General features: G+C 63.9%; 44 protein-coding genes and 1 tRNA gene (2 of these 45 cut by a window edge). 18 read left to right on the top strand and 27 right to left on the bottom strand.

The features are described 5' to 3' along the window. A protein-coding gene (locus GA615_RS19610; RefSeq protein WP_152053017.1) for a DUF1501 domain-containing protein crosses the window boundary here: on the top strand, window positions 1–500 show its end. It extends 925 nt beyond the left edge of the window; the window shows 500 of its 1,425 coding nt (coding positions 926–1,425); its start codon lies off the left edge, out of view; the stop codon is at window positions 498–500. Window positions 501–757: 257 nt separating this feature from the next. Continuing rightward, on the top strand, window positions 758–1,642 hold the full coding sequence (locus tag GA615_RS19605; RefSeq protein ID WP_152053016.1) for a DUF1223 domain-containing protein: 885 nt from the start codon (window positions 758–760) through the stop codon (window positions 1,640–1,642). Here the strand turns inward: GA615_RS19605 and GA615_RS19600 are convergent, their stop codons facing one another. From GA615_RS19600 to GA615_RS19590, 3 genes are all read right to left on the bottom strand, one after another. Then, a complete protein-coding gene (locus GA615_RS19600; protein ID WP_152053015.1) occupies window positions 1,643–2,344 on the bottom strand; it encodes a peroxiredoxin family protein in 702 nt (233 codons plus the stop codon). Window positions 2,345–2,433: 89 nt separating this feature from the next. Further along, complete coding sequence (locus GA615_RS19595) at window positions 2,434–3,417, bottom strand: DUF1559 domain-containing protein (RefSeq protein WP_152053014.1); 984 nt, start codon at window positions 3,415–3,417, stop codon at window positions 2,434–2,436. Between the two features lie 50 nt (window positions 3,418–3,467). Further along, on the bottom strand, window positions 3,468–4,511 hold the full coding sequence (locus tag GA615_RS19590) for a DUF1559 family PulG-like putative transporter (RefSeq protein WP_449343057.1): 1,044 nt from the start codon (window positions 4,509–4,511) through the stop codon (window positions 3,468–3,470). Between the two features lie 851 nt (window positions 4,512–5,362). On the opposite strand from GA615_RS19590, the gene GA615_RS19585 reads away from it, so the two are divergent. Continuing rightward, window positions 5,363–5,635 carry a hypothetical protein gene (locus GA615_RS19585; RefSeq protein WP_152053013.1) on the top strand — a complete coding sequence of 91 codons (273 nt, stop codon included), beginning with the start codon at window positions 5,363–5,365 and terminating at the stop codon, window positions 5,633–5,635. 110 nt (window positions 5,636–5,745) lie between these two features. On the opposite strand, the gene GA615_RS27595 is transcribed toward GA615_RS19585, so the two are convergent. Beyond that, window positions 5,746–6,195 carry a nucleoside 2-deoxyribosyltransferase gene (locus GA615_RS27595; protein ID WP_161602440.1) on the bottom strand — a complete coding sequence of 150 codons (450 nt, stop codon included), beginning with the start codon at window positions 6,193–6,195 and terminating at the stop codon, window positions 5,746–5,748. Between the two features lie 297 nt (window positions 6,196–6,492). Here GA615_RS27595 and GA615_RS27590 point away from each other — a divergent pair, with 297 nt between their 5' ends. Then, the gene (locus GA615_RS27590; RefSeq protein WP_161602439.1) at window positions 6,493–7,242 is read left to right on the top strand and encodes a hypothetical protein; all 750 of its coding nucleotides are present in this window, start codon (window positions 6,493–6,495) and stop codon (window positions 7,240–7,242) included. 767 nt (window positions 7,243–8,009) lie between these two features. Here GA615_RS27590 and GA615_RS19575 read toward each other — a convergent pair. Then, window positions 8,010–8,195 (bottom strand): hypothetical protein, encoded by a 186-nt coding sequence (locus tag GA615_RS19575; RefSeq protein ID WP_152053011.1) that lies wholly within the window; start codon window positions 8,193–8,195, stop codon window positions 8,010–8,012. A gap of 81 nt (window positions 8,196–8,276) precedes the next feature. Further along, complete coding sequence (locus GA615_RS27585) at window positions 8,277–8,516, bottom strand: hypothetical protein (RefSeq protein ID WP_161602438.1); 240 nt, start codon at window positions 8,514–8,516, stop codon at window positions 8,277–8,279. Window positions 8,517–8,778: 262 nt separating this feature from the next. Between GA615_RS27585 and GA615_RS19570 the strand changes: the two genes are divergently transcribed. The 6 genes from GA615_RS19570 (at window position 8,779) to GA615_RS19545 (ending at window position 17,469) form a co-directional block, all read left to right on the top strand. Further along, complete coding sequence (locus GA615_RS19570; protein WP_152053010.1) at window positions 8,779–9,303, top strand: hypothetical protein; 525 nt, start codon at window positions 8,779–8,781, stop codon at window positions 9,301–9,303. Between the two features lie 316 nt (window positions 9,304–9,619). Further along, window positions 9,620–10,501 (top strand): SDR family oxidoreductase, encoded by an 882-nt coding sequence (locus GA615_RS19565; RefSeq protein ID WP_152053009.1) that lies wholly within the window; start codon window positions 9,620–9,622, stop codon window positions 10,499–10,501. Window positions 10,502–10,709: 208 nt separating this feature from the next. Beyond that, a complete protein-coding gene (locus GA615_RS28755; protein WP_390622245.1) occupies window positions 10,710–10,955 on the top strand; it encodes a DUF3140 domain-containing protein in 246 nt (81 codons plus the stop codon). Between the two features lie 234 nt (window positions 10,956–11,189). After that, window positions 11,190–15,164 (top strand): Tex-like N-terminal domain-containing protein, encoded by a 3,975-nt coding sequence (locus GA615_RS19555; protein ID WP_152053008.1) that lies wholly within the window; start codon window positions 11,190–11,192, stop codon window positions 15,162–15,164. Window positions 15,165–15,383: 219 nt separating this feature from the next. Further along, a complete protein-coding gene (locus GA615_RS19550; protein WP_152053007.1) occupies window positions 15,384–16,646 on the top strand; it encodes an ABC transporter permease in 1,263 nt (420 codons plus the stop codon). 121 nt (window positions 16,647–16,767) lie between these two features. Next, window positions 16,768–17,469, top strand: a complete 702-nt coding sequence (locus GA615_RS19545; protein ID WP_152053006.1) for an ABC transporter ATP-binding protein — start codon at window positions 16,768–16,770, stop codon at window positions 17,467–17,469. A gap of 71 nt (window positions 17,470–17,540) precedes the next feature. Here GA615_RS19545 and GA615_RS19540 read toward each other — a convergent pair whose 3' ends face one another. The 11 genes from GA615_RS19540 to GA615_RS19490 form a co-directional block, all read right to left on the bottom strand. Beyond that, window positions 17,541–18,041, bottom strand: coding sequence for a cupin domain-containing protein (locus tag GA615_RS19540; protein WP_152053005.1), 501 nt, complete (start codon window positions 18,039–18,041; stop codon window positions 17,541–17,543). A gap of 43 nt (window positions 18,042–18,084) precedes the next feature. After that, window positions 18,085–19,074: an NAD(P)H-quinone oxidoreductase gene (locus GA615_RS19535; RefSeq protein ID WP_152053004.1), complete on the bottom strand. Its 990-nt coding sequence runs from the start codon at window positions 19,072–19,074 to the stop codon at window positions 18,085–18,087. An 8-nt stretch (window positions 19,075–19,082) separates the two neighbouring features. Continuing rightward, entirely contained in the window at window positions 19,083–20,213 is a 1,131-nt protein-coding gene (locus GA615_RS19530; protein WP_152053003.1) for a hypothetical protein, read from the bottom strand. After that, window positions 20,213–20,542 carry a tRNA-binding protein gene (locus GA615_RS19525; RefSeq protein ID WP_152053078.1) on the bottom strand — a complete coding sequence of 110 codons (330 nt, stop codon included), beginning with the start codon at window positions 20,540–20,542 and terminating at the stop codon, window positions 20,213–20,215. Before GA615_RS19525 ends, GA615_RS19530 begins: the two co-directional genes overlap by 1 nt. A gap of 4 nt (window positions 20,543–20,546) precedes the next feature. Beyond that, entirely contained in the window at window positions 20,547–21,809 is a 1,263-nt protein-coding gene (locus GA615_RS19520) for an FG-GAP-like repeat-containing protein (RefSeq protein WP_235905565.1), read from the bottom strand. Window positions 21,810–21,866: 57 nt separating this feature from the next. After that, window positions 21,867–23,264, bottom strand: coding sequence for a neutral/alkaline non-lysosomal ceramidase N-terminal domain-containing protein (locus tag GA615_RS19515; RefSeq protein WP_161602437.1), 1,398 nt, complete (start codon window positions 23,262–23,264; stop codon window positions 21,867–21,869). A gap of 210 nt (window positions 23,265–23,474) precedes the next feature. Then, window positions 23,475–25,646, bottom strand: coding sequence for a S8 family serine peptidase (locus GA615_RS19510; protein ID WP_152053001.1), 2,172 nt, complete (start codon window positions 25,644–25,646; stop codon window positions 23,475–23,477). Between the two features lie 664 nt (window positions 25,647–26,310). Further along, the gene (locus GA615_RS19505) at window positions 26,311–27,483 is read right to left on the bottom strand and encodes a Gfo/Idh/MocA family protein (protein WP_152053000.1); all 1,173 of its coding nucleotides are present in this window, start codon (window positions 27,481–27,483) and stop codon (window positions 26,311–26,313) included. Window positions 27,484–27,794: 311 nt separating this feature from the next. Beyond that, the gene (nikR, locus tag GA615_RS19500) at window positions 27,795–28,298 is read right to left on the bottom strand and encodes a nickel-responsive transcriptional regulator NikR (RefSeq protein ID WP_152052999.1); all 504 of its coding nucleotides are present in this window, start codon (window positions 28,296–28,298) and stop codon (window positions 27,795–27,797) included. 40 nt (window positions 28,299–28,338) lie between these two features. Beyond that, entirely contained in the window at window positions 28,339–29,505 is a 1,167-nt protein-coding gene (locus GA615_RS19495; RefSeq protein ID WP_152052998.1) for a Gfo/Idh/MocA family protein, read from the bottom strand. A 621-nt stretch (window positions 29,506–30,126) separates the two neighbouring features. Beyond that, the gene (locus tag GA615_RS19490) at window positions 30,127–31,383 is read right to left on the bottom strand and encodes a CNNM domain-containing protein (RefSeq protein WP_161602436.1); all 1,257 of its coding nucleotides are present in this window, start codon (window positions 31,381–31,383) and stop codon (window positions 30,127–30,129) included. A 427-nt stretch (window positions 31,384–31,810) separates the two neighbouring features. Between GA615_RS19490 and GA615_RS19485 the strand changes: the two genes are divergently transcribed. The 3 genes from GA615_RS19485 (at window position 31,811) to GA615_RS19475 (ending at window position 35,823) form a co-directional block, all read left to right on the top strand. Beyond that, on the top strand, window positions 31,811–32,683 hold the full coding sequence (locus GA615_RS19485; RefSeq protein WP_161602435.1) for a serine/threonine-protein kinase: 873 nt from the start codon (window positions 31,811–31,813) through the stop codon (window positions 32,681–32,683). Window positions 32,684–33,470: 787 nt separating this feature from the next. Further along, complete coding sequence (locus tag GA615_RS19480) at window positions 33,471–34,880, top strand: sulfatase family protein (protein ID WP_152052995.1); 1,410 nt, start codon at window positions 33,471–33,473, stop codon at window positions 34,878–34,880. A gap of 124 nt (window positions 34,881–35,004) precedes the next feature. Next, the gene (locus GA615_RS19475; RefSeq protein ID WP_152052994.1) at window positions 35,005–35,823 is read left to right on the top strand and encodes a TIGR03067 domain-containing protein; all 819 of its coding nucleotides are present in this window, start codon (window positions 35,005–35,007) and stop codon (window positions 35,821–35,823) included. A 9-nt stretch (window positions 35,824–35,832) separates the two neighbouring features. Here the strand turns inward: GA615_RS19475 and GA615_RS19470 are convergent. After that, window positions 35,833–35,914 (bottom strand) — tRNA-Leu (locus tag GA615_RS19470). Window positions 35,915–36,001: 87 nt separating this feature from the next. Here GA615_RS19470 and GA615_RS19465 point away from each other — a divergent pair. Together GA615_RS19465 and GA615_RS19460 are read left to right on the top strand one after the other, a co-directional pair. Beyond that, a complete protein-coding gene (locus GA615_RS19465) occupies window positions 36,002–37,720 on the top strand; it encodes an FAD-dependent oxidoreductase (RefSeq protein ID WP_152052993.1) in 1,719 nt (572 codons plus the stop codon). 55 nt (window positions 37,721–37,775) lie between these two features. Further along, window positions 37,776–38,792, top strand: coding sequence for a nucleoside hydrolase (locus GA615_RS19460; protein WP_390622244.1), 1,017 nt, complete (start codon window positions 37,776–37,778; stop codon window positions 38,790–38,792). 162 nt (window positions 38,793–38,954) lie between these two features. Here GA615_RS19460 and GA615_RS19455 read toward each other — a convergent pair whose 3' ends face one another. The 6 genes from GA615_RS19455 to GA615_RS19430 form a co-directional block, all read right to left on the bottom strand. Further along, on the bottom strand, window positions 38,955–40,886 hold the full coding sequence (locus GA615_RS19455) for a M48 family metallopeptidase (protein ID WP_161602434.1): 1,932 nt from the start codon (window positions 40,884–40,886) through the stop codon (window positions 38,955–38,957). A 114-nt stretch (window positions 40,887–41,000) separates the two neighbouring features. Then, window positions 41,001–41,654: a LemA family protein gene (locus GA615_RS19450; RefSeq protein ID WP_152052990.1), complete on the bottom strand. Its 654-nt coding sequence runs from the start codon at window positions 41,652–41,654 to the stop codon at window positions 41,001–41,003. 261 nt (window positions 41,655–41,915) lie between these two features. After that, window positions 41,916–42,653 (bottom strand): Bax inhibitor-1/YccA family protein, encoded by a 738-nt coding sequence (locus GA615_RS19445; protein WP_152052989.1) that lies wholly within the window; start codon window positions 42,651–42,653, stop codon window positions 41,916–41,918. A 105-nt stretch (window positions 42,654–42,758) separates the two neighbouring features. Beyond that, window positions 42,759–43,625 (bottom strand): S1 family peptidase, encoded by an 867-nt coding sequence (locus tag GA615_RS19440; protein ID WP_152052988.1) that lies wholly within the window; start codon window positions 43,623–43,625, stop codon window positions 42,759–42,761. Window positions 43,626–43,711: 86 nt separating this feature from the next. Beyond that, window positions 43,712–45,412: a hypothetical protein gene (locus tag GA615_RS19435; protein ID WP_152052987.1), complete on the bottom strand. Its 1,701-nt coding sequence runs from the start codon at window positions 45,410–45,412 to the stop codon at window positions 43,712–43,714. 417 nt (window positions 45,413–45,829) lie between these two features. After that, a complete protein-coding gene (locus tag GA615_RS19430; protein WP_161602433.1) occupies window positions 45,830–47,167 on the bottom strand; it encodes an outer membrane beta-barrel protein in 1,338 nt (445 codons plus the stop codon). Window positions 47,168–47,764: 597 nt separating this feature from the next. On the opposite strand from GA615_RS19430, the gene GA615_RS19425 reads away from it, so the two are divergent. Beyond that, window positions 47,765–48,502: a metal-dependent hydrolase gene (locus GA615_RS19425; RefSeq protein ID WP_152052985.1), complete on the top strand. Its 738-nt coding sequence runs from the start codon at window positions 47,765–47,767 to the stop codon at window positions 48,500–48,502. A gap of 57 nt (window positions 48,503–48,559) precedes the next feature. On the opposite strand, the gene GA615_RS19420 is transcribed toward GA615_RS19425, so the two are convergent. Both GA615_RS19420 and GA615_RS19415 read right to left on the bottom strand, forming a co-directional pair. Next, window positions 48,560–52,534, bottom strand: a complete 3,975-nt coding sequence (locus GA615_RS19420; protein ID WP_152052984.1) for a serine/threonine-protein kinase — start codon at window positions 52,532–52,534, stop codon at window positions 48,560–48,562. After that, window positions 52,531–53,226, bottom strand: a complete 696-nt coding sequence (locus GA615_RS19415; RefSeq protein ID WP_152052983.1) for an RNA polymerase sigma factor — start codon at window positions 53,224–53,226, stop codon at window positions 52,531–52,533. The genes GA615_RS19420 and GA615_RS19415 overlap by 4 nt, the downstream gene beginning before the upstream one ends. A gap of 203 nt (window positions 53,227–53,429) precedes the next feature. Between GA615_RS19415 and GA615_RS19410 the strand changes: the two genes are divergently transcribed. Then, on the top strand, window positions 53,430–54,251 hold the full coding sequence (locus tag GA615_RS19410; RefSeq protein WP_152052982.1) for a DUF4198 domain-containing protein: 822 nt from the start codon (window positions 53,430–53,432) through the stop codon (window positions 54,249–54,251). A gap of 33 nt (window positions 54,252–54,284) precedes the next feature. Continuing rightward, window positions 54,285–55,277: a DUF1559 domain-containing protein gene (locus GA615_RS19405; protein ID WP_152052981.1), complete on the top strand. Its 993-nt coding sequence runs from the start codon at window positions 54,285–54,287 to the stop codon at window positions 55,275–55,277. Here GA615_RS19405 and GA615_RS19400 read toward each other — a convergent pair. Further along, window positions 55,268–57,671, bottom strand: the 3' portion of a protein-coding gene (locus tag GA615_RS19400) for a DEAD/DEAH box helicase (protein ID WP_152052980.1). It continues 203 nt past the right edge of the window; only the last 2,404 of its 2,607 coding nucleotides appear in the window; its start codon lies beyond the right edge, outside the window — the gene reads right to left on this strand; it ends in the stop codon at window positions 55,268–55,270. The genes GA615_RS19405 and GA615_RS19400 overlap by 10 nt on opposite strands.

The following is a 57,671-nucleotide window of genomic DNA, read 5'->3' as shown; positions in this document are numbered from 1 at the left end:
TCTGCGGCCGGGTGGCCAACTGGGACGATCACGCGGTGAATCACCACGTCTTCGAAGCGCTTGAGCATCGCGCCCCTCCCTTTGATCAGGCCGTTACAGCCTTGATTGAAGACGTGTATGCCCGTGGGCTCGATCGCCGCGTGATGGTCATCGTGACTGGTGAATTTGGCCGGACCCCTCGCATTTCCCACGTTGCCAGCAGCGGCGGCGGAGTCGCCAGCGGCCAGGCCGGCACCGTGCAGCCCGGGCGTGACCACTGGCCCCGTGCCAACTCAATGATCTGGGCTGGCGGCGGCATTCCGACCGGCCAGGTCATCGGCGGCACCGACCGTTACGGCGAAGATGTGGTCGATCGCCGAGTTGGGCCCCATGATTTCCTCGCCACCATCTACCGCCATCTCGGCATTGATCCCGAAGCCACCATTCCCGACCGCTTCGGCCGTCCCATCCCCATTGCCCCCAACGGCCGGCCGATTCCGGAACTGACTGCGACGTCCTGATCCACGCCCTGGCCGTGCGGTCGCTGTTGTCTTCAGGACGCGTGCTGCAACTGCTCCTTTTCCAGGTCAGCGGGAGAGAATGACCCCGCTGACCTCGGCTTTTCTCAGGTTTCCCAGTCGCAGTCCGATTCTGAATTGTCCGAATACAATTTGATCGTCAAGCGTCAGTCCCTCCGACTCGTGGCCCAAATCGCCGGTTGTCAGGCGATGGAACGGATCACTCGTTCCGCAAAGCCACACGACGAGGAGAACCACTGATGGATCACTGCCTGGCGATCGCGACCCTCTGCTGGATCCTCCCCCTGAGCTTCGTCTCGGCCGACGATACCTCGCTCCTGCCGACCCCAAGCGAACCCTCCTCGGTTCGCGAGATCCAGGCGAAAGGCTCGCAAATCGTGCTCGAACTCTACACCTCACAAGGGTGCAATTATTGCCCGAACGCCGAACGATTGATCCAGGAGATGATCCAGAAGGGATACGGGCGGAACCGAGTGATTCCCCTCGCCTTTCACGTCGACTACTTCAACACCCCCTGGACCGATCCGTTCTCCAATCGGTTCAACAGCGGTCGGCAGTGGGCCTATCATGAAGCCTTCAAGAAACGGAATGCGAACGCTCCCGACCTCTACTTCACCCCGATGATCATGGTCGATGGCCGCTACCCCATGAGCGGCTATCATTCCGAGGGGACTGCGCCGCTTTGGCCGTTGTTGAAGGCCAGGCTCGATCGAGCGGGCAAGACGCGGCGCGAGGCAAGCCTGAGTGTTCGCGTCGAATCGTTCTCAGATCGCCCCTCTCATCGCTCGCTCACGATCCGAGCCCAGGCGAAGACCGCCCGACTCGCCGGGAAAGATCTTCTTGCCTGCGTCGCCATCACAGAAGGGCCGATGAGCACTGCGGTTCCCTCTGGTGAAAATGCCGGTGAAACGCTGGTCGAGCACAACGTCGTCCGATCCCTTCAATATGAAACCGTTTCCCTCCGCCGTGACGCGCTCACCGAAACCACCATTCCTGTCACACTGGCGGAAGGGGCTGATCCTGCTCGCTCTGAGATTGTCGTCTTCCTGCAAGACGAAGCGACCGGGGCCATCTTCCAGGTGGCGGCAACCCCCTGGAACGATCCCCCGCAGCCGGCTCGCTGATCACGGCTCCTGAGCGACGGCTGCGTCCGCGTCGTCCAAGGGGAAGGGACACCCGGAATAGGGAAGTTCTGGAGCTTGCTCGGCACCCACCTCTGCCTCGGCCTGACCGGTCAACGTGGCGAGGCGAGCGGACATCTCACGGAGAATTTCCTCGGAGTAGCCTGGCCAGTAGGCCGTGATCTGGCCTTCTTTATCAATGAGAACGACATAGGCCGAGTTCTGGACCTCGAAGGCCCGCACGATCTCCAGATCCTTGTCGGCAAGCACCGGGTAGGTTGTTCCGTGGGCAGTCACCCAGCGCTTGGCGACCTCAACATCACCGTCGATAATACCGAGGAACGAGGCACGATCGCCGTAGCTCGCATGCAAGCGGGCAAAGAACGGTTCGGCCGACGTGCTGCACGGGCATCCGTCCTTGATGAACACCAGAAACACGGGGCGATCGCCCACCAGGCTTGTCGAATCGATCGTCCTCCCTTCGTGACTCTCGGCCACGAATCCCGGCGCCGGTCGATCGGCCATCGCCTCGCTCGCGGCTTGCATCTCGGGAGTCACAAGATGTTCCTCATCGACCAGAACGCCTGTGACGACCAGCGGCCCCCGGCGATCAGGTGCCTTCGCTTCCCATCGCCACCACGCAAACGCTCCCACAAGCACAAGAGCCCAGATCGTGATCGAAAAGGTCCATTCTCGTGTCGACATCACTGTCCCCGGGTTCAACACTCGGATCGTCGTGACCGGATGGCGTCCGATTCGCCGATCGCTTTGTTTACTCCATTGTAGGCAACGACTCAAAAGGCGTCGGCCGAAATGACCTCGCCACCCCGTCGCGTGGCAAGGGCTCGCCAGGTCATCGGGTTGACTGTGTCTTTGAGAAATCCGACATGACCGTCGCAGAAAAGCAGATTCACGCCTCCAGGGTGATCGCTCCTCGCCGCTTTCCAACCGCGCACGTGGGTATGGTAGCAGTCCGGTTGCCGGTCGTTCGGCAGCAGGAAGTGGTTGTAGAGTGCGGCATCGAGTCGGCCAACGGCCCATCCGTAGTTGCGGTTGCCGCGCCAGGGGAAGGATGCGCCGACCCCGCAGTTCTCAATCGAGGGACGATTCGCGGGTGGCTGTTCCGAGCCGAGATGCAAATACTGTCGCTTCACATCTCCCCTGGTTCCGGCTGCGGTATCCCTCCCTTCGCCGACAAGCGATTCGCTGACCATCGCGGTGTTGGAAAGGCCATCCTGGATATTGGCAAAACTGACGAGACTCGACACGAAGCTGACGCCATCGGCGAGCGGTGCCAGGAAGTTCCCGTCGTCAGGAACTCCCGACCCCGCGCTGGCGACGTAATTGGCCGGCCGATACTGCGGGTCGAGGATGATCCGGTTGTTCCCATCGCTGGGACACAGGAAGACCGCGACCTCGGTCTGCGTTGCGGTCAGGTTCTCTGGTCGAACCGGAGCATTCCCGCCTGCTCGTAAACCGAGATCAAAGTTGATCGCGGAGAAGAGCGCCGCCTGCTCCAGAAAAGGAAAAACCCGGGCCAGCGGGCTAAATTGATAAACCGGCCCGAGGTTCGCCGGGGGGAGACAGCCATTGGTATCGTGATATTGGTGCATGGCAATTCCAATCTGCTTCAGATTGTTGTTGCAGGCGATCCGTCTGGCTGCCTCGCGGGCACTTTGTACGGCGGGCAGAAGCAACGCGATCAGGATGCCGATGATCGCAATCACGACGAGAAGCTCGATGAGTGTGAATCCCAAGGCCCGTTGCTGGGTTTGCATCAATGTACTCTTGTTTGATGGGTGGGGTATGGAGAGCTTCGTTTCGCCAATCAATATGAATCATTCGAGATCACTTCACCAGCGTTTCGTGTCGAGAGGGCTCGCCAGGCGATCGGATTGACCGTGTCCTTCAGGAATCCGACGTGGCCGTCGCAAAAGAGGACGTTGACCCCACCCGGATGTTGGCTCCTGGCGGCTTTCCAGGCGGGGCTGTGCGGTACGAACGGACCGAGGCAATCGTATTGCCGAGAATTTGGGGTGAGGTAATGGTTATAAATGGTGTTGCGAAAGTCACCGTCCCACCATCCGGCTCCCTTGTCGAGTCGCCAGCCACGGCCAGCCGCGGCACACGAGCTCTCAGTGAGTGGAAGGCTGGCGGATCGCGCAATCAGGCGGCCTGGTTCGTCGGGAATCGGTGTGGGTGAGGCTTGATCGAAGGGGGGGCCGCCGGGACCAAGCAATTGCTCGGACACCGCAGCAGTCTGGCTCGATCCGTCTCGAATGGCAGAGAGATTGACCACCGCGGTCGAGAATGCCCCGTTGGCGTCGATCACGTCGCCCGGCGCAGTTCGACCTCCGTTCAGGCCGTCTCCGACGCAGAAGACGTAGTTTGTAGGGCCGGACACCGGGTCAACACGCTCTCCCGAGTCGCTCGGGCAAAGAAACAAGGCATCGACCGTTTGTCGAACCGTCTGATTGGCTGGAAAAAACGTGAACGATCCGGAAACCCCATAGCTTCCCGAAGCGCCCGTGGCGATCGGCCAATCCATGTTCAAGGCATTGTAGACCTGCGATTGTTCCAGATACGGTGAGAGTTGCGCCAGTGCCGACCATCGGTAGTGCAAGGCCGGGATTTGCGGGTCATGCGAACCGGGCCTCGGATAGAGATACCCCACTGGAAACGCGTTAACGGTTGCGTGATAATTGTGCATCGCGATGCCAAGTTGTTTGAGGTTGTTCACGCACTGAGCCCGTCTCGCCGCTTCTCGTGCCGCCTGGACGGCCGGTAAGAGCAACGCGATCAAGACACCGATGATCGCAATGACCACCAGCAATTCGATGAGGGTGAATCCCGAACGTCGATCGATGCGCATCATCGAGCAATCCCTTTCTGTGAGAATGGTCGGTGGTAAGTCGAGAGAGTTCCAGCGAGTAAAAAATCTCTAAACCCTGTTCGTCCTGCGCAGACCGTGGCCGATCTCCTCGATCGGGACCAACAGACGCACGACGATCCGGATCGACGCGCCATCGCGAGTCGAGTCGAAAAAGTGTTGCCCTCCGGGAACATCACCGGAAGAAGAAGGGATGCGCCAGAGTCACCTGGATCGTGAGCCTCGAACTTCGGACAAACGATCCCGAATCTCAATCACGCGAGAGAACGGTGATGAGTAGGGTCGCCCGGAGGACGGATCGCTCGACTGTCTCCGATCGACCCCGAGCCTCATCACAACTTACCCGTTGCACGATCGGGCAAGCGGATCTTGAGGAGATCGGGAACGCTCGATCCGGTGACAGCCTTCGACAAACTCGTCCCCCGAGCGACGGGGCATCCCAAGCTCTCGGCGCAACTCGACCGTAGAGTAGGATCAGAGGCACAGAACCACCCCGACATCGCCGGCAACCACGACGAAACCTACAGGAACAAAGTCCTGATGGATTGTCCTGACTGACCGCTGACACTACCTGGTCGGGTGGGTGACTCGACACCGCTCAGCCGAGTACGCCGATCCGGGAGGACTCGGGAGGTTCATCCGGCAAGTCGCCGGGCAGCTCAGACGAGAAGCGATCGATGAAGGAGGGGAGGGGGGGCCGCGCTTTCACGGCGTCAGGACGATCCCACGTTGCCAGGTTCGCCGGACGCTCCCGTGGAGACATGAGCGAGGTGGTTGCTTCCTGGTCTCCACCGCACGGCATCGGGCCGATACACGCAGAGGAAGCGGAAGCGATGGCCAGTAGCTCCGCCTGTACGGTGGTTTCGCTCGAAGAGGAGGGCGGAGGAGTGGTCGAGGATTTCGAGGGCTTCGCCAACGGCGTGCAGCAGCATTTTGCCGAGCTACAGGTCGGACCACAGCAGCACGCAGGTCTGGGAGACGGGTTCTCGGATCGAGACGACCCGCTCGAAACCCTGATCCAGGGCCCGCACAGGACCATCAACACGATCACCGCCACGCCGGCCAGAGCCGATCGGATCGGAACTCGATCTGCGTGCTTGGCGTGAGCAAAGTGCATGGTGATCAGGTCAGAAACGCGGAAGATTCCAGAGGTTTCACCTAGTGTTGAGAGTCGATTCTTAACCGTCAAGGGTTCACCCCTGAAGAATTTCAGAGATCACTTTATTCGATCCAGGCAGTCGATGATCTGTCGGGAAACCTCGTCGAGCGACGTTTCGGGTGATGTCAGAAGCACTTCGGCCGAGACGGCTTGAGAAAGCATCAGATTGATGGTCGGCACTCGCTGGCCGGGCAAGGCGTCTCCTCCGGCCCTGAAGTCGGTTCGAACCGCGACGATCGGAATGCCCAGGGCGAAGGCCAGGCCACACTCAAAGCTCGTTCCGCTGTCCGGATCGGCACCGTCGAGCACGGCAACCACGGCGTCAGCTGATCGGACTCCCTCCACGTCGAGTTGGAAGATCGCGTCGGCCTCCAGAGTTTCAAGCTGTTCGATCGCGCTTTGAGGCAAAAACACCTGGTGGCCGGCCGCGATCAAGGCGTTGGCCAGCGCTGCGTTCCAGGCTCGCTCCGCCTGAGAGAACAAGGGGCCGGCGAGATAAAGGTGCATGGAAAAGGTGCTCCTTGGGTTCGAATCACACGGGTGTTCGACAGACACTTCAGCTCTCGCGATTGCCGGGATGCGGCCGATTGTGCCGATTTTCCGCAAGGTGTCGTGCCCCGGCGGCCGATGTGAAACGGTGAGTCGCGGCGGTTGTCTGACCGTCCCGGTGGTGATTTCGCCATCGAGGTCGGGCCGACCGAGGGGTGTCAGGAGGATGCCCCGCCCCGGGAGGAGCCGGATTCCGGCTCCCGATCCACCGGAACCGCGAAGGGAAGAGGACCCTGTCCCGGAGGAATCAACCCGATGCTCCGCATTGCCCATTATGCCCCGGCCCTGATCGGTCTGGCCCTGGTCGCACCCGCGACAGCTCGTGCTCAGTCGCACTCCCATTCCGCCCCGGATTGCGAGGCCTGCATGGCCGCTCGCCACGCAAGCCCGGTGGTCGAAGAGCGCAACGGGATCATTGGTCGCCTCCGAGGCGGGGATCGTGTTTCCATCCCCACCGGTCACCATGTCAATCGGCGCGGCGAGCCCATGCATGCCCACGCTCAGGGCAATGCCTACGCTCCTGCCTCCAATCCTTCCTGGGGCAACGGCTCGCAGCACCTCTCTTACGAGGTTGGACATGATGCCGAGACCGGCTACGCCAATCTTAGCCCAGGCCATGCCGTGCCGTCGGCACCTTACGGCGCGATCGCCTCGGGCGAACCAATGCCAATTGGTGAGATGCGAACCAGCTATGTCACGCCGATGTCTGCTGCCGTCCCGACGGCTCCGGCTGCCATGCCGAACGCTGCGAGCATGAATGGCGGATTCACGGGAGTGCCAGTGATCCCGCCCAACCCCGCCATCGAGGCGTGGCACCAGAACCGATTGCCCGATCGCGTCGTCCCTCGTCGATCCGGTCCACTGGAAACCATGCTTGGCACCAGCAGCCTGATGAACTGGGTCGAAAAGCGCAAGACCCTTCGTGCCATGCGAGCCTCGGCCAAGCAGGGGGCCTACGCCCCGTCGATGCACCAGATGCCGGGCTGGGCCGTCGACAATCGCTGATCGCTCATCAGGAATTGCAAAATTCGCTGCGGAGCTCGCAGGCTCAACTGCCCCTGGTACGGGGGGATCGCTCATCAGGCGATGCTCCGGTGCCAGGGGTGTTTTCATTGGGCCACTGCTCAGGCAACCCGAACTCACACGGCCAGCCAGTCGTCGCGATGCTCTCAGTTTGCCCAGCCGTTGCATGCGGAACGCCCCCCCTGGCCGATTGATCGGTTCGATTCCAGCAGAGGACAGGGCCGGGCCGATTCAAAAGGTCAAGACGCTCGACCGGCGCCGGTGCTCCCGGCCTCTCCCAAACCGTAGGAATCGCGGGGGGAGGGCCAATTGGCTTGCATCGGTTTCCAGGTCGCAAGCGGCTTCGTCGGAGGATGGCGACGGCCCCGCACAGGACGGCGCGGACACGCTCGCCTCGCTCGGTTCCGAACCACTCCAGGAGGGAGACTGGCCATGTTCACAAGGGATTGACCATGCGTATCGGACATCGGCGAGGACTGGGACTGGCTGTCGCGCTGCTAGGCGCCTTGGCCGGCAATGCCTCGGCGGGTGGTTTCATTTCGGATATCGCCCCCTGGGCCCACACGATTCCCCGTGTGGCCTACGCCCGTAATCTTCAAACCGGCGACCTCTACTACGCCCCGGCGATTCCTTACGGCCACTATGCCAAGGATCACGGTGCGGGTCTTGCCGGTGCCGCCGGCCACCTTCATGGTGCTGCCGCTCATCTCAAAGGTGCCCTTCATGGTGCCGGTGGCCTTGGGCACGGATCAGGTCTTGGGCTCGGTCACGGTGGGCATGCTCACGGTGCCGACCTCGGCCAGGGCCTTGGTCATGTCCATGAAGGCGTCGGCCATGGCCTGGGCCTCGGCTCGGGAATCGGCCACGGTGGGCTCGGATCGGGCCTGGGTCTCGGCAAGGGGCTTGGGCTGGGCAAGGGGGGACATGGAGGTCATGACCTTCACGCTCCGCTCAGCTCTCCTCAGTTTGATCCGTCCATGACAGGTGGCCACGCCTCCGGCAAGCACGGTGGTGGCTTACTCGGTGGCCTTGGTCACGGCGGAGGTCTTGGGCTCGGGCACGGTGGTGCCCTTGGTCATGGCAGCGGCCTTGGTCACGGTGGCGGTCTGGGCCTTGGCCATGACGGTCATGGAATCGGTGACGGTCACGGCCACGGTGGTGGACATGGTCTTGGGCATGGTGGAGGTCTGCACGGTGGCCTGGGCCACCTGAAGGGCCTTGGCCACAATGCACTCGGCTACCTGAACGGGATGCATCCGAGCAACCAGGTCCGATACTTTGTCGGAGCGGGTGGGCCGGTCCCCCTGACCCCGGGTTACGTTCCCTACATCAACGTGACCCGATCGCCGCGAGACTTCTTCGCGTTCCCGCCTTACCTGAATCGGGCGCTGGACTACTGAGCCCGCCTTCCGGAAAGTGAATAGCGAGACCGCTCGGCCCATGCCTGGGTCGGGCGGCTCGCCGTTCACCGGAATCAGGACGATCGCGGGCGAACCCTTCGCACGGAGGCGAAAGCGTATGAAATCGTACGTCAAGATACCGCTGGCGGTCCTGGTGGCCCTCACCTTGCTGCCATCGTTGACGCGTGCCCAGGCCGACGGCCCAGCGGTCCCTGACGTCCGGGAACGCAGCGGCTTGTTCACCCGAATCGTCCCGATCGAGCCGAATCTCCCGGTCGACCCGAAGCGAGATACCTTCTTCAACTCGAAGTGGATGCCCCGGAACCCGAAATTCTGGGGACGCGGGCCCAACTCCTGGAAAGACGGTGGTCTGTATGGCCGGGTCTTGCCCGCGGGTTGCACGACCTGCCGGACACCTTACTTCCGCGGCGTGACCGGCTCTCAGGCCGTCGATGCAACCTGTCAACCGTTTAACCACGTGGAACGGGTGTTCGGCAACTTCGTCAAGCCGTTCAAGCCGGTTGATGTTTATTATTCCGGCGGCTGCTATGTGCCGGTCTACGACCTCGACCCGATGGTTCCTGGTCCCGGCTGGTTCCCCTGGTGGGTCCCCGATTTCGCGAACAAGCACATCGGCGGCTGAGTGTGCCAGGACGACGCTCCTTCGGGACCTGTTCGTTGAGCGGGTGTAGATCGCTTCCTCCCGAATACGGAGGATGAGGGTCTACACCCGTCTTTGCGTTGATGCGAATGGCCTCGTCCGCTCCTTCCATCGAGAACTCAGGTCGAGACATCTTTGGATTTCGGAACACGGCTTGCACAATCATTTCCTTCGCAACTTGGCGGGATGGCCGTACGCGGCATCGCCGCGAGTCTTGAGGTTTGCGACTGGATCGCGCCTCCCCATTCTCACGTGCTGCCAACAACTGAGCCGAGACACCCAGAGAGCAACACCAACGATGGCATCCAAGACACCCTTGAAGGAACCAGCCCCGCCCTTTGCGCCTCAGAGCCAGAGTCCTCCCGGACTTGATGCCGAGATGAACCCTCGGCCCAGGCACTCGGCAGAGCAGTACAAAGCCGCGGGAAAGCTGACCGATCAGGTCGCCCTCATTACCGGCGGCGATTCCGGCATCGGAGCGGCAGTGGCCATCCTCTTCGCAAAAGAAGGGACTGATGTGGCGATCGTCTACCTTCCCGAGGAACAACGAGACGCCGACCATGTCCGTCAGCACGTCGAGCAAATCGGTCGGCGCTGCCTCTGCATCCCCGGTGATCTGAAAGACTCGTCATTCTGCAAGGATGCCGTCGAGCAAACCGTCCGAGCGTTTGGCAAGCTCGACATCCTCGTCAATAACGCTGCCTATATGCCCAAACGGGCGACGTTCGACGAGATTACCGACGACGATCTCGACAAGGTTTTCCGAACCAACGTCTATTCCTTCTTTTATATGGTCCGGGCTGCCTTGTCGCACCTCAAACCAGGCGCGGCGATCATCAACACGGGATCGGTTGCCGGCATGCAAGGTTCCAAGGGGATTCTCGACTACTCGGCCAGCAAGGCCGCCATCCACGCCTTCACCAAGGCGCTGGCTCAGATGCTCGTTGACCGGCAGATCCGTGTGAACTGCGTTGCCCCCGGTCCTGTCTGGACCCCCTTGAATGCCTCGGCTCGCGGGGCCGACGAGATGGCCGAATACGGCGGCAATGTGCCGATGGGACGCCCCGGCCAACCCGAGGAAATGGCTCCCGCCTTCGTCTACTTCGCCTCGAACCCCGATAGCAGCTACGTCACCGGCGAAGTCCTTTCGCTTTACGGTGGCGTCACTCAGGCCGGGTAATCGGCTTGCCGCTCCGGGGGTGTGCCTGCCGTCCGGCCCGGTTTGCCTTGATGGGGGGGCGGTCGGCATGCCCTGAGAATCCGTTGGTGTCGTCCTCATTTCGCCTGCCTGTTGAGGGACGACCCCATTGGCCAACCCGATCGGGGCGCGAGCCGAACACCACCGGAGCATAGGTCGAGCGGAAACGATCGAACGCTTCAAGGAGCACGTGAATCTGACCGCTCCGCAACTCGAACGGTGGCTGCACACCGACGAATCCCGGTCCTCCGGTCGCCGTCGACCTGGGGTTTCCGAATCCATCGACCACGAATCCGGCCGGAAAATCGTGATCGTGCTTCGACAAAACGCACGTGAAACCGATGAAAACGACCTCAATCACATGCGAAACGTGGTCGGTGACATCAAACGTCATCTCCGTCAACGCCCCGACGGCGACGGGACCGGGGCACGCTAGTGTCATTCGCTCATGAACTGGAGCCATGATCCGCTGAAGACGTAAATGGGCGGAAACCGCCTGTGGCGCTTGACATCGGACAGTCTCTTCCTCTAAGGTGCAGCCTCCATCGCCGCGCACAGGCCAGGCTGCGCGCCGCATGTTCATGTTCGACCCGGGCGCCCCGACCCTGTCGATCGGCCCCGCGCCCGAGGGTCTCCGCCGTCCCCGCGTGCTTGCCAGGTGGTCGCTCCCATGGACACCCCGATTCCCGTCGATCTGGGCCGGATTGCACAAGATCTGCAAATCCGGCGTCTTCAGGTCGAAAGTGTTGTTCAGTTGCTCGACGAGGGCAACACCGTCCCCTTCATCACCCGGTACCGGAAAGAAAAAACCGGGAACCTGGAGGAGACGGCCATTCGCGAGATCCAGCGTCGGGTCGCGCGACTCCGGGAACTGGCCGAACGCAAGCAGACCGTGCTGCGCTCGATCGAAGCCCAGGGGCGTCTCACGGAGGAACTGGCCGAGGCCATCAAGCGCGCCGATACGCCACAGCGCCTCGAAGACCTCTACCTGCCCTTCAAGCCCAAGAAGCGCACCAAGGCCGGCGATGCCCGCGAGAAAGGGCTCGAACCGCTGGCTCTGCGCATCTGGAACCGTGATGAAACCCTGCTCGACCTCCGCGCCGCCGCCGAGGCCTACGTCGATCCCTCCAAGGGGGTCGATTCCGTCGATCAGGTCATCGAAGGGGTCGGGCACATCCTGGCCGAGTCGATTAGTGAACTTGCCAACGTCCGCGATGCCGTCCGTCGCGTCGTCTGGCGCCTCGGCCGGGTCGTGACCCGCAAGGCCGACAATCTGCCCGAGGGGCAGGGGACGAAATACGCCGACTACTTCGAATACTCCGAGCCGGTCGGGCAGGTTCCTCCTCACCGCGTCCTGGCCATCAATCGCGGTGACAAGGAAGGCCCCTTGAAGGTCAAGATCGAGGTCCCCCGCGAGGACCTGGAACGGACCATCCGCGCCCAGCTCCCGCTCGAAGATCACCCCCAGTCCGAGGCCTTCACCAACGCTGCGATCGACGCCCTCGATCGCCTGCTCATGCCCAGCCTCGAACGGGAAGTGCGCCGCGAATTGACCGAACGGGCCGAGCAGCATGCCGTCGAGGTCTTTGCCCGCAACCTGCGCAGCCTCTTGCTCCAACCGCCCATTCCCAAGCAGACGGTCCTGGCTCTCGACCCCGGCTTCCGAACCGGATGCAAGGTCGTCGTGCTCGACCCGCTGGGCACCGTCAAGGAGCACGGGGTCATCTTCCTCATGCCCGCTCATCGTCGGGCCGAAGGCAAGCGCTACCTCAAGGATCTCGTCGCCCGCCACCAGGTCGAGGTCATCGCCATCGGCAACGGCACCGCCAGCCGAGAAACCGAGGAACTGATCGTCGAGGTGCTCGAAGAGGGAACCCGATTCCACGAGATGGCCCTGCGAGGCGAGGAATACATCCCCCCGCCGCCTGACGTCCAGGACCTTCCCCCGCTCCAGGCCCCCGAAACCTTCGGTTCGGGCCTCGTCGAGCAAGGTGCGGCGAACCCCGAAGCCACCCCCTCGGCCTCTGGCACCGATACCGAAGCCGCTCCCACTGCCGAGGCAGAGTCTTCACCGACCGCCGCTTCGGACCTGCCGGCCGAGGAGCGCCCTGCCGCGCCGATCGCCGGTGAGGTTCCCGAAAGCCCCCAGCCCACGTCCCCCGGTCCTGCTCCCGAGCTTCCGCACCCCTCGGTTTCGGAGGCTTCGTCTTCCGAGTCCGACACCACCACCTCCGCTCCGGCCGACGGTAATCCTCCGGCCCCTCTCTCCGCTGAGGCGACCCTGGCCGATGGATCGAACACGAGTGGCAACTCCGAGCCCCAGTCCGGAGACTCAACCGCCGAAGCCCTCCCCCCGATCCGTGGTGGTGCTCCGACCGACGACGAACCCCAGCCCGATGCCGTGCCTCCGGCTCAGGCCGAAGGGGACTCCCACTCCCCCGAGCATCACGCCGAACAGGCCGCCCAGGCGGTCAACGATCGCGTCCCTCCCGCAGAGGGCCCCGAAGCCTCGCAGTCCTTCTCTGGTTTCGCCGGCACCGATTCCCCGGCTGCCGGAACTGATGATTTCGCTCCTGCTTCCACCGAGGCTCAAAGCACCACTTCCTCGATCGAAGGCCAAGGCCCCAGCGATGCCGGAGCACTGACCGACGCTCCTGCCGGTGCTCCCACGGAACCCTCCGCTGAGCCTGAGACGACCGCAACTCCCGTTGCCGACACGTCACCGACCGAACCGGCACTCGATCACGTTCCCCAACCCGAGGCCGAGGTCGCCCACGCCGAACTCGGCGGCGGTGAGATCGAAGCGGCTCCGCTCCCCTCCGAAGCTCCCGATGCATCTGCGGCTCCCTCCGCCGAGGCGACCGAAGGCCAGGCCGCCGAAGGGGCCGCTGCCTCGGCCGTGGTCGATCTGACCAAGCCCCCCGTCGGCATGACCGGCAAGCCCAAGGGGCAGCAACCCTCCGGCAAGAAGCAGCGCGACCGCGACCAGCGGCCCAAGCCCAAGGGGCCGCCCCCTCCGCCGATGCCCCACCCGGCCGACCCGATCCTCGCCCGCCTCTCTTATGTCATCGTCAACGAGGCTGGTGCCAGCGTTTACTCGGCCAGCCCCGTGGGCAAGGAAGAGTTTCCGAACTACGACGCCACCACCCGAGGCACCGTCTCCATCGGCCGGCGGCTCCAGGACCCCCTGGCCGAACTGGTCAAGATCGAGCCTCAGAATATCGGCGTCGGACTCTATCAGCACGATGTGGGCACCAAGCAGCTCAAGGAATCGCTCGAATCAGTCATCGAGAGCTGCGTCAACTACGTCGGTGTCGATCTCAACTCCGCCAGCATTCCCTTGTTGCGGCACGTCTCCGGTCTGAATTCGCTGACCGCTCGCCGGCTCGTCGAATACCGGAGCCAGCACGGGCCGTTTGCTCGCCGAGATCAGATCCTGCAGGTCGAAGGGATCGGCGACGCCACCTTCACCCAGGCCGCTGGCTTCCTCAAGATTCTCGAAGGGGAACACCCGCTCGACCGTACCTGGGTCCACCCCGAAAGCTATCCGGCCGCCGAGAAACTGCTAGCCCGCCTCGGCTTCGAGCTCTCCGCCTTGCTCGACAAGGAACGGCTCGCCGCCCTCCAGGCTCAGTTGCTCGAACTGAAGGACAAGCCCGAGGAACTCGCCGCCCTCGCGCAGGAACTCGAACTCGGCGAGCCCACGCTTGTCGACATCCTTGAGGCCCTCGCCCGCCCCGGTCGCGACCCTCGTGAAGACCTGCCCAAGCCCGTCTTCAAGAAGGGCTTCCTGAAGCTCGAAGATCTCCAGCCCGGCATGGAGCTCCGCGGAACTGTCCTGAATGTCGTCGACTTCGGCGCCTTCGTGGACATCGGCCTCAAGGACTCCGGCCTCGTTCATATCAGTCAGCTTGCGAACCGCTACGTCAAGAGCCCGCACGACGTGGTGAGCGTGGGCGACGTGGTCACCGTCTGGGTGCTCAGCGTCGACCAGGACCGCAAGAAGGTCTCGCTCACAATGGTTCCTCCCGGCACCGAACGCCCGAAAGGCCGTGGCCACGGCGACGGTGCCGAGGGCGAAGGCCGCCCCCCTCGCGGTCGCGGCCGTGGTCGAGGTCCCGGACGTTCTCACGAAGGCCAGGGGGCGGCTCCCGAGGGAGCTACTCCCCCCGCCGATACCGGTGGCGAACGGCGTCCCGGCTCCGGCCGTGTTCCTGGCCCTCCCATGCGAGCCCAGCAAGGCCAGCGCGGTCGCGGTGGCCCCGGTGGTCGGGGTGGACCAGGTGGAGGTGGCGGCCGATTCGGTCGGGGCGGCTCCGGAGGCGGACGCGGTGGCCCCGGTGGCGGTCGATCCGATCAAGGAGGCCCGCCCCCCCCTCGTCCGACCACTCCTCGCAAGCCGGCTCCTCCTCCCGAGCCGCTCTCGCAGGATGCCATCAAGGGCTCCGTTCCCCTCCGCTCGTTCGGTCAGCTCGCTCAACTCTGGAAGGCCCGAGTCGAGGATGAGCCCACGGAGCAGGGGGGAGAGGCCCAGCCCAACCCCTCGTCACCGCCTCAGGGCGAGTCATCGAGCGCGTCACCCGATCAGGGGGCGCCGCCCACCCCTCCCTCGGACGCCACCGAGGACCCCAAGCCGGCCGAGTGAGTCTTGCCCCTCTCCCCGCCGAGCCCGAGCGATCGCCTTGCTCTCCCTTCACGAGATCGAGGCGATCACTCGGGCCGACCAGAGAGACAACCCTTGGCCCACCTCGCCCCGCGCCTAGAATCAATCAAAGCCATGGGCCGAATCGTCTGAAACTTCCCATCATTCGATCGGTCCCCACTCACCCGTGTCTCGCACCTTGGAGAGCGACCGGTCCCCACCATGTGGCGATTCGCCTGGAAAAACCTGCTTACCCGCCCCCTGCGGACGATCCTGGCCCTCATCGGCCTCTCGATCCCGATCGTCGGCGTACTCGGACTCTACAGCGTCTCCGGGGGCTTGAAAAATCTGGTGGATGATACCCTCAAGCAGATCCAGGGGGTCATCGTCCTACGAGAAAATGCTCCCAGTCCGGTCTTCAGCAGTCTTGAAGCGGATTATGTCGAGCGAATCGCGCAGATTCCCCATGTTCGGAGTGTTGCGCCTGAAGTCTGGGGTATCCCCCCCTCGATCGAAGGCTCAAGCCTGATTGCCAAGGCCGCCGCCAATGAACTGGTCGGCCGCCTCCGCGGCGAGTCCCGCGAGCAGCGCATGCAAGGCATGTTCGATGCGATCGTCCTTTCCGGCCAGGACATTCCCAGCCATGAAGGGCTCAACACCGCCGTGTTCGCCAAGGCCATGCTCCCTCCCGAGGAAGGAGGAGGGCGATTCCTGGAACGCCGCGACATCAACGAAAACCGCGTTGTCATCAGCCGCAAGATCGCCAAGGATCTGGCCAATCCTGATGGCACTCCCAAGCAAGTCGGTCAGACCCTGACCATCGGCTCCGGTGACGAGGCCGAGGCCTTCGAGATCATCGGGATTTACGACACCGGCTCGATGTTCCTCGACGTGGTCATCATCACCGATATCAATGTGGCCCGTCGCATCCTCAAGGAACCCGAATCCAAGATTTCCTGCATCTATGTCGAGGCCGACGACCCCCGCCGCATGGAGGAGGTTTCCGAGGCCATCGAGGCTGAGATTCCCAACATCGACGCCCGCAACATGGACGAATTCTCTGAGAATTTCACCCGCCTTCTTGGTGATCTCGACACGTTCTTGCTCATGATTGTCAGCCTGGCCTTGCTCGTGGGCGTTGTGGGCATTGTCAACACCATGCTGATGAGCACCACCGAACGCTTTGCAGAGTTCGGCGTCCTCCGCACCAACGGCTGGTCCCGTGGCGACGTCCTGCTGCTCGTCACCGCCGAAAGTGCCTATCTCGGCCTCTGGGCCGGCCTGATCGGCTGCGGCCTGACGCTGGGGCTCGTCGCCATCGGCAACCAGTTTATCGGCGGCGGCCTGCAACTGATCATCGGTCCCGGTTTGATCGCCTTCGGTCTCGCCCTCTCGGTGGTCATGGGGGTCCTCGGCGGCCTTTACCCTGCCTGGCGGGCCTCCCGGCTCGTCCCGATGGATGCCATCCGGCTGGGTGGACACTGATGACTCGGCTCCTCGGCGATTCGGCGATCCGACCACATCTCCGCCGCTCCTCGTGTGACCCGATGCGTTTCCTGTTTGGCCCCGTTGCCTCCCGCTTCATGCTCCGACCGAGGCCCCCGCGATGATCGACGTGATCGACGTCACGAAAACCTACCGCCGCGGCGATCAACGCGTGGACGCCCTGCGCGGCGTGACCTGCCACATTCCCCGAGGGTCCTGTGCCTTCATCGTCGGCCCTTCCGGATCGGGCAAAAGCACCCTGCTTTATCTGCTCGGTGCCCTGGATCGTCCTGGAAGTGGTGCTATCCAGATCGAAGGCGCTGACCTGACGGCGATGTCCGAAACCGAACTCAACCTCTACCGCCGCGACCACATCGGCTTCATCTTCCAGTCTTTCAATCTCATCAATAATCTCACGGCTCTGGAAAACGTCCTCATTCCCTTCCTCCCCCGCGGAATCACCGCCGAGCAACGATCCCGGGCCGAATCGCTTCTCGCGGATGTCGGACTTGGCGACCGGATGCACCATCGCCCCCGGCAACTCTCCGGCGGCGAGCAGCAGCGCGTGGCGATCGCCCGCGCGCTCATCAAGAATCCCGTTCTTGTCCTCGCCGACGAGCCGACCGGTGAACTCGACTCCAAGACCGGCGACGAGATCTACCGCATCCTCCGCCGCCTCCAGGCCGAACAAGACACCACGCTTGTCGTCGTCACCCACGACCGCCGCTTTATCCGCCCCGACGACATCGTTCTCGAAATCCAGGACGGACTCCTTCTCACCGACGACCAGCCCAAGGCCGACTCCCTCGCCCAGGCTCATTGAATCACGCTGCCAGCCGATCATTTTCCTGCCGGGTCGGAATGACTTGTCGCAGGTCCCTGAGCGAGCGCCGATCAGCGCGTGAGACGGCGGATCAGATGCGCGTGTTGCGGAAACTCCCGCGTCAACACCTCCCGATCAGCCAGTTCGAAATCCTCAAAGTCAAATCCCGGCGCCACGGTGCAACCGACCAGGGCGTACCCTCCCGGCTCATCCACCGAGGCCCCGAACCACGATCCCCCCGTCACCACCGCCTGCGGCTCCTGCCCGGACTCCAGGTCAAGCCCGACTCGGTGCGGCCGGTACTCCCCGTCGGGTTCGATCACATGCACGGTCAACGCTGAACCGGCATGAAAATTCCAGACCTCGTCCGATTTCATCCGATGAAGTGATGAAAAAGATTCGAAGGTGAGCAGAAAATAAATCGACGTGGATGTCGATCGCGGCCCCGCGAACCGTCCCCCGACCGCCCCGGCTTCGATCACGTCCAGAGCGCGATACGTCTCGCGGAAATATCCACCCTCGGGATGCGGTTGCAATCCCAGACGATCAATCCAGTACGCGGCATCCTTCATCAATTATGACCTTTGCGAAAAAGTGCTTGGGAATGCGTGGGCGTCAACCGTCGATCGTCACCACGACCTTCCCGAATCCCTGGTTCGACTCCAGATGTTCGGCCGCCTTCCGAATCTGATCGATTGGGAACACTGCATCCACAATTGGCCGCACCAACCCGCGATTGAGCCAGGGAACCACCCGATCGGCAAACCGCCGCGTGGCGGCGATTTTTTCCTCGATGGGGCGTGCCCGAAGCGTCGTCCCAACAATCCTCGCCCGTTTGTTGAGTAACGCCAGGAGGTCAACCTCCGCCTTCCTCCCGCCAAGCAAGCCGACCACCACCAGCCGCCCCCTTCGGGCCAGGGCATCGAGATTTTTTCCGAGATACGCAGCGCCGATATGATCAATGATCACAGGCACGCCGTTGCCTCCTGTCCGATCGCAAACCACCGTTGCGAAATCCTCGTTCGACGTGTCGATCCCCACGTCAAGCCCATACGCTTTCGCTCGCTCCAGTTTCCTCGCGGTTCGGGCTGTCCCGAACGTCTGGCAACCCATCGCATGCGCCAGTTGCACCGCGGCTGATCCCACGCCGCCCCCTACGGCATGAATCAAGACCGCTTCACCCGGGCATAATCCCGCCTGCTGATCGAGCGCATCAAACGCCGTTAGGAAGACCTCGGGCACGGCTGCGGCGCTTGGCCAGTCGAGTCCGGCTGGGATTGGCACGGCCATTCGTTCCGGAAGGCAGACGTACTCCGCAAGTCCTCCGCCTCCGACGATCCCGAACACCCGATCCCCCGGCTTCAGAGGGCCGATCGCATCCGGTCCCTTCGCCTCGACCTCTCCCGCGAACTCCAACCCCGGAATCTCCGTCGGTTCGCCCGGGGGAGGGGGGTAGAGCCCTCGGCTCTGCATCGTGTCGGCGCGGTTCAGGCCCGCGGCCCGGACACGGACCAGGACCCGGTCTCCCCGGACCTCGGGCCGGGGGACCTCCCGAACCTCTAACGCCTCGGGGCCTCCGGTCCGAGCGATGACGACGGCTCGCATGGATACCCTCAAAGTTTCAGGTAGATCTCGTTCTTTTCCAGGTGGCGCACCAGCACGTACGTGATCGCGAACGCAACGCCAAACCCCGCTGCCGCGTACCAGCCTGGCGCGTCGCGCGGCACATACGGCTTGACCGCCGCAAAGACGATTCCGTGCAGAATGTAGACCGCCAGCGCGTTGCGCCCGAACGTCCGAAACAGTGGTACGTGCATCGTCCCCAAGTCGCACAGCACCACGAAGAGCGCGAACACCGCCATCGAGAACCCGGCCGCGAAGACCAGATAACTGACGCTCCCGCTCCGCTGGCTCATTGTCCAAAGGTTCGTCTCGATCTCCGGCGGGAAGAACGGGGCCGCCGCCCAGCCGATCGCCGGCTCGCCGTCGGTCCCTTCCACGCCTCCCAGACTCGAAAGGCCATAGCCAATCGCCATCAAGAGCATCCCCCACCCGAGCATCGGCCCCAGTGCCTTTCGAGGCCCCCGAGCGGCCATCAGGTCATACGCAATCGATCCCATGATCATCGGCGCCGTCCAGCTCAGGAACCCGAGCTGTCCACCGTCGATCACCGGCCGCTCCATGGCCCACTCGAAGAAAAAGAGGTGAGACAGCCAGAGGTGCAACGCAGCCGATCCCACCGTGTACGCCAGCCGTACCCCTGTCCCAGCGGCGATGACCGGCATGATCCAGATCGAGGTGAGCGCAATATGAGTGAGCGTCTGGAACCAGCTTCGCTGGAATGCCGTGGCGAAAAACCCGGAAATTCCAAGATCCTTCAACTCCTCCCACGACTTTACGCTGCCGTCGAGTGAATAGATCAAGAAAGCAATGAGCATTAATCCCAGGCACCGCGCAAACACATGGCCATAGGCCGCCCGTTTCCCTTCACGTTGCAGCCGCTTCAATAGGGTGAGCCGATAGGCGTACCCGACCGCAAAGAAGAATTGCGGCATGATCGTGTCGGCATAGCTGCAATAGGTGTTGTGATGCTTCAACACGGGCAGGGTTTCGGCAATCCAGGCATAGCTGCCGAGAAAGTTGACCACGAGCATCCCAGCCACGGTGTACCCGCGGAACTGGTCGAGTGAAGCGATCCTCTTCGCGGGGGGAGTGGTGCCGACCTGAACCTTCGCCGTCGCCATCAGTGAATTCTCCCGCCCGGCGGAACGTCGTCATCGACACCGAGCAACACCGTCTTGCCTTCGGCGTCCGCGACGCCAAGCACCAGCACGTCGGACCGAAACCCTGCGACCCGCTTCGATCCCAGGTTGACCGCCGCGACGACGAGGCGGCCAACGAGGGTTTCCGTCCGGTATCGGGCTGTCAGCTGGGCGCTCGATGCCTTCTCACCAAGCGGCCCGAAATCAATCCAGAGACAATAGGCCGGTGTCCGAGCCTTCGGGTTCGGCTTGGCCCGAACGACCCGGCCGACGCGCAGGTCAAGCGCCCCGAAGGCTTCCATCGGGTCGATCATCTCAGCGATCGTCTCCCGCGTCTTCGGCCGGGCGGTTCCAGTAGATGCGGACATTGTGCGTGGCCCGGCCCCCGGCGATGAGGTCTGGTCGGCCGTCGCCGTCCAGGTCGGCTGCGATCGCATCTTCCACCGCCACGCCTCCCACGTCGATCGCGTGCCGATCAAACTGGATCGGCTCCGAGCCCGGCACCGGGTCGTAGACGTACAATCCGGGGGCAGCCGGGTTGGCCGCCCCTTCCGGATTCGGGTCGCGGTGACCGATGATCAACTCCTGATCATCGTCGCCGTCCAGGTCGATGGTCCACACCGCGTGTCCCCAGGCCAGGGGTTCATCAATCACGATTCGGTGCCAGAACTCGCCGTCGCATTCGGGCTTCGTGTAAACCGCGGCCTGAAAGCCATGCCAGGGTTCGACCGTCGCGATGTAGTCTCGACCGTCGGCCAGCCTGCCGACCTTCACCTCGCTGGCCCCCTTATGCGGTGCCGATTCCTGGTTGCCGGTCCCGAGCTTTTTCGTGCTCCATTCGTCCCCTTCGCGGTCGAGTCGGAAGACCCCTTCCCATGCCGCGACCACCAGTTCGTCCCGGCCGTCCTTGTCCCAGTCGAGTCCGACAAAGCCGTGCGTCGTGTGCAACGCGTCGCTGGCCACCTCGACCGGCCAGGAGTCGTTCATCGGGTCATCGGGGATCGAATACACCAGAATGCGAACGCCATTGCCTTCTCCCCAGTTGGGGCCGGAGGTCCCTCGCCCCTGGAGCGGCAAGACGATCAGCTCGGGCATCCCTTCGCCGTCCACATTGGCCCATCGCATCCGGTGAACGGTCGGTTCCTGACCGATCGGGATGAGGGTCCAGTCCTCCAGTGAATCCTGACGCGCCCAGTAGAGCGTGCCTCCCCCTTCGGTGTCGGTCGGCCTCCAGTCGGCCCCGAGAGCAAAGTCGAGGTCGCCGTCGCCGTCGATGTCGAGCGGGGCGAAGCAGACGTTGTCCCGCCTCGTCTCGGCCGCGGTCTGGGTGGCCCCTTTCAAAATGTCGTGCCGCTCCCACGTCGGGTTCTCGTACCAGACGATCGCGTCTTCGGTCAGGGCGCAAACGTCCCCCTTGCCGTCGCCGTTCACATCGGCCACCGTGAGCGAATAAACAACATTGCCGGCGTGCGGATCAATCTCCTGCATGTCGAACCGGGGGAACGGCTCATCGGCCGAGCCGGTCGCGGAGATCATCAGCAGGAAGACCAGGGCAGAACAGGGGAGCATTTGTCGCATGAGAAACTCTCGATCAATCGCGGGTCGTCCGATCCGGGGAGGCGGCTCGATCGTCCGTCACCGACCCCGGGCCTTGGCCACGGCTTCGCGGACACCGTCCATCACGCGATGCTCGACATCCTCGGCAAAGGGGGTCGGGAACGTCGAATAGTAGAACGCATCCCCCCCTTCGTAGCCACCCTCTCGCAGCACTCGAAGCGAGGGAACGTAACCAAACACATCATCCGCGTACCCGACGACCCAGAGCGGCCGATCCGCCTCGGCCAGTTCCTCCTGCATGCGGATCGCGTAGTCCACCACGACCTCACCGCCGAGCGTCACCATCGTTAGGTCGCCCAGGGCGAAGGCGTGGATCGGGTAGGGGTGCTCGGACACGATCGGTTTGCCGGCGTCGAGGTCCTCAATCATCCGCTTCGCATGGGCGGCTCGAGGGCCGCCGTCGTCGAGGCGCGCTTCGTACGATTCACGATCGGTCGGCCCGGCAAACTGGAGCTTCGGCTCGACCAGTGCCGTCCCGATCGAACCGGAAAGGGGCCGCAACTCGGAATCAAGCACCGCTCCGACCGCGTCTGCCAGGCTCCTCCCGTGCTGACGGGCCAGTTCAACGGTCCCTCGGGGGGCCGGATTGGAGTCGGCCCCGCAGCCGGTCAGGAACAGAGAGACCGCGCCAGGCCGATCGGCCTCGATTCCTTCCTGGGCGAACCCGGCGTAATCGCCGCAAACCTGGAGCATGTCGCCGCCGAGGGTCGTGCAGTGGCAGGCGTACCCGAAAACGACGGCAATCGGCTCGCCGTCCTCTCCGGTCACATCAAGGACCGGCACCGAATGATCGACCGGGCCGTCGGGGTTGTAGCCGATCTTGAAGCCGGTGGCCGTCGGTTCGCGACGGTTCATGGCAAACTCACATGATCCCACGCAAAAACCTGCCGAGGCTGGTCGCAACGATTCCAGGGCCTTGCCGACGATCTCCACGATCGACCCCTCCAGCCGCTTCGTCCACTCGCGGTTCGGCTCCATCGCCTCGTCATCAATGCCATAGGCTCGGGCTCGGCCGTCCGTATCGCTCGGCAACGGGGCGCAGTGCGTGTGAGACGAGACAAGGGTCAACGCCTCCTTGGGCAGGCCGTACGCTTCGGAAACCAGGCTGGCCACGCGATTGAACAGGGGACGCTTCACGCCCACGAGGTCGAGCGCAACGAGCACCACCGTTTCCCCCTCGGCATCTCGCAAGGCCAATGCCTTGGCGAAGATCGGGGCGAGGACCCCGTTCGACGGCTCCTTCCTCGCCGCGTAACCTGCGAGCCAGACGGGACCATCGGGGGTGATCTCCGCCGTCGCCACGCCGGCCGACCAGCCCGAGCGGACCTCTACCGCTCGGGTGTCGGAGGCTGCAAGCATCAGCCCGATGAGGCTCATGAAACCGATGGCCGTCGCTGACCGAATCTGCATTCGCATCGTGGCTGAATCCTCGGGTCGTCTTGAGCTGCGCTGATTCCACCAGGTGGTTGCCCAGCATGATCGATTCGAGGTCCTCATGCCACGAAAAAATCGGCCGGCGATCGCTCCTTCGATCGAGGGCGATCACCGGCCGGTCCCGCCGTTTCGAGATGAGGCAACGGACCCCGAATCATTCGTGAGCGAGAGGGAGCCGTCCCTCGTCTCCGATCATCCTCGGCCCAGCAGTTGAGCCCAGTGGACCACGCCGAAATCCGATTTCAACTCAGCGATCGAGGCGGTTCTCCCCAGGTCCGAGCGATACCAGGCAGCCACCTTCGTCAGGGCCGCTTCCTCGATCGATTGGACCGACTGCACGAAGGTTCGTACGTCCCAGAACCCAGATTGCATCTCCAGGGCCGCTTCCTGGCGGGTTGCCGTGTTGGGATCGCGGCCGAGCAGGGCCCGATAGACCGCCGTGATCACGGCCTCGGTCGATCCGCCGTATCGATGCACGAACTCCGGTGCGCTCAAGATGGTCGCGCGGACCACGTCGGGACGGGTTCCCCCGCTGAGCATTTTCGCCCAGCTCACCACGCCAGGATCAGCCATCAGGGCCGGGATCGACGCCGACCTCCCCAGATCCGATTGATACCAGCCAGCCACCAGGCGGAGATTTGCCTCGTACGACGACGTGATTCCCAGCGCCACGTCGATCCGCGAAACCCCCGATCGAAGCTTCGAGGCCCAGTGTTCCAGCCCGCTCGGTTCCGGCTGACGTCCGAGCACGAGTTGATAGAGCCTCGTCAGATACGATTCCGGCGTGGCTCCGGCATTGAGGTAAAATTCCTCCGACGAAATCAAGGTCGCCCGCAGCAACGCATCCGTCGCCGGCCCCGCCACCGGCACCGGATAGAGCGGCAGCGGATCAATTAGCGTTGATTCAGGAGGTGCCGGCGTGGGTGTTGGTGTTGGGGTTGGTGTTGGGGTTGGTGTTGGGGTTGGGGTTGGTGTTGGGGTTGGGGTTGGCGTTGGTGTCGGAGTCGGAGTCGGGGTGGGCCTTGGAGCCGGTGTCGGAGGTAATGACGTTACGGCGGCGTACGCATCCACCAGACCTCCCGAGGCGACCTTGCCTGCCAGGCTCGGTAAGGGGCGAGCCGAGGCGATGACTTGCTGGGCGAGCTGGGCCGCAGTCAGATGAGGGAACATCGAGGCCACCAGCGCCACCGTTCCGCTCACGTGCGGAGCTGCCATCGAGGTCCCGGAATACAACGCATAACCGTCTGGTACGGTGCTGTAGATTCGATCGCCGGGGGCCGCGACATCCACGGTCTGGCTCCCGAAATTCGAGAAGGACGCCAGTTGCCCCGACTGGTCAATCGCCGCCACGGTGATCGTGTGCTCATCACGAAGATTCGCCGGGTAGCTCGGGCGGACGTCGTTGTTCACGCTTTCGTTGCCTGCGGCCGTAACGAAGACCGTCCCGAGCCGTCCCGTTGCCGGATCAGCCTGGCCGACGCTCCGGATCGCGTCGTTCAGGGCCTGTGAGTAGCTGGGGCCTCCCCAACTTGCGTTGATCACCCGAGCGCCCTGCGCTGCGGCATAGAAGATCGCCGAAACGGCGTTCGAGGTCCTCCCACTCCCATTCGCATCGAGGACCTTCAACGGCATGATCTTCGTGTCCCAGGCCACCCCGGTCACGCCGATCCCGTTGTTGAAGTCCGCGGCAATCGTCCCCGAGACGTGCGTCCCGTGTCCGTTGTCGTCCATCACGTTCGACGTGTTGCTCACAAAGTTCCAGCCGTTGACGTCATCGACGAGGCCGTTGCCATCGTTATCGACCCCGTCGGGGCGCTCGCCGGGGTTCACCCACAACCGCCCGGCGAGATCCGGATGATTCAGGTCGATGCCGGAATCGAGCACCGCCACCACCACCGAATTTCCCCCACCCGCCACCGCCCATGCTTCCGGCGCATTGATTCCCGACCCCGAACCATTGTCGAGGCCCCAGAGCGCGCCGAACGATGGGTCATTCGGAATCATCTCGACCGCCGCCGGACGGTCGAACACCTCATCAGGCTCGGCATAAACGACCCAGGGCCGGCCATTCAGCCGACCAATCGCGGCATCGCGCGCCACCTCGGTCGGCAATTGCACCAGCGAGGGACCATTCGGGAACGTTTGCACGACCCGTGCTCCCAAGGACCGGTACACCCGCTGAACCGCTGCCGGATTCACGCCATCGGCGATCCGGACCAGCATCGACCGAGACGCCTCCACCGACGCGGCCACCACCGGAGGATCAACCAGGGCGGTGGACCAGTTCTGGGTGCTGAGGAGTGCTCGAACTTCCAGCGCCTCAACCCTCGGCGCGCATCGCGAGCGAGAAGCCGTTCGTGGCATGACTGTTCAATCCCAGGTGTGCAATCAATGGTGCTGTCGCGTTGGAATCGCGGCGTCCTTGACGCGTCCCAGGGCACTTGGTTCCGAGAGAGCGGATCGCGAGGGAGCGAATCCGTCAGTCCCGAGTCGATTCACGAACTCCTGAAGCGGAAACGACCACGCAGAACGGGCTGGTCTCAGTGATCCCCACCCGGGCGATTCAGAAATCTCCAGGCTCGTTCACTGGTCCAACCAACCATAGGTTCCACTTGCGGTCGGTGCAATCGAACCATCCGCGAGTTTCCCAATTTCCTGCTCCGACGATCGGATTTCAGGAATCACTTGGTTTGGGTAGAATGCTTAATATCCGCAAAGTGGGAAGAATAGCAACCCCTCTCCATTGAAATCCTCCATTTTTACTAGACTTCCCAAAATCTCATTGGTTCTCAGTTGCCCGATTTTCCCGTACGGTCGATCGTCCGAGGGGACGAAACGAATCGAGCGCGTCCGAGATCCGTCGAGCGGAGGGCTTAAGGGTTCGTCCCTCGCACTCACACTCCCTGAACACACGAAGGACAGGCCCCTAAAGCGGTAGGAGCCTGTCCTTCGTGTGCAAGACACCAGAACGATTCGGCGATCGCGGACGATCTCCGGGACCTACGATCAGCCAGGGACCAACGCCGGCTCAGTCGCTCACCGCCTCCCAGCTTCCGGCCTTGGCGCTTCGGGCGATTGCCTCGCAGAGCTGCACTTCGTAATGGCCGTCGGCGAACGTTGGGAACGGAGCCGGCCCGGCCGAGCCGCCGGCGATCCACCCGTAGAATGAGAGCGCGAGCTGCTTGAAGGCGTCCGGGAAGCCTTCCGCATGGCCGCCGGGGTAATGCGAGATTGCCTCGGCCGACGGGTCCATGATCGACGGATCGCGCTCGAACAGCTCGCTCGATCGACCTCGACGGCCGATCCACATGCGGTTCGGCGTCTCACTATCCCAGACGATTGACCCCTCGGTCCCCGAGATCTCCAGCGACAGGCGGTTCTTCCGACCGGCCTGGCACTGGGTGACGTGATAGACCCCGCGGACTCCTCCCGTCCAGTGCATCACGACCGCGCCATAGTCTTCGGTCAGAATCTTGACGGGCTCGGTCGCGCGTTCGGCTGCGGCCGATCCGGTGAACGTCTCCGATCCGCCAACCGGCTTGCGGCGTTCGGGGTGGAAGATGGCCAGGTCGGCCATGACCCGCTCGATCTTCAGGCCGCTGACGAACTGGGCCAGGTCCATCCAGTGCGTGCCGATGTCCGACACCGCCCGCAGGTTGGTCGCCCCGTCGGGCTCGACCCGCCAGTTGTAGTCGGTCGGCTGCAAGAGCCAATCCTGTGTGTACGAACCGGTGATCGAGAGAATCTGCCCCAGATCTCCCCGAGCAATCCGCGCCTTGATCTCGTGGCAAAGTGGATAAAACCGCACGTTGTAGTTCACACCGGCGGCCTGCCTCGGCCGATCGGCGGCGGCCTTCGCCAGCTCTCCCGTCTCGGCCGAGGTGAGCGCCAGCGGCTTTTCGCAAAGCACGTGCTTGCCCGCCTGAAGGGCCGCCATTGCCTGCTCGTAATGCACAAAGTTCGGCGACGCAATATGCACCGAGCCGATCTCCGGATCAGCCATCAGCTCATCCAGATCGGTGAAGACCTTCGGGATGCCCAGCCGATCGGCCGTCCGCTTCCCCAGCTCAGGGTTGATCTCCAGCACTCCGGCAACCGGGACGCCAATCCGACGGAGCGTCTCGCAGTGAACCGGCCCGATGAACCCACCGCCGATCAAGGCGACTTTTGGCGCATCTTTCAGATAAATTGGGGCACCCATGACCACTTGCTCCAGAAACCTCGGACCCCGAACGCGGCTCGCTGGCCCCCGGCCCGATTCGATCAACACATCTGCCCACGGCTCGCACGGGGCCTTGGGCCGCCGCCGCGGGAGGTTTTTTCGTGCGGCATCGCGCCGCCCGTCCCATTCTCGACACCTTAGCCGACCGCTCGCCCACCGCCTAGGCCCCGCCACTCCTTCACCGCTCGATTGAATGGATGTTTCACAATCACTGAATACCACACGGCCATGCGCCTTTTCGCTCCCCGACGATCCACCGTCCGGAGCGCATCAATCCCAGGCCCCTTTGCTCATTCGACCGGCGGCGCATCCTCTCCATGCCCATGCCCATGCCCATGCCCATGCCCATGCCCATGCCCTTGCCCTTGTTCCGAATCGACGATCGCCGCGGCCGGTGCCAGCACCAGGCGTCCCGTCTCGACCCCCTTGGTCCCGATCAGGGCGTCGGCCATCTCGCGGACCAGGCGAACCGACCCTCGCAGCAAGATCACTTCCAGGCATCGGTGATGGTCAAGATGCACATGAGTCGTTGTCACGACATGATCGAAATGCTGATGCTGGAGCTCGTTCAGGCGATCGGCAATGCCGCTCTTGTGGTGGTCGTAAACGAGCGTCAAGACCCCCATTGTCTCGGCGTCGTCCTGTGCCACCACGTCCTGAATCAAGGCCGCGCGCATCAGGCCGCGCACCGCTTCCGATCGGTTCGGATAGCGGTGCTCTTCTCGGTAGCGATCGAACTTCTCCAGCAGGTCGCCACCAATGGCGACACTGAAGCGCACGAGCGGTTCTTTCATTCAATCACCTGTGCCCGCGTCGAACAGAGGGCTCGGGGAATCATTCCACCGGCTCAACGTCGACCCACGCCCCATCTTGCTGCCCGCTCTTGACGGCCGCCTCGATGAAGGCCATGCCCGCGACACCGTCGGCAATGCCCGGCAGGTGCATGTGCTCAGGCGCATCCTCACCCAGCTTCGCCCGAATCTGCCATTCAAGGCAGCGGTGCAGGTTGGCCAGCGCCTCGTGGAAGCCTTCGGGGTGTCCTTCGGGAACCCGGATGAAGGGGGTGATCGTCGAGGGGAAATACGTGTACATGCCGCCGAGCCGATAAATCTGCACCGGCTCGCCGCCGCGGTAATACTTCAGGTTATTGTGGTCGGTGATCGACCATTCCAGCGTCCCCTGGGTACCGACGATCCGAAAGCCGTTATCGTTCTGGGCGCCGATCGTCACCTGGCTGGCGGTAATGGTGGCGATTCCGCCATTGTTCAACTCGGCCAGCACGGTGAAGTCGTCGTCGAGCGCGCGGCCGGGCACGAACGTCTTGAGCCTTGCCTGCACCTTCGTGGCGGTCAGACCGGCGACGAAACGGACGAATTCATACGCATGCGTGCCGATATCGCCGCCGCAGCCCGAGGCCCCCGACTTCGTCGGATCGACCCGCCACGACGCCTGCTTCTGCCCGGCCGCATCGGCCGTACCCTCACGATTGATCGCCAGCCACCCCTGGGGATACCAGGCTTCGACTTTCCGCACCTCGCCCACCTTGCCGTCGGCCACCATCGCCCGGGCCATCATCACCATCGGGAAGGCCGTGTACGTGTAGGCCACGACGAACGGCACACCGCTCGCCTTGACCGCCTGATGCAATCGCCTCGCCTCGTCGAGGTTCATCACCAGGGGCTTTTCGCAAAGCACCCCCATTCCGGCCTTCGCCGCCGCCTCGGCCGGGCCGAAGTGCGCGTCGTTCGGCGTAACGATCGTCACGTAATCGATGCCGTCGTCTCGCTTCGATTCCTCGGCGATCATCGTCTGCCAGTCGCCGTAGCCTCGGGTGAAGTGCAGCTCCTTGGCCGAGGCAATCGCCTCCTCCGGGTTCGACCGCAGAGCGCCGGCCGTCAGCTCGGCCGAGTTGTCGATCAGGATCCCCCGGCGGTGCGGTCCTCCGAAGAAGTTCGCCGGGCCACCGCCCCCCACCATCCCCACGCGCAGCTTGCGACCCATGTTCGGCACCCTTTCGTCGGTCGATCGGTCGGTCGATCGTCGGATCGAATCGAATTGGTTCGGAGCAACGGAGCGTTGTAGAGGATGGCAGCCCCGGGACCTCTCGAGGCCCAATCACCGGTCGGTCCCGCTCGCTCGCGCCGCAACACGAGGCTCGACCGGCACGGGTCGGACGCGACGAGGCCCAATGCCTCTGCCGATGATGGCGCTAGGACCACCCACCGGCGTTGTCGGGGCGACCTCAGGACCGGCCTCTTGGTTTTCCCCAAGATCCGCCTGACCTCCGGAACGCTCTGGAAGTTCGAGAGTGACCTTCCCCACCGGCGAAGGCCCGGCAATTGGCCCCCGCGAACAGGCCAATCTAGGGCCGCTTCGAGCCGATCGCAAGGCCCCGCCGCGCCGGCAATGGCTGGCCTTGGGCAATTCCATCGTGACCTTCCCGACCTGTCGTCTACGACCGAGGCAAAACCCCGCCGCGTGCTGCCCATCGATTCCCAGGAGGCTGTCCTCCGGGGCTTTCCGCATCTCCCGGCGGCCTTGGTTGACCTCCTTGGTCCCCGAGCCGACACTCCTCGGCCGCCCCGTAACGTCGTTGCCCCGAGCCGTTATCCCCGATGCCAATCACGGGGTCGTGCGATCTTCGGTGGTGTCGGACTGAACCAGCACCTCGAAGACCTGTCCCCGACGAATCCGACGGACAGCGAAGTGCAAGCCCCCTTCGCGGTACGTCTCGCCGGGCCGGGGCGGATGACTGAGCCGTTGCGCCAGCCAGTTCGAGACCGTGACCTCGGAGTCCGAGAGCGTCTTGCCCAGACGATCCCCCAATTCTCCCACGGTCACACCGCCGCCGACGACCCATGCCCCGTCCCCCCGAGCCTGGATCATCCGGGGCATGCTGACCACCGGATACTCGTCCTCCAACTCGCCAACGAGTTCCTCGATGATGTCCTCCAGCGTAATGAGGCCCAGCGTCTTGCCGCCGTCGTCTCGGACAATGGCGATATGGACATGCTGCTCCACATACACCTTCAGCAGATCCGAGGCCTGTTCCTCCGGGCTGGTGACGTGCATCGGCCGGATAATCTCGCGCAGGCTTCCGACTTCGTACCCGCTCCGGGAATGCGTGATGAGATCCTTGAAGTTGACGTAGCCGATCACACGATCGACGTCGCTTTCCTCGCAGACGGGAAACCGGGTATGCGGGGTCGCCTGGGCCACCCCGATCGCCTCGTCGACCGTTTGTTCGGTCGACAGGAAGGCGACATCCTCGACCGGAATCATCAGATGTTCCACGCGCTTCGTCGTCAGCCGGGTGGTTTCCTTGATGATCCGTTCCTGGTGCGAGCCGATCAGATTCGACAGCCTGGCCAGCCCCGCCAGTGCCGCGATTTCCTCGATCGTGGCGTCGGGCTTCCCCTTCTCGCGTCGGGGCTGGAAGGGTCGATTGATGAAGTGGATCAGCCAGAGGATCGGCGAGAGTACCTTGATCAGGATCGCAAGCGGTTGGGCGATCCAGGGAGCGAGCTGCCGGTTATAACGCACTCCCATGGTCTTGGGCAGGATCTCGGTGAACTGTAGCATCAAGAAGGTGAACAGGATGGAGAAGTAGATGATGCCTCCCTCACCGAACTGTTCTTCGAATTCGGCTCCGGCGATTGTCGCTCCGATGGTGTGGGCCGCAGTGTTCAGGATCAGAATGACGGCGATGGGTCGTTGCACATCGGCCTTGAAGCGCCGCCACAGCTCACCCGAGGCCGGATGACGCTGCGCGACCTCGCCGACCTGGCTGGGTGTCAGGCTCAGCAGCGAAGCCTCCAGCAGCGAGCAGAGTGCAGAAATCGAGAGGGCCGCGACCACGCTCACAATCAAGACGATCATCCGAGAATTCCCCAACCCGGCGCCGTCTGGAGTCGCCGAGGCTCGTGGTGTCGAGAGCTTGTCCCCAGGTGCCCCAGGGCGATGTGAAAGAAACGCCAGTTTCGAGTCTGTTCTGGCACAACGCAAGCCGAGCCCTTTTTGGACCTTTCCAGGAGGGGTGGCTGGTAGAACTCGTTGGTTCGCAATGGATTCCGGGCCGACAATTGGCGGTGTCTGCCAAAGGATCATCTCGTCGCGCGCCGTCAGCCCCTTGGCGTCTTTCCAGAAACGCCCCCAACTCAAACCAGGGAAGTCTCTATAAAGTCGTGCCCCGGCGACCGCTGGCGTTGGTCCATTCCATCGGTAAGATCAAAGGGTGCCGTCTGAGGCCGAGGTGATGGTGCCTCAACTCACTCGTCTGACTGCCCGACCTGGGAGGAATCTGCGCATGTCTGGGGCATCGAGCGATGATCGTCCACAACTCTCGGGCATGAAGTATCTTGTCGAGTCGATCGTCAATACCGATGACACCGGCACCGTCATGCTGATCGCCGACCAGGGTCAACTCGGGCGACGCTACGCGTTGAAGGTTATCAAGCGCGAAGATGAGTCGTCCGACGTCCACCTTGCCCTGGCCAAAGCGGCCTGCGAGGCATCGGCCAAGCTCGGCCACCCGGTCCCGATGAAATACCACGACTTCCAGACCCGGAAGAAGTGGTTCCGCACCGATCGCGGCGAGCTGCTCATGGAGTACGTTCCCGGCAAGTCGCTCGATCAGCTCGAAGACCTCTCCCTCGATCAACTTGTTCTCATCTTCCAGAAGGTTGCCGCCGGTCTGGCCCACATGCACCGGCGAGGGGTTCGCCACGGCGACCTCTCCCCGAAACACGTCATGCTCACCAAGGCCGGCGAGGTCAAGATTCTCGGCTACGGTCTGACCCTCGTTCCCGGCCCGCTCCGAGAGCAGTACAAGGGAACCCGTCTCTATCAGGCTCCCGAGCAAATCCGCGGCAAGATCCTCGGCGATCGCTCCGACATCTACGCCCTCGGTGCCCTGATGTACCACCTCATGACCGGCCAGCCTGCCAACATCGGCGGTCGAGCCAAGGGAGACGTGGAGAAGATCACCCTGCCGACCCGCCTGAACCCGGCCATCTCCGCCTCGCTCAATAGCCTGCTCGTCGCCTGTCTCCAGAGCGACCCCCCCAAACGTCCCGAGACCATGTACGAGGTCAGCCAGCGTCTCGATGCCGTCGTTCAAGAAATGAACCTCGATAGTTCCCTGCTCAAGAACGGCGGTCTCTCGACCTTCGAAGCCTGAGCCCGCGCTCAATCGTCCTGGAAGGATCACCGCTTCCAATCCAACCGATTCGCCGGTCCGCGCTCGTATCGTCAGGTCCGCCGGGTCGCATGCCGCCAGGCGACCCTGACGCTTTGGATCACGTCCCGAACGCCGTACCACGCGGCGTTCTTCCTCCGTCCCCATTTCCTGTGAGTGTCCCTGCCTCAAATCTCGATGATAAGGGAGACGCGATTTCCCTCGCCGACCGGAAAACCTTCTTCCGGCCTTCGCTCTTTGAAATTCCGGCCTTGCTCCTCGATCCTGCCCTGCTCAGACGTTCCCAAACCGCATCCCCCGATTGTTCCCGGTGTGAGACACCCGTTTTCCCGAAACGAACTTCCGCCTCGATCAGAAAACCCTTTCCCTTCAAGTGGTTCCGTCACGGTTTGTCAGCGCACCGAAGCGCACCGCTGGGAATCTCCGAGCGCACCTCACCGCGCACCGAACCACCTCGACGGGACCAAGCTCGGATCGGTCACCACGCCTCGACCTGCGAGCGCCCGTTGGGCGGAACCCTCCGTGGATTCCTGTGCCGCACTCGGATTCCTTCCCCCAACCAGATCAGGCCGTTTTCCCGAAACGAACGGTCGGCCATTGTCATAACCTGTTGATGATCAAGGGATAACCTGCTCTGGTCCGGAGCGCACCGAAGCGCACCAGGCCGTGCAATCGAGCCCCTCGGTGCGCCCCCGGTGACCGGTGCAATCGGATCGGATATGGTGGGCACCCGAACCGATCGACCTCCCGACGCCAGGAGTTTCTCTCGATGATCGCACCTCTGCTGCTTTCCCTCCTGCCGATGCTGGCGACGGCCCCCACCATTGAGAAGGACAACGACGCTCCCCGGCCGAACCTCGTGGTGATCTTCACCGACGACCTCGGTTACGGCGATCTCTCCTGCTACGGGCACCCGACGATTGCCACTCCCAACCTCGACCGGATGGCCGCCGAAGGCCAGCGCTGGACGCAGTTCTACGTGGGGGCGAGCGTCTGTACCCCCAGCCGGGCCGCCCTGATGACCGGCCGTCTGCCCATCCGATCGGGGATGTGCAACACGCGTCGACGGGTCCTGTTCCCCGACTCCGCCGGCGGGCTCCCCGCCAGTGAGATCACCCTAGCTGAGGCCCTCAAGGACCTCGGCTACGCCACTGCGATGGTCGGGAAATGGCACCTTGGTCACCTGGCCGAGTTCCTCCCCACGAACCACGGCTTCGACTCGTACTACGGCATCCCCTACAGCAACGACATGGACCGCGTCGCATCGGCCCCCGAGGGCCGCGTGGCGATCACCGAGCCGGAGATCGAGTACTTCAACGTCCCCCTGCTTCAAGACACCCGGATCATTGAACGCCCCACCGATCAACGAACACTCACCCGACGCTACACCGAGCAATCCCTCCGCTTCATCCGCGACCATGCCCAGGGGGATCAACCGTTCTTTCTTTACCTCGCCCACTCGATGCCCCATGTGCCGCTCTTTCGATCCGAGGCGTTCGTCGATGCCAGCCGCCGGGGCCTGTACGGCGACGTGATCGAGGAAATTGATTGGTCGGTCGGCCAGATCCTCGACACGATCCGGGAGCTGGGCATCGCCGAGGAAACCCTTGTCGTTTTTACCAGCGACAATGGCCCCTGGCTGACCTACGACCAGCAAGGGGGATCGGCCGGCCTGCTTCGCAACGGCAAGGGAAGCACCTGGGAAGGGGGGATGCGCGAGCCCTTCCTCGCCTGGTGGCCCGGCACGATCCCCACCGGTCAGGTCGTCCCGGACCTTGGCTCGACGATGGACCTCCTTCCGACCGCCGTCCGGCTGGCCGGGGGCGAGCCACCGAGCGACCGAGTGCTCGACGGGGTTGACCTCCGTCCGGCTCTGTTCGGCGCCGGACCCAGCCCCCGAGACTCAATGTTCTACTACCGGGGGACCGAGCTTTACGCCGTCCGGCTCGGCCCCTACAAGGCCCACTTCATCACCCAGGAGCCCTACGGCCGGGACACCAACCGGATCGAGCACGACCCACCCTTGCTCTTCCACCTGGAGCATGACCCCTCCGAGCGGTTTGACGTCTCCGCCGACCACCCCGAAGTCCTTGCCACCATCCAGGCCCTGGCCGACGCGCACCGGGCCTCCGTCGAGCCAGTGCCGAACCAGCTTGAAGCCCGGATTACCGCCGACTGATCCAATCCTCGCCTCGATCGAAACCCGACCGACTCGACCGGGGTAGCCCGATCGACCGAGGCTTCCGGCTGATCAGACTGCCCCTCGCCTTCGGTCGTGGCGTTCCCTTCACCGAGGACCCCCGATGCAATCCGTTGCCTGCCTCCTGATGACTGCTTTGCTCGGCTCGACCCCGGTTCAGTCCGATGACCTGGCTTCACTTCAAGGAACCTGGCGTGCCGAGGCCGGGCCGACCGGCGAGGTGATCATTACCCTCACCATTGATGGCGACCGCTTCGTGCGGGTTGTCGAGACCAGCCCCCGCACCTCGTTTACGTTCCGGGGTCTACTCCGATTGGACGAGTCAGCCGAACCGGGAACCCTCGACTGGGTCGAGATTGTCGGACCCGGCGACAAGCCCCGGGCAGATATGTTGGGCCTCTACCGGCTCGACGGTGACGAGTTGACCATCTGCTCGGCCGCCCCCGGGGCCACCCGGCCCGATGCCCTCGCCGCCGGCCGAGGACTCTACCCGAGCCTCCAAACCTACTCCCGTGTGGTCGTCTCCGCCGACGAGGAACCCCTGACCGGCGACCTGATCGCCCTCCAAGGGAACTGGTCCGGCAACCTCGGCCCCAACGGTTCGCTTCAGGCGTCGCTGTCAATCCAGGGCCGTGTGACCAAGTTTGTCATCGTCGGACCCGATGGCCAGGAGGTGCTCGCCTCGACCGGCCGCGTTCAGCTCGACGAGTTGGCCACGCCGAAAGCGATGGACTGGATCCCCGACCGCGAGGATGCGCAGCCCTTGAAGTCCATTTACGAGCTGAACGGTTCGTCACTCCGCGTCAGTCTCGGCCTCGGCCGTGGATCCTCCACCCGGCCCGAGACCTTCTCGGACGACTTCCGGACCTTTACCCTGACGAAGGTGAACGAGGACGAAGAACTCGACCAGATCCCCGACTAAACCGAGCAATGCGAGAGGAGGGAGTCGAACCCTCACGCCTTTCGGCACAGGAACCTAAATCCTGCGTGTCTGCCAGTTCCACCACTCTCGCAAGGAGTTCCGTCAAATTCGGCCATGAGCTATCAGAACTGAACTGAGCCCTGAGTATACCCGCCTAACCCCGATCGGTCCATCGCTGATGAACGAGAGTTATTCGCGTCCCAACCGTCGCCGCTTTCTGATCGGCAGCTCCTCCGGCCTGGCCGCTCTGATGGCGGCGCAGCGAGGGCATGTCCTCGCTTCAGGCCCAAGCATCCAGAGGCAAACCATCGAGGCCGACCTCGTTATCGTCGGTGGTAGCCTCGGCGGCTGCGCGGCGGCGTTGGCGGCCCTGAGGGCGGGCAAGACGGTCGTGATGACCGAGGAAACCGACTGGATCGGCGGGCAGCTCACCAGTCAGGCCGTTCCGCCGGATGAACATCCGTGGATCGAACAATTCGGCCGGAACGCATCGTATGCCGACCTCCGCAAACGGACCCGCGCGTACGTTCAGCGCAACTACCCCCTGACCGCCGAGGCCCGAGACGCTCGATACCTCAACCCCGGCAACGGCCGCGTCTCGGCCCTGTGCGCTGAGCCCCGGGCGTATCTCGCGGCTTTGACCGAGATGCTCGCCCCGTTTGCCTCCGCCGGGACACTCTCAGTCCTGCTGAAACACGTGCCGATTGCCGCGGAAACCGAAGGGGACCGGGTTCGATCCGTCACCGTCCGCGATGCGACGACCGGCGACGACCGTACCCTGGTCGCCCCGTACATCCTCGATGCAACAGAACTCGGCGATCTGCTCGAACTGGCCAATGTCGAGCATATCGTCGGCTTCGAGGCCGCCTCGCAGACCGGCGACCGCTCCGCCCCGGAGCAGCCCGATCCGATGAATCAGCAAGCCTTCACGGTTTGCTTTCTCATGGAATACCGTCCCGAGGAAGACCACACGATCGACGAACCGGACGATTACCGGTTCTGGCGCGACTTCGTCCCCGACCTGACTCCCCCCTGGTCAGGCCCGTTGCTGAGCCTCTCGTATAGCAGTCCTCAAACGCTTGAACCTCGATCGGTTCCGTTCGACCCCACCAGCAACGCCTTCGGCTGGTGGACCTACCGCCGCGTGATCGACCCGAGCAACTTCCGCCCCGGTCCGTTCGACGGCTCGACCGGCGTGACCTGCGTCAACTGGCCGCAAAACGACTACCTGCTCGGGCCGCTTGTCGGCGTCTCGGCCGACGAGGCTCGGCAGCACATTGAGCGAGCGAAGGGGTTGAACCGCGCGTTGCTCTACTGGCTCCAGACCGAATGCCCCCGGCCCGACGGCGGCACCGGCTGGCCGGGGCTCCGGCTCCGTCCCGACCTGATGGGCACGTCTGACGGCATGGCCAAGGCCCCTTATATTCGAGAATCTCGAAGAATCGCTGCCGAGTTCACCATCCTTGAGCGTCACGTCGGCACCGAGGCCCGACGCGAGGCCGAGGGAACCGACGTGGCCGAGGCGACCTTCCCCGACAGCGTCGGCGTCGGGAGCTACCGAATCGACCTCCATCCGAGCACGGGAGGTGATAATTATATTGATGTCAGTTCCCTCCCCTTTGAGATTCCGCTCGGTGCCTTGATTCCCGTTCGGGTCGAGAACCTGCTTCCCGCCTGCAAAAACCTCGGCACGACTCACGTGACCAACGGTTGCTATCGGCTCCATCCGGTCGAGTGGGCCATCGGCGAAGCGGCCGGCGCCCTGGCCACCTTCTGCCTCGATCGGGGCCTGTCTCCCCGAGCCGTGCGCAATACCCCGGCGCGGCTCCGGGAATTCCAGTCGTTCCTGACCTCTCAGGGAGTCGAGATCCACTGGCCCAGGGCTCGGCCTCGCTGAGCATCAATTCTCGATAAGCTTCACCCTGACTGATGATGATGACACCATGACCACAATGCTCCTCTCCCTGCTGCTCATGACCGCAACCCCGGCACCACCGGCCGACGAGCCGGTTCGCCTGATCTTCGACACCGACCTCGGCAACGACGTTGACGACGCGATGGCGATGGGCTTGATCCATGCCTTGCAGTCGCGTGGCAAGTGCGAGTTGCTGGCCGTTACCCTGACGAAGGATCACGAATTGGCCGGTCCACTTGCCGATGCGATCAACCACTTTTATGGACGTGGTTCGATCCCGATCGGCGTGGTCCGCGACGGGGTGACCCCCGAACAAGGCAAGTTCCTTGGCCTGGCCGCCGAACCGGATGGATCGGGCGACGGGCTCCGTTACCCCCGATCCCTGGCTTCCGGTTCCGAGGCTCCCGACGCGGTTGCCTTGCTCCGCAAGGTGCTGGCGGAGCAACCGGACGGAGCGGTGGTGATCGCTCAGGTCGGATTCTCGACGAACCTGGCCCGACTCCTCGCCTCGGGACCCGATGACGTCTCCCCGCTTTCCGGCCCCGAACTGGTGGCGAAGAAGGTTCGCCTGCTGGAAGTGATGGCGGGAGCCTTCGCACCCATCGGCAACAATGCTCGCTTCGGCGAGTACAATGTGGTCCAGGATCTCGAATCCGCCCGCATCCTCGCCCGAGACTGGCCCACACCCATCATCTACAGCGGCTTTGAAATCGGCATCGCCATTCCCTACCCGGCCGCGAGCATCGACAACGACTTCGGATACGTCGATCACCACCCGGTTTCTGAAGCGTATCAGGTCTACGAACCGACCCCTCACGAACGGCCGACCTGGGACCTGACCAGCGTCCTCCATGCCGTCGAGCCCGACCGTGGTTACTTCGACCTCTCTCCACCCGGCCGGGTCATCGTCGAGGAGGACGGACACACCCGGTTCGAGCCAGATTCCGATGGCCGGCACCGCTACCTGATCGTGAGTCCGGAACAGGTGATTCGCATTCGTGAAGCCTTCGCCCAACTCGTCAGCCAGCCGCCTGACATCAGGAACGGTAATTGACTTATTTGCAACCTTTCATGGGAAGTCTGAACGAAGCAAAAGGGTGGCACAAACGCTCGCGTTTGTGTCACTCATGAAATTGTCGAAACGAGTTCGTCACACTCTCCTTGTTGATCGGCAACGCGGTGACGAATGATGAACCCCCGCAATTCCTCGGACTTCTCAGGAAGCCTCGGCCAGGATCGGGGGCATGGGACTGTCGAGCGAATCGGCGATGGCCCGGAGCAGCTCCCCCTCCTCAACGGTGATCTGACCGTCCGAGCCAACGGCCGAGGCACAGGCGCGAAGCACGTCGCGCTTCAACGGAGCACTGGCTTCGAGCAAGACATCGAGGGCCTTGCTAACGGCTTCGAGGCCCGATTCGGAGGCCGGTTTCACCTGGACCGAGTCCCAGCCGAGCGCCTGAACGCCCGACTCGAAGGAGCGGCGGGCCTCGGCACTGTCGTGGGGTTGACCGACGCGGGCGATGGCGGTCAGCAGGGTGCCGGTCGGCTCGCTGATGGCCGCGGCCGATCGATAGCGGACGCTCGGCGCGGTCTTGTTGCCGAACTGCGGCCCAAGGTGTCGCATCAAGAGCCGGAGCAGGGCGAACTCGTAAAGGCTGATCCGTCGATCGGCCTCGATCAAGGCTCGCACGTCGCGCTGAAAGGCTCGGTACTGATCGGGCGAAAGCTGCCGGAGGGCCGGCAACGCCAGCTCGACCAGCGGAAGTCGGGCGGTCAGCTCAACCCCTTGAACCTCGGGCAGGATCGAACGGGTTTGATCGGCAATTTTCGATCCGGCCGATCCCGCCAGAGCCTGCAACTGACTGTCGAGGTGTTCCGAGTCGCGGTCGATCAGGAGGCCATAGACGAGCACCCGGGCGCTGTACGGATCGTGCGTCAGGCGGGTGATCGGCTCGGGAAACGACTCCAGCAAGGCGGCGGCATAGGCAAGGCGCTGCGGGTCGATCGTGCCGATTTTGGTAATCGCCTCGACCGGGTCGAATTTCATCCGACCTGTCTCAGCCTTGCGGGAGGGGCCCTTGGGCTTTTCGCGATCGATCCGCGCGTGGCTGGGAGGAGCGAGCGAGACCTTCGAGAAGTCGCCGTCGAAGTTCGGGTCGATCCGTCGGATGCGGTCGGCCAGGGGGGGGTGAGTGGCCATCAGGCTCAGCCAGGCACCGCCGATCCCCTCGCCGAAGAACATGTGAGCGGCTTCTCCTGCCTCGGGATTCTTCAGGCGAGAACCCGCCGAGATGGCCCCGATCTTCTTCAGGGCTCCGGCAATTCCCTCTGGATTTCGGGTGAACTGCACCGCCGAGGCATCGGCCAGGTATTCCCGCTGGCGCGAGACGGCCGACTGGATCAGGCGACCGAAAAAGACACCGACATATCCGATGATGTAAAGCGCCAGGCCGATCAAGGGAAGGGGATTCCCCCCCTTGTTGTCGCTCCGCGCTCGCATGTTGGAGTACATGGTCGAGCGGAAGATGATCCAGCCGGTGATCCCGATCAGAAGGATTCCGAACAGGACCCCCATGAGCCGGATATTCAGCCGCATGTCTCCGTTGAGAATGTGGCTGAATTCGTGCGCCATCACCCCTTGAAGCTCGTCACGCGAGAGGGTCTGGATGCACCCTCGGGTCACGCCAATGACCGCGTCGTTCGGCGTGTAACCGGCGGCAAACGCATTGATTGCCGGCTCTTGATCCATGAGGTAGACCGGCGGCACCGGAGTGCCCGAGGCAATCGCCATCTCCTCGACAACATTCAGCACGCGGCGCTCGTCGGGATCTCTCGTATCGGGGTGGATCAGACGCCCGCCGAGCAGTTCGGCCACGGTGTGCCCACCTCCGGCGAGCGAGGCAATCTTGTACAGACTTCCCCCGCCGACCAGGGCCGTCGTTCCGAGGGCGACCAGGCCGAATAGGCCGGGGTCCCAGAGTGTCGGCTCCGCAACGGCCATTCCGGCCTCATTCTCGGCACTGGCGAGGAAGAAAAACGCCAGCACCAGGTAGATCGCCCCGATGATGGCGACGACAGCCAGAAGGAAATACACGATCAGCAGCCCGGTCTTGCGGCGGGCGGTTTCTTGATGCTCGAAGAAATCCATGGGCGATCCGGTCGGCTGCGATCCGAGTAGGAATGGATTGGTGAGGAATCGTGGCGACACGTCGCTCGGGTGTCGTGCCCGCCTCATGAGGGGCACGACACCCAAGGATCGGGATCAGGAGAACGAGACGCGCGGGGCCTCGCGTTCCTTCGGAGACTCGATCTCGAAGAACTGGGCCGGTCCGAAGCCGAACATGCCGGCGAAGATGACGGCGGGGAAGACTTCTCGGGCGGTGTTGTAACTCATCACGGCATCATTATACGCTTGCCGAGAGAAGGCCACCTTGTTTTCGGTGCTGGTCAGCTCTTCCTGAAGGGAGAGCATGTTCGTGTTCGCCTTCAGGTCGGGATAGGCTTCCGATAGGGCGAACAGGCGGCCGAGCACGCCGGTGCTGGCGGAGACAGAGCCGAGGTCGGCCTCGGCCGCACCCAGGCGCTTCATCGAGTCGGGGTCGCCGGGGTTGGCGGCCACCTGGTTGCTGGCCGAAACGGCGGCGTTACGGGCCTGGATCACGGCTTCGAGCGTCTCACGCTCGTGGCTCATGTACCCTTTGACCGTCTCCACGAGGTTCGGGATCAGGTCGTACCGCCGCTTGAGCTGAACATCGATCTGGCTATAGGCATTCTTGTAGCGGTTCCGAAGCTGAACCAGCTTGTTGTACGTGCCGATGGCCAGGAAGACGAGGATGGCGACGATCACCCCGATGACGATCAGGATGATGGCCGTTCCTCCGAGGCCGCCGGCCTCCTGGGCGAGAAGCAGACTCATGGGCGAACGATCCTCCGAATTGGGCGAAGCGGGTTCGAGGAGCACGGTCCCGGAGCCGGGACCTGGGATGTCACGAGACTAACCGGTGTTCGTCCGCAAGTCTATTTTCTTGACAGGACTGTGCCCCTGGTGGCCTTGGCAGGAAATCGAGCCTCTTTTTTACGAACAACGCCCGCCCTCGCTCCTGGGAAGCGCGGGGGCGGGCGTCGTAGACTCGAATCGAAGGTGGGGGGGAGTGCGACGGTCGGGATTTCCCCGAAATTACTCGCGTCCCTGGAGCTGGGCCAGCAAGCGCAGGAGGCTGATATAAAGCCAGATCAAGGTGACCAGCAGCCCAAACGCGCCGTACCACTCCATCGCCTTCGGAGCGCCGGAGCGGGCTCCGCGCTCGATGAAGTCGAAGTCGAGCAGCAGGTTGAACGCTGCGACGCCGACGACGACCAGGCTAAAGCCGATGCCGATCGGGCCGGAGCCGTGGATCATCGGCACCGACACCCCGAAGAAGCTCAGCACGAAGCTGACCATGTAGACCAGGAAGATGGCCCCGGTCGCGGCGACGATCCCCATGCGGAGCTTGTCCGTCACCGGGATGATCCGCGAGGTGTAGAGCGAGAGCATCACCAGCAAAACAGCCAGCGTCAGGGCCATCGCGTTGAAGGCGATGCCCGGGTACATCGAGTTGAACCACCAGGACACACCACCAAGAAACGACCCCTGGGCCGCGGCGTAGAGCGGGGCGGTGTAGGCGGCCCATTTCATGGCGAAGACGGTGATCAGCGCCAGCACCAGGCCGGCGATCATGCCGCCGAACATCCAGGGGGTGACGTCGGTGCCCGATTGCCCGAGCCCCCAGACGTACGCGGCGACGGCCGTCAAGATGGCCAGAAGCAGGAAGCACTTCGACGCCGTGCCCTGCACGGTCATCGCGTTGACGCGAGTCTCCTCGCGAGCCCAGTCACCAAATACGGTTTCCGAAAAAACAGGATTGGACGTCTCCACCTTGGCGAACCTCCGAGTCGTTGAGGGAAAAGACGGCGAACCGCCCCCAAGTGTCGGGCCGGCTCACCTCGCTGTATTGTGGCCGTTTGGTCGCGTCAGGGCAATTCAATTCGAGGGGGATTGGGCCTCGTCTAGCTGCTCCAGCACGCGCTGAATGCTCTGGCCCGAGGCGAACAGGCCGATCGCCCGTTCCTCTCCCCGGGTACTTTTGACCTCGATCCGGCCGACACAGACACCCAGCAATCGGCCGTCGCTGGCGTAGAGCCCACCCCCCGATCGCCCCTGGATGGGTGGGTGCTCGGTAATCACGAACAACCGGGGGTCGCGGGAGGGCGTTTGGCCCTGGTTTCCTGAGGGTGAGGTGAAGGCCGAACCACCCTCGTCGGCGAGATTCCGGGAGAGCAGGGCGGTCCCTCGGATCCGCGAATCCCAGCTATTCAGATCGCTCGCGTGGTCAATGCCGACCGACGTGACGGGGAAGCCGTCCGGCAGCGGCTCGGCCAGCGATTCATCCAGCCGAGCGACATGCGGAAGCCTTGCCAGACCCTCCACCATCAAGACCGCCACGTCGGCATCCAGGTCGGCCGCGAGAATTTTGGCAGGGATGACCTTCGGCCACGACCCTCCGAGTTTGCGGCCCTCGATTCCGAGGTTGAAGCGGTGCAACTCGATGGCCGCCCGGCCGGGTCCGTCGATGACATGGGCGGCCGTCAGAATCAGGGACCGCCCCTTGGTCGAGGCGATGATCGTGCCGCTCCCGCGCGAGTTCCCCTTGCGCACCATGACGGTGGGCCGGAAGATCACGTCGTCAAGCGGGCCAGGTAAATCCTCCGGTGTGATCGACCGGGCCGCGATCCGCCGTTCGCCTCCCTGGGCGGTCGCCGATTGCGTTACCGCCAAGTCAAGCGATCCGACCAGTAACGATGCGACCAGCCCCAACAGGAGTCCGCGTCGCGTCTCGACGATGCCCATTCATCACCTCCGGCGCAACCTCGGGGGGGACCATCGCTTTGATTCTAGGCCAGAACCCTCGGCAGGGCGAATGATTCCGAGACAACTCATGGATTCGATGAGGTTTTGTCGAGACGCTCGGCCCTCGGCGGCTTTCGGAAGACCTGAACCCTGTCCGTTTGCAAGACCGGCCCCCGGTTCGCCCAATCGGCGGTGATGGCGTCGAGAGTTGGGTCAGAGCCCCAGACGAGAACCACATCGATTAGGGAGTCATAATTGAGCAGAAGATCACGCCAAAGGGTGGCCCGTTTGTCGAGGTCGGCAGGATCGTCGAGGATCGCCACCTGCTCGAAGAGGATTGAAGGGGGGGCGTCGATCCCCGGTCGGACCTGGACAGGGAAGTAATAGTGCCGTGTCTCGTAGTTGCTCCAGATGATGTTGCCGGTGCCGAGGCCCAGCAGACAGTCGGCATGCAACAGCGGGTTCGATCGGTAACGGCCCCGGATGTCGATCAGAAGGGTGCCGACCCGTTCCCCCCGTCCGACCTCGGGAGCCGCCTGCATGATCGGCCGGACCCGGTGATCGGCCTCGATTGCGTAATCCCAGACGAACGCCCATTGCAAGGTTAGCGCCACGGCGATGAAGCCCGTTCCCAGACGGGTGAGCCTTGCGCGAGGGTCCAGATCAAGGGCCGGCACGAGACAGGCCAGACCGATCAAGGCCACGCGCTGCGAGAGAAAATAGCCGTGGTCCTCGCCGAATCCGTCTGGCCCAACCATCGCTCCCAGCAGCAGCAAGGCCGGGAGAATCGCCCAGGCCCGCTGGCCGGTCTCCTCGGTGCGTGTCGCGCCGAAATTCCTTCGAAACAGGGTGTTTCCAAGGAGCACCGCCAACCCGAGGCCCAGCCAGAGGCTCGGCGACAGGATCAGGCACCATCGGCCACCCGCGTCGGGCCAGAGCGGGACGAAGTCGCGGCGGCCGAGGGTAATCGGATCGACCCAGGTGAGCCGTTTCACCCACACGACCGGCGACCAGAACGGGCCGGATTGTTCCCAGGTCGGCGCGAAGGCTCCCCCTTCGGTCGCAAGTGATTTGTAGAGCAAGGCCAAGGGGATCAAGGGGGCACAGCTTGCCAGAGTCCGGACCAGTCGAGGCCATCGTGCCTCCGGAGTTCCGGGAGACAGCCATGCCAGCACCACCAGGCCCCCGGCCGTGATCCCCAGGCTGACGAGATGACCGACATAGCCGATCACCAGCAATCCGCCTAGCGCCACGATCTGGCCGGCTCGGAGTCGGTCTCGCCAACCCCACCAAATGCCCCAGGTGAGCAGGGTAAGCGTTGCACCAATCAAAAAATTTGCAAAGCCCATGAGCCAGGGCATGTTGAACGCGAGCAAAACCGCCAGCAGCGCGGAGGGAGTCAGGCCGACCCGCCCGACCACCCGGAGGCGAAGCCAGAGAATCGCCGAGGCGAACCCGACGAGCGTGATCGTCGTCATCGCCCGATCGGCCACGCGAGGCGGCATCGCCGTGAGCATTCCCATCAACGCCAGATGGCCGCCGAGATTCGGCAAGGGGCGCCATTGTGCCTCAAATGCCGAGGCAAACGGTGAATTCGCTCCGAGCCGAACCGACTCCCGCAAGATGTGGGCATTGTAAACGTGCGAGGGGCCGTCCTGGGTCACGAATCCCGGCACCATCCAGACCGCGAAGACCGCCGGCAGGGCCGCGAGAGTCAGCAGCCAACCGGAACGAATTGCGAAACCAGAGGCAGACGAGGCTTCCTTCCCGATCAACGTCGGCATCATCAGCGGTTTGAGGCTCCCTGCCCGGACGTCCTCCGTCCGACTCCTTCGTGCCACCGCTCGATCCCTCCGTCGAGCGGTTCGGTGAGCGGCCCAGCCCCTGGGTGTCCTGCGATCAAGGTGGTGCCATCCTAAATGCAGGGGCCGGACCGTTCTTCCTGAACCGTGGTCGGGACGAACGCCCAGTCAAAGGTGAGCAACCAGGAACAATTGCCCAGGAGGTCATCCCCGAGGCAATCAGTCGGAAGTCGGGGCGCAGCCGCTCAAGAAATGCGGCAAGGTCCTCTCGTCGGTTCGGACTCACCGATACCGGGCATCGAAGGCCCGGTCTGGCGATACCGATACAATACCACAGTACGGTGACCTCGCTCGGGATTTTTCTTCAAGTCTCGCCCGGTGAGTTCCGAAGGAGGCGCCTGATCAATAGAGGAGGATTGCGTCGACGTTGAGGGTGATCTGGCTTCCCGCCTGCCCATCGTCGTAAGGCGTGCCGGTCTGCGACCAGTCAAACCGGACCTCGGGCCGAACCCAGAACCAGGGGCGTGGCTTGTAGTTCAATCCAAGGGTCATTTCGTAGTAGGTGTCGGAGGTTGTGCCGAAGATGACCCCGTCGTCGTCCCGGAAGATCTCCGATCGCCAGACGGCGGTGAGCTTCGGGTCGAGTTCATAGAGGAACCAGTTGGCGAAGCCGTACCACTCGGTATTCTGCCGGGTGTTCCGCGCTCCGGTTTGTCGAGAGCCGGGGCCTGTCATTAACGGGGTGTTCTCATCAACAACCCAGGCCACTTCCATCGCCTGGGTCAGCCGATCGGTCCAGTCGCGGGTCAGCACGAACGAGGCATAAAACCGGTTGCTTCGGGAGTACCCGAAATTCGTCAGGCCGGCGACCTCGGCAGACGTCCGCACACCCACCGGCAGAAAGGTGGAATTGGCCGAAGGAAAGAACGGCAACTGGTTCGGGCCAACGACCATGAAGCCGGATAACCGAGTCCGACCGTCGGCCGAATCTCGGGTCAGGCCGGCGATGGTATTCCAGACATAGTTGGCGTTGAGAAAGCGATCCCAGCCGTTGACCGTCCCCAGGTAGAGGTCTGTTCGATCATCAAGATGCTGAATTCCGAGTACGCCGAAAAACGTGAAGGGCGTGAAGGTCATCAAGTTTGTGACGGAGAACAGGGGGCGTTCAATCGCCTGGACCCCCTCGAACCCGGCCGGGCTGTACCAGCGGCCACCCCGGATGTCGAGCCCTCGCTCGGTGAACAGCGGCAGGTGTAGCTCGGCGAAAAACTGCGGAACGTCGACCCCGGAGAACTGTCCGACGTCGAACGCCTCGTCGGCAAATCCGTACGACTTTGAGAATATCCAGTCGTTGCCCAGAAACGAATCGACCCGGAACCCCAGGCTGAGCTGGTCTTCCTGGTCAGGAAGTCGCTCCACGATCAGGTAGTATTGATTCCCTTGCCACTGATTCGCCTGGTAATTCGGATACTCACCGAAGTTGATGCGATCGGGCGGGTTCGCCGGATTCCCGGAAAAGCTGTTCTGAATCCAACCACGGAAGCGAAAGGGCAAGTCTTCCAGACCGATGAGTTCCTGAAGGAAGTGAGGTCCTGGAGCCTCCACTTCCTCAGCTCTCGGAACCACGAGGTCGAGGCCCGGAACTCCCGGAAGCGGAGCAAGGGTCGAGCCGGGAATTCCCGGTCCACCCGTCTCCGCCTCAACTCCGCCCTGGTCGTCCTCAAACTGGGTCCGTACCACAGTTGCATCGTTCGGAGTGGTCGTCGGAGACGCCGGAAGGGGCGGTAGGGGAAGGCTGACAGCGCTCGGCTGATCGTTCGGACCAGCCCTCCCCGGTGCTGGGAGACTGGTCACCCGCTGAGTCGAACGGTTCGATGACCGACGCCCAATGCGTTCGAAGAGCGAATTGAAGGAGTACGAGCCTGCTGGCTCGGGCGTTTGCGGTTGCTCGGCGCGTAAGTCAGTCGGGAAAAGCCCGAGCAAGATCACCAGCCATGAGCACCGCAGCCCGATTGGTCCGAAATCCTTGAAGATTCGAAACCAGGAGGCGAACGAACTTTCGACTCGCCCTGGACTCATCCGGAAATCAATCAATGGGGTTGAATGCGTTTTCTTCAACGGCCCTCCTTGCCTTTCGCGTGTTGCATCGACGCTCCCCAGACGGAAACTTCAGGAAATCGGGCCTGATCGTCATACGCGGACGTCCGGCAGCCTGCGACGGGTGGGGCGCCTGGCTCGAACGGAGACGACGATGGCTTCGCTTGCAGACCGTTTCCGACTCGACGGTTGGCAGGATGGCGGTAGGATGGGGACCGCCTCGAAGGATCGAGGGTCGGCATGATCAAGGAAGGTAGGGTCGTGGCGATGGGGAATTTTCGGCAGCACGTCGGCTTCGCCAGCTTCCTCGGGGTTTTGTACGCCTGGGGGGGGGCGGTGGTGATGGGCGTTCACTGGATGTACGGTTCGGTGGCGGCCTTGCTGGCCACGGTCGGGGGATTGTTGCCGGACCTCGATTCGGATAGCTCGATCCAGCTTAGAGGCTTTAGCGGACTGCTGGGCATTCTCGCTGCGGTGGCCGTTTGGCAGGATATCGACGATTCGCCGGTGGAGGTCCCGTTTGAGCTGCACCTCTGGTCGGCCATCGTGACGTACGTGCTCGTCCGGCACGGCTTGCGGCGGACCCTCTCGCGTCTGACGGTCCACCGGGGCATGTCGCACAGCGTTCCGGCCGCCTTGATCTGGGGGGCGGTCACCTACATCGGCTATCCCGCGGAGTCGCATTTGCTGCGGGTTTTGATGGCCTGCGCGGTCATTCTCGGGTTTCTCTCGCACCTGTTGCTCGATGAGTGGTGCAGCGTCGATCTGGTCGGCAGGCGCGTAAACAAGGCGTTCGGCACGGCCCTGAAGTTCTCGTCAAAGTCAGCCAGTGCGACCCTCGTGACCTATGTGATCCTGGCGATGCTCGGCTGGTGGGTCGTCCACTTCTGGCCCGCCGATCCCTTCTCAGGAGGATTCCCGAAGCCGGAGTTCCACTGGCTGGAGACGCCGGAAACGCATTCCCTGCACACATGGTAAGCACGACTCGGGTGATTTGTCCCAACGCTTTGGCCGGGACCCAGCCCGAGACCTCGATCAACGCGACCGGGTGACGGTCGTGAGTTCCTCGGCCCCCCGAAGTCCGTCGGGCGTGTTCTCATCAGCCAATGGTCGCAGCCGTCGGGTCCAGGCGATCAACGCCCGGAGTTCGGGGCGATCGGTCGACCAGGCGAGTGCATGGTCCAGATCGGCCCGAGCGGCGGCGGGCTGGCCGGCTCGGCGGTGCAGCCGGGCGCGAAGCAACGACAGGATCGGGTCGTGCGGGTCGCGTGTCAGTGCTTCCGACAGGTCCGCGATGGCCGCATCGAGGTGGCCGATCGCGGCCAGGGCAAGCGCTCGGGCGCGATGCAAGCTCGCGTCATCTCGTCCCAGAACCGAGGCCCGGTTCAGGTCGTTCATCGCATCGAGCGGGCGTCCGGATTCGCACAACACCTGCCCGCGCAAGATCAACGAGGCCAGATCGTTCGGGCGGAGCGCCAGGGCCGCGTCGAGATCCGCCAGCGCTCCGGCCAGATCCCCCGAGCGGTGTCGAATCCGAGCCCGCACCAGTCTCGGCAACGAGGCATCCGGGGCGATCAGCGCGGCCTCCGAGGCGACCGTCTCGGCCTCCTCGGTCTCTCCCAGCCCTGCGAGTACGGTGGCCCGGGTGAGCATCCGTGGCACGGGAGACGCTTCGGCCGAGGCTGGAGGCGAGGCCAGCGCCTCGGCCGCATCGCGCAAGTCGTCGGCCAGGCCGGGGCCGGGAAGCAGGTCGAGGACTGAGGGGTCATCCAGCCGGAGCGAACCTCCCGGCCGGGTCGCGAGCAAGGCTCGCAGGTGTAGTCGAGACCGCGCGGGGGTCGGGGCCATCGCCAGGCTCTCGGCAAAATCCGCCAGCGCGGCGGTGGGCTGCTCAGTCGCCAGGAGGCATCGGCCCCGAAATTCGAGCAACTCGGCCAGGGGACGGCGATCGGCCCACGACACCGTGGCGAGCGTCCGATCCTGGAACGCTCGGGCCTGAGCGACCAGGGATTCCGCATCCGCCAGGGCCTTCTGTTGCTCACCCGAGGCCAGCAAGATCAATGCGCGGCCCAGGCGGGCTTCGCGCTGGGCGGGTTCGTTGACCAGCAGGTCGCTGTAGGTCAGCAGGGCCAGCGCGGGCCGACCGGCTTCGGCGTCGAGCCGGGCCAGGTCCAGCCGAGCGGCCCGTTCGAATCGCGTGCCCGACGAGGCGGCAATCGCCCCGATCGCCGTCTGAGTCCCCGCCGATCCCAGGCCGCTTGCCACGCCGGAAGTCCCCGAGGCCAGCAGCAGGTCCGTTCCCAGGCGTCCCAGGGCCAGCCCGACCGGAGCTTCTCCCACGATCGATTCGAAGGCGGCTCGGGCTCCGGCCCGATCGCCTCGCTGAAGTAAGACCAGGCCGACGTTCAGCTCAATTCGATCGCGCAATCGGTCGCGGTCGCCCGACGGAATGCGCGCCGAGGCGGCTCGGAGATCCCCAAGGGCCGTCGCGGTGTTCCCCGAGGCTCTCGCCGCCAGGGCTCGGTTGAACAGGGCCCAGGGGGTCGACGGATTCAGGGCGACCGCCGCGTCGGCATGACGAAGGGCATCGTTGATCCGACCCGATTCGAGGGCAAAGGTCGCCAGATAGAACCGAGGCCAGTAGGCGTCGGGGCGTCCCCTGACGGCGGCTTCCAGCCAGGTGATTGCCCGAGACGCATCGGCCGGGGCTCTGGTCCCTTGGTAGCGTGCCGCCGAGGCAATTCCCAGCAAAAACGCTGCTTCGGCCGTCTGCCGGGCTCGTTCTCGTGCCGACAGGGTTTGGCCGGAGGCAGGAGCGATGGCCGGTCGGAGGATTCCCAGTTCTCGGCAGAGGGCGTCCCAGGCCGCTCGGCGCGGATCGTCGATCGGCATGGCCCGGACGGCTCGATCGCGCAGGTCGGCGATTTCCACGGTGGGGGCTGCCCCGGCGGGTTCGGTCAGCCACAGGTGGACGGCTCGAAGGAACAGCAACTGGGGCACCGCTTCGAGCAGCCGACGACGACGCTCGGGTTGCAAGCGGTCGAAGTCGTCGTTCGCCGCCCAATCGATCTCCGAGAACACCCCGAACGGCGAAAGCAGGCCACGGAGCGCGTCGCCCGGTGGCCGCTCCGGTTCCACAAATCCAAAGAGGCGATAGCGAAGCCACTCGGCCTCCTCAAAGAACTCGATCGTGTGACGTTCGAGCTGCTCGATATGAATGGCCCAGAGGCGTTTTTCCTGGGCCTCCCACCAAAGCTTTGCCAGCGAGGGATGCTTGGCGGCGGCCTGCATGGCAAAGCCGTATCCCTGAATCGCGGCGTCGAGCTTGCCGGCTTGCTGGTACATCTCGGCCTGCTCGATGACCCGTCGAACCTCCCCTTGCGCCGCGACCCGACGAACCCGAGCATCGTGGACGGTGGCGAGGAGGATGGAACCGGCCACCACAGCCGGGGCGGCCATCACGAACCGAACCCGATTGCGACGCAGCCAGCGAAGCGATCGGCTGGCGATTGGCTCGGTAGCGTGCCGCAACGGCCCGTCGTTGGCAATCGCCTGAAGGTCAGCCGCCAACTCCGCGGCCGATTGGTAACGACGCTCCACGTCGGGCTCAAGACTGCGGCGGATGACCGCCTCCAAGGCTGGTGAAACCGGCCGGCCACCCCGCTGCAGCGGAGGAGCTCCGGCGCGGCGTTGCTCGGCCGTCTTCCAGAAGGCTTCCGGCACCGATCGCGCCTGGCGAACGACCGGAAACGGCCGGGTACCGGCGATCGCCTCAAACAAGACAACACCGAGGGCGAAGACGTCGGCTCGTGCATCGACCCCCGTATCGATCCCTTCGGCCAGCCCTTCAATATGCTCCGGAGCCATGTAGGCCAGCGTTCCGCCGAGCTTCGCCGAGTCGTTCTCGGACTCGTCGAGAATCGGGCTGATGGCCAGGTTGAAGTCGAGGAGCATCGGCAGCCCGTCGCCGGTAACGAGGACGTTCGTCGGCTTCACGTCGCGGTGCAAAACACCTCGGTCGTGTGCGTGCTGCAACGCCTCGGCAAGCCGAGCCCCCCACCAGGCAATCGCTCCGGAGAAGGAGCGACCGGTCAGGGCCTTTCGAGCGGCGGTCGAGGCCCGCGGCCGATCATCCTCGGGCGGCTCGACCCGGTCGAGCACTGCAAGCAAGTCGCTCCCTGATCGTGCGGCGAGGGTGGCCGGATCGCTCAGAACGTCGGCCAGGGTGGTCCGACCAAAAAACGGCATGCACAGCAGGTGCAACCCCGTCACCGGATCGACCCGGTAACTGTGCACCGGGACGATATGCGTATGCTGCAATCGGGCCAGGGTTTGCGGCTCTCGGGAGCCGGTGGTGGCGACCTTCAGCGCGACCGGTCGATCCGCCAGAAGACGCTCGTGAGCCAGGTAGACTCGGGCGAACGAGCCCCGGCCCAGCTCCTCGGCCAGCCGGAAGCCGCCGATCGTCTCACCGGCCTCGGGAAATTCGACCGAATCGACGGCCGCGGCCTCGGCCGATCGGGTGCTTCGCCCCGAATTGAAGTTGGATTGTGTCGAGCCGACCATCGGCGAGGCCGAACCGCCGATCAGAGCGTGAATGTCGAACACGCGACGCAAGGCCGAGGCCAGTTCCGGGAACCGTCGCTCGTAATCGGTGGGATCGGGGTTCGATCCGGTTTCTTCGAACAGGCAGAACTCCTCGTACAGCAAGGCGACGAGGGTCTGCTCATCAAGATCGGGGTAGCGAGCGCGGTATTGCTCAACACGGACGGCCTCTCCGGCATCCCATCGCAGTCCCAGGTCGGCCCGGAGCAAGGCGAGCCAGGCGCCGGGCTGCTCGGTCGGATCGTCGGGAAGATACGCCCTGGGATCGGGCCGGGCGTCCGGTGGCGAGCGTCTCCAGTCGTCCTCAAAGCGGCGAACGATCCGGGCGGCGGCGGGCGATGAGGCATCGTCCCAGGTCCGGCCGGAAGACGTGGCCAGGTCCGACGGGCGGGTAGGCTCGATCATTCGTGTCGGCGGCGTGGGAATAGTCCGTCCGTGGATCCCGTCCTGGGCGTCGAGGCATCCTGTTCGTCTCGGGACGGTTCCGATTCGCGTTCCAGGTCGAGACGTCGCTTGAGGTCCTCGATGACCCGCTGAACCGTGCGTTCACTGATTCCGAGCCGATCCCCCACATCGCGGCTGGAAAGCCCCTGGGCCTTCAACTCGATGATCGCGTGCCGATCCGACGGCATCAGGTCACGGAGCCGGGAGAGGGCTTCCCGCGCTTCGGCGACCTCGCTGGGAGAGTCGTCACGTCCGGGAAGGTCTCGGGGGCGATCTCCGTCCACCCAGAGGGGTTCCTCCCGGTGCATGTCCTGCTTCTGACTGCCCGCGCGACGGTATTCGTCGATCACCTTGTTCTTCGCAGCCTTGGCCAGAAAGGCGACAAGGTGGCGGGAATCTTCGAAATCGGCCGGGCCGTCGCTGCCTCGCATCCGTCGGAAAAAACTCCCCCAAACGCTTTGCATGAAGTCGAGGGAGTCGAACCGCGAGCGCAGGAGCCGGGGCAACTGGCGACGGACGACCAGACGGACCTCAGCCTCGTACCGCCCGAGCAGTTCTCGGGCCGCATCGTCATCCCCCGCGCGAATGCGATCGAGGAATCGGCGCAGGTCTTGGCTTTCGTCAGGCCTTGTGGCCGGACCGTCGCTCGCCATTATCGGGTCCTCCGATCCTTCTCCCCGGGCCCGAGTCCATTCCACCCTCTTGCGCCAAGCCTACCGACGCTCTCCCCCCTTTGGCAAGCAATCCGAGACCCTTCGGACTTTTTTCTTGATTTGATTTGCAACCAGGTTTGCCATCGTGTAATACGATTTTGGAAATTTTCCTACCTTGGGGTGATCCTGACGTGAGGGTGATCATGAGACAACTCGGTTGGCGAGCAACGGTTTGGGGAGCCCTCGCGGGGCTGATGCTCCAAGTGGGGGCGAATGGCTCCGCATCGGCGCACGAAATCAAGGTGATGGCCAGCCGGCTGGTGACCGAGCCGGGGAGCCGAGACACGGTCTACCTCTCCTGGGGTCACATCCTGCCGATTGATCTGCCGATCGATGCCGAGGCGATCAAGGATTACCGGCTTCATACGCCGTCGGGGTCGGTCAGCTACCTGGCGACCGATGGCTACTCGCTCCAGGCCAATGAGGTGCGAGTGGAGGAAGAGGGGCTCTACACGGCCGAGGCAACGCGGCATCCGTCCGTCTACACCGTCGTCGTGGATGAGCGTGGCCAGCACCGTCATGTCATGGCTCCCAAACCGGAAGCTCAGGCCCAGGGGGGAACAATCGATTACTCCGCCCGAAGCCACCAGTTCGCCAAGGCGCTCTTGATCTCGGGAGACGCTCACGAGGAGGCCACCAAAACGCTCGGTCACGCGTTCGAGATTGTTCCGCTCGACGGTCCCGAGGCATGGACCGCGGGTTCCGATCTTCGTGTTCAGGTGCTCTTTCAGGGCAAGCCGGCGGCAAGGCAAGACGTCTTTGCTCGATTCATCGGCTTCAAGCCCGACCTGGCCTGGTGTTTCGCGATTCCGACGGACAACGAGGGGATTGCCACCATCAGGGTTGATCGCGCGGGGACCTGGATCATCCGGGCTCAGAAGACCCTCCCGGCGGCCGAGGAGGACCGTTCCCAGTTCGACGTCGAGTCGTTCACAGCTACCGTGGCTCTGGAAGTCCTTCCCTGATCTGCCCGAATCCGTACTGGGAGTCTCCTCACGATGACGCGATCACGTCGCGGCTTTACCCTGATCGAACTGCTGGTGGTCATTGCCATCATCGGGCTCTTGATCGCCTTGCTTCTCCCCGCGGTGCAGGCGGCCCGAGAGGCGGCACGACGGGCGCAATGCGTCAATCACCTGAAGCAACTGGGAATCGCTTTGCACAATTATCACGGTGCACTCGGCAGCTTCCCAATCGGCTATACCTTTTACGATGCTCCCTGGCCGGGTGATCCCACAGTCCCTGGTGGCCACGCCAAGTGGGGAGTGCTGGCCCACCTGACCCCTTATCTGGAGCAGTCGGCCGTTCACGACGCGATCAACTTCGATTTCCCCATCATCGGCGGGCCGAACCAGTCGTATGCCCCGTTCCCCGAGAACCTCTCGGCCCTGTCCACCAAGGTCAGCCTGTTCCACTGCCCGAGCGACGGGATCGACCGGCCCACGCCACCGATCTACGGCACGAACTACGTGGCCACGGCCGGATCGGGCCTCGACGTGCCCGCCAACGGTTACCGGCAGATCGACGGCACCTTCTACATCAATTCCTCGACCACGCTGGCCGAGATCCGCGACGGGTCGAGCAACACGGCCGTCATGTCGGAGAGCCTTATCGGCCCCGGCGGCCCCTACAACATCCCCGCGGCGGACATGGCCGAGGACGCTCGTCGCTACATCCGGCACGTCAACACCCTGACCGACGCCGATTGTCGGGCCGCCGCCAACGTCCACCCCAACAAGCGAAGCAACTGGGCCGACGGCGACGCCAACGCCACCACATACTCCCACTGGTACGCACCCAATCCCGCCGAACCGAGCTGTAATCGCCACTCCGTCGGCTGGAGTGAGGCCAGCAGCAACCACCCCGGCGGCGTGAACCTCCTGCTCGGTGACGGCTCCGTCCGGTTTATCAAGGATTCCGTCTCCCCCGAAACCTGGCGAGCCCTTGCTACCCGCAAGGGAGGAGAGGTGATCAGCGCCGATCAGCTCTGATCGCCCGAAAAGAGTCGCTCGTGGAACCTCCGCAGGGCTTCCTCGGGCGACTCGAACTTCATCGGCTCCGGCCCGGCGGCGTCGATCCAGCAGGCGGTGAACGGAGAGGGGCCGTCGAGCGATCGGAAGCGGATGACCGGGCGAGAGCGGAGCCAATCAAGGGCTGTTGCCGTGTCGAGCAGGTCGTGCAGAACCTCGCGGCGAGTCTCTTTCAGGAGAGGGTGATCGGGACATGCGGCCTGGACCAGGGGATAAAGCCGCTGGCTGACCCAGAGCAGGCCGCCGACCTTTGTCCGGCCCCCTTCGGGACGGCGGAGGACCATCAAGGCGGTCGAGGCGACATGACGGAAACGCCGGGCGGCGAGGTCGCCGCGGTCGACCCCGGCCAGCACGTCGTCGGCAAAGCCCTCGGGGTCGAGCAGGGGGGGCAGGTCGCTCGCCGTCAGGGACGCCTCGATCGGCAGGCGAACCTGCCAGCCGAGGTCGGCGACGACCAGCCCGAGATCACGCCCGAAGCGTCGGCCGAGCCTCGCGGCGAACGCTCGGGCAGCGGCCTCGCAGGCCGACCGACCCAGCGGGGCATGAACGGTGTAGCAGACCCCCTCCTCGTGTGGGGACTCCTCAATCAGGACCGAACCGGGGCGAGGAACCTCGCTCAGTTGCTCCTGTGCCGCGAACAGGTCTTCGAGCAGACCGATCGACTCTGGTTCGAGCCTGTAGTCGTCAACGAGCCAGCCGCGGAAGGCGGAAGTCCCTTCATCGAGAAGGGTTGCAGCACGATAACGAAACGAAGCCAATTCGGCGGCCAGCTCGGCCGAGAGCCCCTGGCGATCGCTCGTCCAGCGGGGGAGGTCGGGTTCCCCTCCGGAGAATCGGGCGTGGACGGTCAGGCCGTCGAGGCGGATGAACTCCAAGGCCCGGCCGTCGAGCACGAACCGATCGCCCGGTTGGAGACGCTCGGCATAGTTCCCTTCGAGGGTGCCGATCGGTGCCTCATCGACGAGTACCTTGACCGATTCTTCCGAGGTGATCGTCCCCACGTTCGCCCGGAACCAGCGGATGATCTTTGCGTTGCGGACCCCGAACAGCCCACCTTTCTTCCAGAAGCGGGGGGAGGTCCATTTCGGGGTCGCTCCCGGCTCGGGCTCCCAGGCTCCGGCGGGGGCGGCGAGTTCTCCGGCGAGGAACAGGAGGCAGGCGTCGAAGTCGGCCCGCGAGAGGGATTCCATCGGCCCGGCCTTGCGGACGAGGCCGAACGCCTCGTCGGCCGAGCACTCGCCGACACAGGCCATGCCGATGAGCTGCTGGCAGAGCACGTCGAGCGGCGCCTCGACCATCTTCGACGGCTCGACACGCCCTTCCCGGGCCGCCCTGGCCGTGACGGCGGCCCCGGCCAGCTCGGCGGCCGTGGCGGCGAGCATCAGCCCTTTCGTCTGCGCCCCGACCCGGTGCCCGGCCCGACCGACCCGCTGCAAGCACCGCGAGGCACTTCCTGGCAGGCCGACCAGGACGGCGAGATCGGCCGTGCCGATATCGACCCCCAGCTCCAGGCTCGTGCTGGTGACCACGGCCCGCAGTTCTCCAACTTTCAGGGCTGCCTCGACGCCTCGGCGGCGGTTGGCATCGAGCGCCGAGTGGTGCGCCGCGACGGCATCGGCTCCCAGGTCTGCCTTCAGATCGTGGGTGATCCGCTCGGTAAAAGCCCTCGTGTTGGCGAAGACAATCGTGGTGCGGTTCGATTCCGTCTCGTCCCGGAGTCGCCTGAGGAGCCGTCGATAGGTGAGGCCTCGGTGTGGCCCTTCATCGCGATTCAGGAGGGATTCAACTTCGATCTCTGGCCCGGCCTTGCCATCGGGACGGGGGGCTTCGATCACCCGGCACGACCGAGTCGGCCCGACCAGGAACCGGGCGACCGGGTCGGGCGGCTTGCAGGTGGCTGAGAGGCCGATTCGGCTCGGGTCACGATCGGCCTGGGCCGCGAGGCGTTCGAGCGAAACGGAGAGATCGGCCCCGCGCTTGGTCGGAACGAGCGAGTGAACCTCGTCGACGATCAGGTGTTCAACCGACCGCCAGAGGCGCCCCCAGGTCTTCTGGCTGAGCACCAGCGAAAGGCTTTCCGGGGTCGTGATCAAGAGGTGCGGCGGTTGCTCCCGCAGCTTCCGACGGAAGTGGCTGGAGGTGTCTCCCGTGCGGACGCCGATTCTCACCGGGCTGGTGTCGAGCTCGAGATCCTGGCGAATGGCGTCGAGCGGTTCCAGCAGGTTCCGCTCGATGTCATAACCGAGGCTCCGCAAGGGAGAGAGATAGACGCATCGCACGCCCGGTTCAAGGGTTCCGGCTTCGTACTGTCGGTAGAGCCGGTCGAGGATGGCCAGAAATGCGGCCAGCGTTTTT

Origin of the sequence: Tautonia marina (assembly GCF_009177065.1) — a bacterium.
In the GTDB taxonomy this organism is placed as follows: domain Bacteria; phylum Planctomycetota; class Planctomycetia; order Isosphaerales; family Isosphaeraceae; genus Tautonia; species Tautonia marina.
The sequence above is the reverse complement of the archived record's forward strand: the minus strand, read 5'-3'. Positions and strand labels throughout refer to the sequence as shown.

Coding starts and splice junctions, on each gene's coding strand:
- GA615_RS19605 (WP_152053016.1), top strand. CDS start 758: ATGGATCACTGCCTGGCGATCGCGACCCTCTGCTGGATCCTCCCCCTG.
- GA615_RS19600 (WP_152053015.1), bottom strand. CDS start 2,344: ATGTCGACACGAGAATGGACCTTTTCGATCACGATCTGGGCTCTTGTG.
- GA615_RS19595 (WP_152053014.1), bottom strand. CDS start 3,417: ATGCAAACCCAGCAACGGGCCTTGGGATTCACACTCATCGAGCTTCTC.
- GA615_RS19590 (WP_449343057.1), bottom strand. CDS start 4,511: ATGCGCATCGATCGACGTTCGGGATTCACCCTCATCGAATTGCTGGTG.
- GA615_RS19585 (WP_152053013.1), top strand. CDS start 5,363: ATGGCCAGTAGCTCCGCCTGTACGGTGGTTTCGCTCGAAGAGGAGGGC.
- GA615_RS27595 (WP_161602440.1), bottom strand. CDS start 6,195: ATGCACCTTTATCTCGCCGGCCCCTTGTTCTCTCAGGCGGAGCGAGCC.
- GA615_RS27590 (WP_161602439.1), top strand. CDS start 6,493: ATGCTCCGCATTGCCCATTATGCCCCGGCCCTGATCGGTCTGGCCCTG.
- GA615_RS19575 (WP_152053011.1), bottom strand. CDS start 8,195: ATGACCTCCATGTCCCCCCTTGCCCAGCCCAAGCCCCTTGCCGAGACC.
- GA615_RS27585 (WP_161602438.1), bottom strand. CDS start 8,516: ATGCATCCCGTTCAGGTAGCCGAGTGCATTGTGGCCAAGGCCCTTCAG.
- GA615_RS19570 (WP_152053010.1), top strand. CDS start 8,779: ATGAAATCGTACGTCAAGATACCGCTGGCGGTCCTGGTGGCCCTCACC.
- GA615_RS19565 (WP_152053009.1), top strand. CDS start 9,620: ATGGCATCCAAGACACCCTTGAAGGAACCAGCCCCGCCCTTTGCGCCT.
- GA615_RS19555 (WP_152053008.1), top strand. CDS start 11,190: ATGGACACCCCGATTCCCGTCGATCTGGGCCGGATTGCACAAGATCTG.
- GA615_RS19550 (WP_152053007.1), top strand. CDS start 15,384: ATGTGGCGATTCGCCTGGAAAAACCTGCTTACCCGCCCCCTGCGGACG.
- GA615_RS19545 (WP_152053006.1), top strand. CDS start 16,768: ATGATCGACGTGATCGACGTCACGAAAACCTACCGCCGCGGCGATCAA.
- GA615_RS19540 (WP_152053005.1), bottom strand. CDS start 18,041: ATGAAGGATGCCGCGTACTGGATTGATCGTCTGGGATTGCAACCGCAT.
- GA615_RS19535 (WP_152053004.1), bottom strand. CDS start 19,074: ATGCGAGCCGTCGTCATCGCTCGGACCGGAGGCCCCGAGGCGTTAGAG.
- GA615_RS19530 (WP_152053003.1), bottom strand. CDS start 20,213: ATGGCGACGGCGAAGGTTCAGGTCGGCACCACTCCCCCCGCGAAGAGG.
- GA615_RS19520 (WP_235905565.1), bottom strand. CDS start 21,809: ATGCGACAAATGCTCCCCTGTTCTGCCCTGGTCTTCCTGCTGATGATC.
- GA615_RS19515 (WP_161602437.1), bottom strand. CDS start 23,264: ATGCGAATGCAGATTCGGTCAGCGACGGCCATCGGTTTCATGAGCCTC.
- GA615_RS19510 (WP_152053001.1), bottom strand. CDS start 25,646: ATGCCACGAACGGCTTCTCGCTCGCGATGCGCGCCGAGGGTTGAGGCG.
- GA615_RS19505 (WP_152053000.1), bottom strand. CDS start 27,483: ATGGGTGCCCCAATTTATCTGAAAGATGCGCCAAAAGTCGCCTTGATC.
- nikR (WP_152052999.1), bottom strand. CDS start 28,298: ATGAAAGAACCGCTCGTGCGCTTCAGTGTCGCCATTGGTGGCGACCTG.
- GA615_RS19495 (WP_152052998.1), bottom strand. CDS start 29,505: ATGGGTCGCAAGCTGCGCGTGGGGATGGTGGGGGGCGGTGGCCCGGCG.
- GA615_RS19490 (WP_161602436.1), bottom strand. CDS start 31,383: ATGATCGTCTTGATTGTGAGCGTGGTCGCGGCCCTCTCGATTTCTGCA.
- GA615_RS19485 (WP_161602435.1), top strand. CDS start 31,811: ATGTCTGGGGCATCGAGCGATGATCGTCCACAACTCTCGGGCATGAAG.
- GA615_RS19480 (WP_152052995.1), top strand. CDS start 33,471: ATGATCGCACCTCTGCTGCTTTCCCTCCTGCCGATGCTGGCGACGGCC.
- GA615_RS19475 (WP_152052994.1), top strand. CDS start 35,005: ATGCAATCCGTTGCCTGCCTCCTGATGACTGCTTTGCTCGGCTCGACC.
- GA615_RS19465 (WP_152052993.1), top strand. CDS start 36,002: ATGAACGAGAGTTATTCGCGTCCCAACCGTCGCCGCTTTCTGATCGGC.
- GA615_RS19460 (WP_390622244.1), top strand. CDS start 37,776: ATGCTCCTCTCCCTGCTGCTCATGACCGCAACCCCGGCACCACCGGCC.
- GA615_RS19455 (WP_161602434.1), bottom strand. CDS start 40,886: ATGGATTTCTTCGAGCATCAAGAAACCGCCCGCCGCAAGACCGGGCTG.
- GA615_RS19450 (WP_152052990.1), bottom strand. CDS start 41,654: ATGAGTCTGCTTCTCGCCCAGGAGGCCGGCGGCCTCGGAGGAACGGCC.
- GA615_RS19440 (WP_152052988.1), bottom strand. CDS start 43,625: ATGGGCATCGTCGAGACGCGACGCGGACTCCTGTTGGGGCTGGTCGCA.
- GA615_RS19435 (WP_152052987.1), bottom strand. CDS start 45,412: ATGATGCCGACGTTGATCGGGAAGGAAGCCTCGTCTGCCTCTGGTTTC.
- GA615_RS19425 (WP_152052985.1), top strand. CDS start 47,765: ATGATCAAGGAAGGTAGGGTCGTGGCGATGGGGAATTTTCGGCAGCAC.
- GA615_RS19420 (WP_152052984.1), bottom strand. CDS start 52,534: ATGATCGAGCCTACCCGCCCGTCGGACCTGGCCACGTCTTCCGGCCGG.
- GA615_RS19415 (WP_152052983.1), bottom strand. CDS start 53,226: ATGGCGAGCGACGGTCCGGCCACAAGGCCTGACGAAAGCCAAGACCTG.
- GA615_RS19410 (WP_152052982.1), top strand. CDS start 53,430: ATGAGACAACTCGGTTGGCGAGCAACGGTTTGGGGAGCCCTCGCGGGG.
- GA615_RS19405 (WP_152052981.1), top strand. CDS start 54,285: ATGACGCGATCACGTCGCGGCTTTACCCTGATCGAACTGCTGGTGGTC.